Origin of the sequence: Neptuniibacter sp. (assembly GCF_024231755.1) — a bacterium.
Classification (GTDB): domain Bacteria; phylum Pseudomonadota; class Gammaproteobacteria; order Pseudomonadales; family Balneatricaceae; genus Neptuniibacter.
This window is the reverse complement of the sequence record NZ_JAAEQH010000369.1, coordinates 1-50042: the sequence shown is the minus strand read 5'-3', so window position 1 is coordinate 50042 and position 50042 is coordinate 1. Positions and strand designations below refer to the sequence as shown.

Sequence of the window (50042 nt, the reverse complement as noted above, 5' to 3'; positions counted from 1 at the left end):
TTGGCATTGGCTTTGCTATCTAATTGGAATAGCAATATCACCTGCGATACAAAAAAAACAAATACGAATTAAGGTAGATAGAGATGAAATCTAACCCTGTACTTCTTCCAGCTCTGGCAATCAGCAGTTCTCTACTGGCAAATCCTGCTTTGGCTCATACCTCTCACCTGATGGAATCAGGTCTGGTATCAGGTCTTCTGCACCCACTTACTGGTGTAGACCACCTTCTGGCAATGCTTGCCGTGGGTATCTGGGCGGCTATGCAAAAAGACAAAGCAACCAGCCTTATTCCTGCAACCTTCACTCTCATGTTGCTTGCAGGCTTTATGCTGGCAGTTTCTGGTTTTGCACTTCCAGTAGTTGAAGGAGGTATTGCAGTTTCAGTTATGGTGTTAGGCCTGTTTATCGCAACCACTCAGCAAATGAAACTTGCTGCAGCACTACCAATTGTTGGTGGTTTTGCCCTGTTCCATGGCGCGGCACATGGCGCTGAGATGGGTCTGGTATCTACCTTCGCATTTGCTACCGGTTTTATCGCATCATCACTGGCACTGCAGTTCGCAGGCAAAACCGGTATGACTAAAATTCAGAACCGTTTACCGCTGCTTCATCAAGCATTTGGCGCTCTAACAGCAACACTTGGTGCGCTTTTCCTGATCGCTTAATTCACCGGACTTCTTACACTCCACCCTGGTTCTAAAAACCAAGTAAGAATTCCTTTTCTGGTGGTACTGCCACCAGACTTTTCCTATTTTCTACCATCACCCAAAAGTGGTTAAGTCGGGCTGAAAAGCCCGACCTTTTTCATGCCTTTTATCAACGATAGTCGCAAAGCGTTAATTTGCTGCGTCCTTAACTTTCCAATTTCCAAATCTGTACCATAATCAGGCTATAGGCTTTTCAAAACGTGGTAGTGAGGTCTGGATATGAGTGAACAACGTGCTGCTGATCTTGAGTCAAACACCAGTGTTGACTTGGAAGAGTATGTGACAGAAGAAGAATCAGAAGAGGCTCAAGCTGACTCTACGATCTATAAGAAAGATGCGATTAACCCGGCTAAACGCAGACGTCTAGAAGAGATGCGAGAAGAACGGGAATTAATGCGAGATATCCAGGACGTTTTTGATGATTATGATTTCGATGAATAAGATTTTGACGAGTATGATTTCGATGAGAAAATTTTAACGACTGAGGTTTGACAAAATAACAGTCTCAGTACCTTCTCAGTACCTACCTGTACGTTTCCCAAAATTAATCGAGACGGATCATCTTAGATCAGGCACATCTTGCCTCAGCGACCCGCTGACTCTTTGGATTGGTCACCAATAGGTAGATCGAATCGTCAGTAAATTCAAACATGGTACGACATGAACGGCAGCGATAGATTGTCGCGCCGGCTCTCGACTTTAGAGCAGTGAGCTGCTCATGCGGCTCAGTAATAATCGGAGATTCAATTAACTGCGTACAATGCCAACAAATGGTATCCATAAGGCCTCCATTTCCTGAATGCAATTTCAAGCGTGGTTTACTACACCTGATAATTCAAATTTTCGAACGAAAATCATCAGGAAATCTTTTCAAGTTGGCGCAGAATTAAGATCACAATATTGATATGATTCCGCCATGTTAGAGATTTCCAGCCGTGTATCCATCCCCGATTCTGAACTTGAATTCAACGCTATCCGCGCTCAGGGTAGTGGCGGGCAGAATGTAAACAAGGTATCCAGTGCTATCCATCTGCGCTTTGATATCAAACGCTCCTCCTTACCAGACTTTTACAAAGAACGTCTGCTGAACTTTCGTGACCAGAGAATTAGCAGTGATGGCGTTATCGTAATTAAAGCGCAGAATTTCCGTGATCAGGAAAGAAACAGAATTGATGCATTAGAACGTCTCAAGCAGATCATTCTAAAAGCGACCCACGTAGAGAAAGCTCGCCGGGCAACTAAGCCCACGCGAAGCTCTCAGCGGAAACGAATGGATAAGAAGACCCAGCGTGGGCAGACTAAAAAGAATCGAGGGAAAGTGGATTATTAATCAGCAGACAGACTCATTAGCTCCACCTCAACCTGGTGATCTCCTGCCGCTACAAATAGCTGATTTTCACTAATGGTGATAGTCAGTTCCATATTACGGTCACACAATTGAGATAGTGATTCTGCCTGCTCAGAAGGAAAACTGAACACCTCCGTTTTAGGCAAAGCGCTGATCGCTCCGCCGTGTTTTTCCCACCAGATATCCACTTCAGAGCCATAAGCATAGAGTTTGACCAGATCAGCACGACTTACACCTTTACGCAATCGGTCAGCCGAAGCCTGCCCCACTTCAATCCAGCTAGGAATTGATCCATCCGGGCGAACGATCCACAAGTCAGGTTCATCTGCCGTTGAAAGGCCTTTGGTGAACTGGATATCCTCATCGTAGTTAAGCGCATAGGCCAGTAAACGCACCATCATCCGGGTCTGAGTCTCTGAAGGATGCAACGCCAGCGTTAATTTTTCAGTCGTATAAATATCACGATTCATATCAACCAGATTCAGCGTTGCCTTGTAGATGGTAGGTTTTAAAGCCATTGATTGTTCCTAAAAGCCCGTCAGCAATAAATGAAGGCCATCTTTATACTGCATTGCTGAGCGCTTTTAAATACAATCGCCTGTCTCGAACGCTGTCATTAATCCTTGAGGTGAGCATGGAACTAAAACATCTGGCTATCCGTGAATTGGTAAAAGAGTCTGAAGATGCACCAGCACGTATTACGGACCGAGGAGGCGTTGTCTCTATTACCGACCCGATGGCAATCCAGTTGTTTGATACTCTGAATTCAGCCTTCAGCCGTCGTTCCAGCCTGACCCACGGCTCTTTCAACCATGAGAATGAAGAGGGTTACCCATTTATCTCCGCCTTTGAGAACTTCGCTAGTGCAGAATGGAATGAAGCTAACTTCAAAGATTTATGTGATAAAAGCATGGCTCAGCTGGCCGTAGCGATAAATAACCCATCAGCTCATACTGCTCATGGTGGTTACGTTCTTTTCGCCCTCTATGCCAGTGATCGATACGAATACCTACTAATCGCTCTTGTGAGAGATAAAGCCAGCATTGTGTTTGATAATGACCTTCGTCCTACCGAAGTGATGGAAGTAAACCTTGATCAGCTGCATCAGGCAGCACGTATCAACATCAGCACTTTCCGCAAAAAACAGGATAGCTACCTGAGCTTTATCGGCAGTAAAGAGAAAGGTGAAATCACTCACTACTTCTCAACCGCATTTGGTTGTACCGATGTAACTCCTTCCCGAAAATCCACTGGCGAACTGATCCGTGCTGCACGGGACTTCTGTAACCAGAACAGCATGTCGGACCGTAAGGAAGAGGTGGTAGAAGACGTGGTCAGCTACCTCGAACGCCAGCGTTCAGAGAAAGAGTCAGCAAACCTGAACGATATTCAGAATCTATTTGATGCTTACATCCCACCAGAGCAGGCAGAAACTACTGCAGGAACATTTGGCACCTTTGCTAACAAAGGCCCTTATAACGTCAGCCAGGAGTTTCAGCCTCATACAAGTACCATCAATCGCTTCTCTAAGTTGAAGGTCAAATCTGATAACTGGAGCCTGGATTTCAGCAAACGCACTTTTGGCGAACTGAATGCAGGTAAAGATGTGGAATTTGATGAAGATAATGGCCGAATCATTATCAATCGCCTGCCAAGCAAAGTGATCAACCAGTTGCGAGAAGCTTTAGAGCAGGAAGATTGATCTGCTCTCATATCTGGACTCTCATATATGGATCAAGGGACAGGTTTAAACCTGTCCCCCTAATCTCTTAACTCTAACTCCTAATTCAACAACGTAACCCAGAAAGAAACACTTACTAGAGCCGCTAGTGTAGAAAGAACAACGGTGAGCGAAGTTTCCTTCTCTTTAACGTCGTAGCGTAACGCCATTACATGGGCTAGCGCACCCGTTGGTAGAGCAGCAAGGAAAACTGCAGCCAGAATCCAGTTCTGATCATCTAGGCCCGCCGCTTTAAAAATAAGCAGAGTTAGCAATGGATGAACAACCAGCTTTACCACAACAAGCCAGAGCAGTTCGGCTTTACTCTGTTTAAGCGTACGAAACTCAAGACTAGCTCCCAAACAGAACAAAGCTACAGGTACAGTGGCTGGCGCTAATAGTTCTAGCGTCGAAGATAAAATGACCGGCAGTGGCATCTCTGTTGCGGAAAAAAACACGCCCAAAAACGTTGAAAGAAAGATAGGACTACGTAACAGAGATTTATCAAGGATGGTAAGAAGTTGCTTAAACCCCTTCCCTTCTTGACGCTGACTTTCAATCAGGAACTGTGTGCCCCCAATCTGAAAAACATTCCCCAGCAGAATTATACTAATCATCGCTCCATACGCCGCCTCACCCAGCAATCCAAAAACCAAAGGAATGCCCATATAAGCGTAGTTCGAGAAGGTACCGTTTAGCGCACGTATAACCAGAACTTCCTTATTCCGTTCGCTAAAGAAAAAGGCACATCCTGCTGCAGCAATCAACGCGGTTAACACCACCGCAATCAGGAACGCTAACAGATAATAAGGCTGGAACAGACTGTCGAGCGAAAGCTTATAGACTGAATTAAACAACAGCGCAGGAACCGCAAAGTAATAAACAAATGCGTTTACAGGCGCTAAAGAGTGCCCTGCTAATACCGTACGTTTACCTACATATCCCAGACCTATCAGGATAAAAAGAGTAAGTATGGTTTCTACACCTGCCATGAGTTTTACCAGCCTGCTTGTCAAAGAGGCAGCAATTAGATCAATTTGTCAGACTAAGGTCCAGACATCTTTCTTTCATATGATGGCGTTATGATCCGCTTAAACAGCCCAGATGTACTGCTCAATTTATTATTTTTGTGCACTGCACAAAAAAAGTGTTGACATGATCAAAAAATCGCCTAAAATGGCTTTCATATTGTGCAGTGCAACATAATCTTTTTTAGGAGAAATAACATGACTAATACTGTTGATTTCCAGAAATCTTTCGATGCCGTTCAGTCTCTGATGAACCTGCAGGCTGCAGCGATCACTAAATCTATCGAGCAGCAGAAAAAGTCTGGTGAAGAACTGACTTCTTTCTTCCAGTCTGAAGCTGAGAAAGCTAAAGAGCTGAAAACTCCAGAAGAACTGATCAAGTTCAACATGGAAGCTAACAAAGCTCTGTTCGAACTGCTGAAAAGCCAGGGCGAAGCTTTCACTTCTATCGCGAACGAAACTCGCGAAGCTGCTATGGCTGAACTGCAGTCTATGACTAAGTAAGCTATACACTTTCTAAAAAACCGGGCATTAGCCCGGTTTTTTTTGCTTTTTTTTAGGCAAAACCTGCTGTTAACTGTATATTCAAAAGATAGTGCTATAAGCCAAGTCGCTCACAATCCGTGAACATCGGCTTAGGTACGTGTCTTCCATGGTTGTATAGGAAACAGCATGAGCGAACAGATCCTAATGGCACGACAGCCCATCCTTGATCTGCACTGGCAGACGGTCGGCTATGAATTGCTCTATAGGGATAGCCATGGCTGCCCACCTGGTGATTTTTTTGATGGCACATCTGCTACCTGCGAAGTTCTAATCAGCGCCTATACGGGTGTATTTCATCAAGGCAGTATGCGAGTACTACCTGCATTCCTGAACATCAACGAAGAGCTATTGTTTAAAGACCTGCCCAGCTTCTCCTCTGATAATGTCGTACTGGAAATACTCGAAGATATTGAGATCAACGACAGATCGGAAAAACGGATTCGTGAACTCTCAGCCATGGGGTTCAAAATAGCGTTAGATGATTTTACCTGGAAAGATGAATTTGATCGCATCATGGATGTGGTTGATGTTGTGAAGATAGATGTTCTCGAAACCAAAGGGAAAAAGCTTTTCCATACCCTTGAAAGGCTGGAACCTTATAAAAGCTCAGTCGTTCTACTGGCCGAGAAAGTAGAAAACATCTTCGAATATAACCGTTTTAAAAAACTTGGTTTCCGACTTTTTCAGGGGTATTTTTTTGCCCACCCAGAGATGGTTCCTGGAAAAAGAGCCAGCGGCAGCGAACTCATTCTGATGGAGCTACTATCAGAACTGTCCAACCCGGAAGTGACACCAGAGGATCTGGAAAGTGTCATCGCCAAAGATCCGCGCTTAACGGTAAAACTACTTAAGATTGTTAATTCAGCGACTTATACATTACAACGCTCAATACCAACCATCAGTGAAGCAATTGTCTTGCTGGGTCTAAATGAACTGAAACGCTGGGCTCTGATTGTTTCTATGTCCGGGTCCCTCGATGTTCCAGATGAACTTTGTCGTGAATTGTTAATACGTGCAAAGATGTGTGAATCTATGGCTCCGCACTATCAGATCGAACCAGGACAGGGTTTTATGATTGGTATACTGTCTGGAGCGGATGCCCTTTTTGCTATCCCCATGTTAGATCTGAACAAACAGTTAGCACTGGATGAGAGTCTTTACGAAGCCTTAGCTCATCGGGAAGGAGATCTGGGGATTATGCTAAATGATGTCATTAACTTCTCCCGTTATAACTGGGATTGTCTTTCAGGCTCAAGCAACAACTACCATCTTCTCGATGCCCAGCAGGAAGCAATTAGGTGGGCGTTGGAAAGTCTACAAGTAGCCTCATGAGTTGAGAATACTAAACCGACCAGTTATACGGAAAGTTACTACAGCTAATCAGAGTGTCTAAGTCTTCAAGATTGATCTAAGCTTATAGCGCTTACACTACAGGGAAATACATAGGGATTTGAATGAGTATTTTTGTTACAAGCCTTGGTGCCACAGATAATGAAATTTGTGCACCTATCTCTTTCTCTATTCTAAGCCTGATGAACAAGAAAGGTTTCAAGTTCAAAGGTATCCCGTCAGTTGAGTCAACAATTCATATCAAAACAAATAAAGTCGATTATCAGCTAAAAACATGTAACTTCAGCTCTACTCCTATTACTTTGACTTTTGAACAGGTCAACGAAATGACCCAACTTTACCATCAGAAAGAGCAGATACCAGAAGAGATCAAAGGTCAGGTCATGTCGATGCTTAACGAACTTGAACAAAAGGCTTCATGCAACTGTGCCGAAAATCAAAGTTGCTCGAACTGCGTATTAACCACCGACTGACCACCCCTCATCTACACCATAATTGGCTGTTCCGTAGCCAGCAGGATATAGCGTTCGATATCAACCTCCTGTAAATGATCTGGATAAAGGTATTGCTGGCAAGCAAAGCGCTGATCACCCTTGTTATCCCTGTATTCGCTGTAAACGAAAATCGCTTTGTTGATTTCGCCCGTCGGCAGTTTCCTTTTCCCTTCAACAAACCAGATACTCAATGGTTTGAGTGTTTCAACATGGGTACGGTTAAATCGCTTGCAGGGTAAACTAACTGAATTCGCAGAAAACAGATCTTGAGAATAAATTGAATGTGCTTCAAACATGAGATGCCCTCATAAGTTAACTAGTTTATGAGGACTGACGCGGGTATTACTTATTAAGAGGTCTACCTGATTAATTGTCGGTATCGACCACATCGCTTTTCAGCAACCACCTTGCCCAGGTTGGCAGGTTGGCGAGGACGTCAGCCCTACTCTTGATGTCAAAAGTTACAAGGCTGACTTTATCGCTCTTCAAGAATCTCTGCAAGTTATATCTTACGATGACTTGCCAGGTAGGCGGGTGTCCGCGCTTTCGGCAATTTCTCAACAAAGTGGTAACGCGCTACATGGTAGCTCGGATCAAAACCAAAGAAATTCAGTTTCATCTGCTCCAGCTCTTCAGCTCGATAATTTGAGAGGGGTTTCTGTAATTCATCGTGCTGCCTGCGAAGGTTTTTCTCTGCCAAACGTTGGCCATGGTCAGTGCAATTGGCCAATTGCTGCGCTTCGGAACTGATCTGTTGCACAAACCCTTCCCGGCTTTGATTTAGGCAGACATCAATTAAGCCCAGCTGCTCAGCTTCTGCTGCGGACAAAGGGTGTCTGTTTTGCATCAACTGCTGAGCATTATCCTCACCCACTCGTTTTGGCAGCAGATAGGTCCAGTACTCTGAGCCGTATAGGTTACCCATCGATTTGTAGTGTGGGTTAAGGATTACATTGCCCCGTGCGTACACCTGGTCTGCTGCCAAAGCCATAAATACACCACCCGCACCGGCATTACCGCGCATGGCAACCATCGTCAGTTGGTTTGGCGTATTAATAATCTCAAGGCAAAGGTCATTCATGGCGTTGATATTGCGCCAGGACTCTTCTGCAGGACTTTCAGCCGCTTCTATCTGATTTAGGTGAATACCGTTAGACCAGAACTCCTCACCTCCCATCAGCACCAGGAGCTTGATCGGCTTTTTCTTTGCTTCAGTAATTGCCTTTTGCAGACGCTGACATTGTTCTGTATCCATAGCGCCGTTGTAGAAATCGAAGTAGATATAACCTACCTCTCCCTCTTCACGGTAACGGATCTCCTGCCAGGTACCACTCTCAGGAATAGCTTCAGGCTGCAAAGTAATTTCCTGAACCCTCATTTCCTCAGGAGCAAGATTCAATTTCTCCCCTAGCAGATGGGTAGCAGGCAGTTTAAAAGCAAACTCATCCGGAGCCGGTTCGGCAATTTTCAGATGGGTGACCCAGACTGCTGCATCAATAGTTTTAAAACAAATGGCACCATCACGGGTTGCCAGAATTGAGCCTGAATCAGCTTTACTCTCTCCTAGTTCAACCTCCGCATAGGCGTTATAGAGAAAATAATTTTTGCCTCCAATCAGATCCTTCACCCCGGGCATTGAATCTGCGGCATTGATCTTACGCAATACGGTTTCTGTGTCATCTAGCTGCCAGTTTATCTGACGCTCTTTCTGCTGCATTAGGCAGTTCCACTGCCCTCTGATCTCAGGATTGGTGTAATCCAAAGGTTCCGGCTGATAATCACCAGACTCTATACGTTTTAGTGTCAACTTAACTGCGGCAACTGCAGCATCGGTAACTTCATTACGGTAAAGGCTACTCTTGCTGGCATCACGCAAGGGGAATTCAACCGATTCCCAGATATCACCGGCATCCATCTCTGCCGTAGCTTCAAGACAGGTAACGCCCCACTGTTCCTCGCCGTTCATGATCGCCCAATCAACGGAGGATGGACCACGATCGCCTTTAATACCGGGGTGTACAATAATGCAACGATGCTTTTTCCAAATTGACTCTGGGATAGCACGTTTAAGGAAAGGAGCCAGAATCAGTTCCGGTTTAAACAGTTCAACCGCTTCCTCGGCTACTTCATCATTGATATCAAACTCGATAGAGACTTCATGTCCATCTCTGCGCAGCTCAACAAACAGGCGTTGTGTGAGGCTGTTAAAACCGTGAGTAAGAAACAGAATACGCATTAGCAGATCCTCGGCAGCTGTTCACCGTTGATCCAGTCCACCATACGGTTGCCACCAAAAGCGGTCTGCATCTGTACAAAGCTCAATGAATCTTCAGTGACTTCGCCGATAATAGCGGCATCTTGCCCTTTTGAGTGAGACTGCATCACAGCTAGTAACTCATCAGCTTTATCTTCTGGACAGAACGCTACAAGCTTACCCTCATTAGCAACAAACAGAGGGTCCAGGCCAAGGAATTCACACGCAGCTTTTACCTGAGCTTTGACAGGTATCTGTTGCTCATAGATCTGCATACCCACTCCCGCCTGTTGTGCGATCTCATTTAAAGTCGCAGATAAACCACCACGGGTCGGATCACGCAGGCAGTGAATATCAGGCACCACTTCAACCATCGCAGCAACCAAATCATTGAGAGACTGGGAATCTGATTCAATAGTGGTTTCAAAAGTCAGGTTTTCACGCAGCGACATAATTGCAACCCCGTGATCGCCCAAAGTCCCTGAGACCAGAATCTTATCCCCTGCCTGTACGAGGTCCCCGCCCATGTTAATTCCAGCAGGCACCACTCCCATGCCCGTGGTATTGATAAAGCAGCCATCACCTTTGCCACGCTCAACCACCTTGGTATCACCGGTGACAATGGCAACTCCTGCAGCTTCCGCAGCCTGAGCCATAGATTCGACAATTTGCTTCAGATCAGCCAAAGGAAAACCTTCTTCCAGAATAAAGCCTACAGACAGGTATTTTGGGATAGCACCTGACATAGCTACATCATTAACCGTGCCGTGTACTGACAAGGCACCAATATCACCACCAGGGAAAAACAGCGGTGAGATCACATGACTGTCGGTTGCCATCACCACCCGACCTGCTGGCAGCTCAAAACAAGCCTGATCATTCATTTGGTCTAGCCATTCATTGGAGAACGTTTTGATAAACAGCTCATCAATCAGCTGCGCCATCGCCTTACCGCCACTGCCATGAACCATCTCCACTTTGCCTTTATTAAAATCCAGGCTGGAGGTGTAATTAGCTTCTCTTTTCATTGTTATTATCTCTTCTTAGACGCCCTTAATAGACCGCCTTATCAAGCAGCAGGATGGGTTTTATCACTGGCTATGGTGTTACTGTTAATGCTGTGAGAGCGCTCCTGATAACGGCCATAACTGTAATAAGCCGCACAAGCGCCCTCACTGGAAACCATGCAGGAACCTAATGGGTTTTCCGGAGTACAGGGGTCACCAAACAAAGTACAGTCTCTTGGCGACTTAACACCACGAAGAATCGCACCACACTCACAGGCTTTGTTCTCACGAGCACTGCGATATTCCACAGTAAAGCGCTTCTCTGCATCAAACTCTGCAAATTCTGATTTGATTCTTAATGCACTGTAAGGAACAGTACCCAGTCCTCGCCATTCAAAAGAACGACGCAATTCAAAGGTATCAGCAACTACTGATTTAGCCTGCGGGTTACCGTCATAAGTCACGGCGCGGGAGAATTCATTCTCAACCTCCGCACGACCTTCATTAATCTGCCGTACCAGCATCAGAATCGCTTGTAATACATCAAGAGGTTCAAAGCCTGCGATGACCACCGGCTTCTGATATTCCTCAGCGAAGTAATAGTAAGGCTGAGAACCTATAACCGTACTGACATGAGCGGGGCCCACAAAACCATCCAATGGCAAAACGCCCAGTTCACGCACTTCGGGAGATTCAAGAATATTGCTGATCGCAGCAGGCGTTAATACGTGATTACAGAACACGCTGAAGTTTTTCAGCCCCAGTTTCTGTGCCTGACGGATCACCAATGCAGTAGGTGGAGTGGTAGTTTCAAAACCTATGGCAAAAAATACAACTTCCCGGTCGGGATTATCCTGAGCAATACGCAGCGCATCCATGCAGGAATAAACCATACGCACATCCGCCCCTTCCGCTTTTGCCTTAAGCAAACTACGCTTACGTGAACCTGGTACCCGCAACATATCACCGTAAGAGCAAAGAATAACCTCGTGAGTTACTGCCAGTTCGATAGCCGAATCAAGGCGACTGATCGGTAATACGCAGACTGGACAGCCTGGACCATGAATCATTTTTACGTTGTCAGGTAGCAGATCAGGAATGCCATAGCGGAAGATGGCATGGGTATGACCTCCACAGAACTCCATAAAGTGATACTCACGCTCAGATTTAGCCTCAGCCCTGATCTTAGCGGCTATATCCTGTGCCAAAGCACCATCACGATATTCATCTACATATTTCATAAAGAGCCCTCAGCGGAGTGAGGTGAAAGGGCCTCAGCAGGTATATGTGAGAGAGCCTCAGCGAATATATATGTGAGAGTTTCAGCAAGGTTAGATGCAAGAGCCTCAGCACTATTCATAAAGAGCCCTCAATAGCCTGTTGCTGGCTAAGTTCATCTAACTCGGCAAACAGTGCCAACGTCTTTTCAGCTTCTTCAGGGTCGATCTTATTTAGGGCATAACCCACATGCATAATGACGTAATCACCCACATAGAGATCACCGATCAAAGCGACATTAATCTCTTTACGTACGCCACCGATATCAGCGATGGCTGTTTCAGCATCGATAATCTCTTCAATACGTACAGGAATGGCTAAGCACATACCGCCTCACATTTTTTATTATCGTTATTTACAAATAATGCTCTTTCCAGCGCTACCTGCGCTTGTCCCAAAGAAAGGCCACCATCGTTACAGGGAAGTTTCTCAGGGCAATAAACGTTCAAACCCGCAGCTTTTAGACGTGCGCTTAACTCACTGAGTAACAGTTGATTAAGAAAACAGCCACCTGCTAATACAACAGAACTGATACCCGTTTTCTTTGCATTGGAAGTGACCCACTCATGCAAAGCCTGAATCAGCTGACTATGGAACAGAGCAGCACCGTAGGCAGGATCATCACAATCAACCAGTTCTTTAAGAAGTGGTAGCGGATTCAACCCTGAATCATTTTGCTCAATCAACAACTCTCTCTCTGGAAGCTCATGATTCTGCAGGTATTGCCAGGCTAATGACTCCAGGATCATCGCAGCCTGTGCCTCATAGTTTGCTTCTGTCTTCACTCCGAGAAGACCTGCCACCGCATCAAACAAACGCCCAGCACTGCTGGTTTCTGGACAATTCAACCCTTGATCCAAAAGTTGTTGCAACATTGCGGCGGCACCGATATGAGAAAAACGATCCGCAATCTGATCACCTAAGCCAAGTCGATACAGAGCTGCTGAAGCCATACGCCAAGGTTCTTTTGCGGCACGCTCACCTCCCGGCATCGCTAGAGTAGAGAGCGAAGAAAGACGATGTGATTGACCTTGATCCACCAGCAGCAATTCCCCGCCCCAGAGAGAGGCGTCATCACCTAAACCCAAACCATCTAAAGCGAGGCCTAGCACAGGCTCTTGTATCTGGTGCTCTGCTATCACCGCAGCAATATGAGCATGATGGTGTTGAACCTGCTGTAACGGTAACTGGTGTTTCTGTGCGTACTCACGCGCAAATTGGGAACTGTAAAAATCCGAGTGGAGATCTGAAACCACTAGGTCCGGCTCAATATCAAGCAGAGACTTAAGTTGCTCCACAGTGCGATTCAGATTACGGCAGCACTCGGGGTTATCGAGGTCCCCTATAAATTGAGAGACATAAGCCCTGCTGCCCTTGGTCAGGCAAACCGTATTCTTGAAAAACCCTCCTACCGCCAACACCGATCTTTCAGACTCTTGGAACGAATAAGATAACGGTATAAATTGAGGAGAAAGACCTCTACCGCGGCGAATTAAAGCAGGCTTTTCAGCGACCAAACTCAGAACTGAATCATCACAGCGAGTATAGATTTCACGATTGTGCATCAGGAACGCATCAGCAATACCTGACAGCTGCAGCAATGCCTGCTGATTATCGATCACCAGAGGATTACCACTGCGATTGGCACTGGTCATCACGAGCAACAGATCCTGTTTCTGTTTTAACCACTCGGTGCCGGCAGGCTGGCCTGCTGCATAATGAAATAACAGATATTGCAAAGGAGAATGGGGAAGCATGACTCCAAGCCAGCTCAGGCAGGGAGCCAGCCTTTCGGGTAAAGGCTGCTTACCTTGAGGGCCATCTTTTGTAGGACAGAGACAAATAGCGGCATCCATAGTCTGCAGGCGCTGTATCCGATTATCCCCCAGCTCAACGTAACCTTGCAGTGATTCAACATTGGCTGCCATTACCGCAAAGGGTTTCTCATCCCGGTGTTTACGCTCACGCAGACGCTCAATTACTGCAGTATTTCGGGCATCACACACCAGATGGAAACCACCAATACCCTTAACTGCAACGATCTTGCCTGCCTGTATCAGCTCCAGAGTCTCTTTTACCGGATCAGCACAGTTAACTAACTGACCATCTGCACCATAAAAACTCAGTTCAGGGCCGCAATCTGCACAAGCATTAGGTTGTGCATGGAAACGACGATCTGATGGAGTTTGATACTCGCTCTCGCAGCTTCCGCACAATTGGAAATCTGCCATGGTTGTATTGGCTCTGTCGTATGGCAGTGATTTGATCAGACTGTAGCGAGGACCGCAGTTAGTACAGTTGATAAAGGGATATTGATAACGGCGGTTATCTGGATCAAACATCTCGGTCAGGCAATCCTGGCACACGGCTGCATCCGGTGTTACCGACAGATTCACTTCGCCCTGTTGGCTTTCTTCAATCGAAAAAGCGTAAAGGCTGCTATCGATATGACTATCTTGCACAGAGACCGATTCGATCTGCGCCATCGCCGGTTGCTCATCACGCAGCCGCTTAATAAACAGATCAAGGGCTCGCTGTTCAGCCTGAGCAAAGATCTCAACACCTTGAGTTCCATTAGCCACAGAGCCAATGACTCGCAATCGCTGAGCTAGGTTGTAAACAAAGGGACGAAAACCAACCCCTTGCACCTGCCCCTTTATCTGAATCCGACGCGCTTCTACTACCATGGTCTTTCACCGGTTTCCTAGTGGAAATCCTTATTCAATCCATAGCGTTCCAGCTTTGAACGAAGCCCTACCCTGGAAAGCCCCAGTTCGCGGGACGCCTGGCTTTTATTCCAGCGATGGCGGATCAAAGTTTCGCGCAAAATACGCTTCTCTAGAGTTTCGATCCTCTCCTTCAAAGTACCATCCAGACCAGCAAGTACTTCGGTCTCCTGGGTTTCTTCAACTGGTGCTGCACGCAATACTCGCGGACTCAGCAGATCCGCTGATAGCCACTCATCTTCAGCCAGAACCAACATACGACGAATCTCATTCTGTAACTCACGAACGTTGCCCGGCCAACAGTAGCGGCTCATGCAATCCAGCGCTTCATCGGTAAAACCTTTTACTGGTTTAGAAAACTGAGTTTCTGCTTTCTCCAGGAAGCTCTGCGCGAGAACAGGGATATCCATAGCGCGTTTTTCCAGAGCAGGTAGCTCCAACGTCACTTCCGCAAGACGGAAATACAGATCCTGACGGAATCGCCCTGCCCTTACCTCTTCCTCCAGATCCCGATTGGTAGAAGCCACCACACGCACATTAACCTTGCGGCGCTGATGTTCACCTAAGCGACGTACTTCTCGCTCCTGTAGAACACGTAGAAGCTTTACCTGGAATGCAGGACTGATCTCACCAATCTCATCAAGAAAAATCGTGCCGCCATCTGCCTGTTCGAATAGGCCGACATGGTCGGTAATCGCCCCGGTAAATGAACCTTTCTTATGTCCAAACAGCTCCGATGCCAATAGTTCGTCAGGCATTGCACCACAGTTTTCCACCACAAATGGCCGCTCTGTGCGTAAGCTGTTGTAGTGCAGAGCACGGGCAAACAACTCTTTACCAGCGCCTGAAGGGCCAGTAATTAATACGGATACATCATAGGGAGCAATTTTAGCGGCCTGTTCACACAAGCTATTCAGCGGGCTGTTGGCTCCACGACGAATCTCATCCAGTTGAAATGCCTGCTGCAAACGCTGTTTCTTCTGGCTGATGTTATGCTCTGCCTGATCTTCAGTCAGACGCATCTCCATCGCTAACAGCTCGTTCTCATTCTGCAGCTCAGATAAGCGACAAGCCCCTCGCATAATCAATAACAGATTGTCCGGATGCCAGGGTTTGGTGATGTACTGCAAGATACCTGCTTCGTTCAGACCTTTGATGATGTCTTCAGAATCTGTATAACCCGATAGGATCAAACGCGCTGTTTGCGGCCAGCGTTGACGCACATCGGTAAGAAACTCTACACCGGTTTTTCCGGGCATACGCTGATCACACAGGATTGCCTGGACGTCATGCTGTTCCAGTAGCTCCATTGCCTGATCAGCATCAGAAGCGGTCAGTACATTAAACTCTTCATCGAGGGTGCGTTCTAATGTTTCCAGTGAACGGATCTCATCGTCAACACAAAGCACCGTGGGGCGGGTGTGAGTTAACATCAGAGTAACGCCTTAAACTGGTTAATTTCAGACTGTAACCGGTCAATACGGTTCTGGATCATGCCCTGGCGATTGCTATCCAACCAATCGATCCACTCCTGCATGCCTTCACCACTTTTCGCTGAAAGCTGCATCACTTTAATATCAGGGTTTACCTGGCGGGCGAAATCGATACATTTCTCCACATCAAAATCCAGATAAGGCAACAGATCCACTTTATTCAGAATCATCAGATCTGCAGCATGGAACATATCGGGATACTTTATCGGTTTATCTTCACCTTCGGTCACTGAAAGTATCGCTACTTTATGTGCCTCCCCCAGATCAAACGCTGCTGGGCAAACCAGATTACCGACGTTTTCAATAAACAGAATTCCACCCTGCAGGTCATCAAAGTTATCCATGGCGTGGCCCACCATATGGGCATCCAAGTGACAGCCTTTACCGGTATTCACCTGAGTTGCGGGCACACCGGTTTCACGGATACGATCTGCATCGTTAGCGGTCTGCTGATCACCCTCAATCACAGCAACTTTACGGTTTTCCTTAATCTGATTGATGGTTTCTGTCAGCAGAGTTGTTTTACCTGAGCCGGGGCTGGAAACAAGGTTCAATACAAACAGGCTCTGAGCTTCAAAGCGGGTACGGTTTATGGCCGCATAACGATCATTTTTACCGAGAATGTCTTGTTCAATCTGAACCATGCGACTCTGACTTAAACCCGCCACATGAGCATGAGCCGGACCTTTGCCAAAGTGCAAATCATCGCCTTTCTTCTCGATCACCTGTTCATCGTGGTGATGAGCGTGACTGTGCTCATGATGATCATGTTCATGACCGTGATGATGCTCATGGTTCTTAGTATGCTCATGGCTGTGAGCATGATCATGTTCATGAGAATGCTGATGCACTCCCTCAATCTGTACATTGCCTTCACTGCATCCGCAAACAGTACACATAGTTACTCCACCTCTAACTCTTTAATGCGCATCTCTTCACCGGAAGTCAGCTGCAACTGATGGCTACCGCATTCAGGGCAACTATCAAAACGCTGGGTTACCGGAACATTTTTAAGACACTGCATGCAAAAAGCTTCACCTTTTGTATTTATTATATTGAGTGTAGCGCCCTCAGCGAGGGTACTACGGGTTACGGCTTCAAAACAAAAGCTTAGCGCTTCCGTCTCGATCATTGCCAAAGGGCCGATCTCCAGCCAGACAGTTTTTACCCGGCTATAGTTCTGCGTTTTGGCCTGTTCTTCCAGAACCTGAATAATGCCTTCAGCTATCGACATCTCATGCATAGTTATTCTTCTTATTCAGCACTCTAGTTATTCACTTCTTAATCACTTCAACCTGATATGCGACACAGGGGTCAACCGCTAGAATCAGCTTTTCCACCAGCGGTTTTACCAGATTCTCTGAAACCACAACGCCTTGAAGCATTTTCACCAGGCTTCCTTGAGGGTGAAAGTTCCATTCAGTGGGAGCAACCACTTTATAACTTGCTACCCTGGAGTGTGCCAGCTCATCTCCCTCAAGGGTAATATTATGTATCAAGGTTCCCCGCGCAATCTTCACAGCAACAAACCCAGGAGCCAAAACATCGATCAGTTTTTCCCTACCTGCGTAGAGTAGACGCTGTGGCACTCCCTTTAGCTCCAGGACTAAAGCCAAAAAACGTAAAGCAATAGGATGCATGTTCAGCGCTTTGGCTTCAGTTACCATTGACTGCTTACTATTCCGCATCCAGACACTGGATTCTGCACAGTGACCTAGAATATCCGGTGCGGCGCAGAAGTTATCTTCACATAACTTCTGCTTAAGATACTCAAAAGATGCATCATGCTCTGATAACTCTAAAGGCTTTGCACTCTCTCCCAGATGAATGCCCGCAAACTGTTGATTCAGTCGTGCCACAGCATTCCCAACAGGATGATATCTATTTTCGGCATAAACAGACTCTTTAAAACTTAGTTCATTGCCAGCTGTTAGGTTTTGTAAAAGCCCTTTTAACTCGCTGACAGAAAGCTGAATATCTCGCTCAATTCGCTGGGTATCTTCTACCTCTGCATGGAGCTGTAACGACCAGGAAAATTTTGCCTTCACCTGGCTAAACCACTTTAAAAGTGCTGGAGCAGAAATCACCTGTACATCGGGCAGCCAGTCCTGCACCAGTCGCAATCCTAGCTCTTTCACAGTTTCAGCCAATAATAGAAAGTTTCTTACTCTTAACACTTCTGGATCAGCTTGATGGCCCTGATTACTTTCTATTGCGGTAACGCAAGCAACCGTTTGCGCCCTACTACACAAGGAATAAAGCAGAGGAACGATGGTCACAACTTCCTCTGGAGTTTTCCCTTCTAGTATACGGCTAACCAGTTTCGGGCGACTCGACTGGATACTAACTCTGGTAATCTGATATCCATCGTACTCAACAGTAACCGTTATCTGGCCCGCTACCCCCGCAAATACACTCATACTCTATTCCCGGTTTCCTAAGCCTGCTGTTAGAAAACCGCGACGGCTTAACTTTTCAGGTTTCGCAGTCCGAACCCTTGCTTTTTTCTGTAACTCTTCTTTTTCCGCCTTTTCTACCTTTTCCGCTTTGAGAGCACTCTGGCGATCAGTCAATTCCTCATTTTCGGATTTGAACAACGCATGCATCACCTCTTCCGCGGTCTCAACCGCAGTTTCTTGATCAGAAAATTGCTCCATTGGGGAAAACAGAGAACAACTCAAAAACGCGCCAAATCCTTCAAACCAGTTATAGATAAATTCGTACTGACCCGATGGCAGCGCCATTAATTGCTTTGACCCTTGTAAATCCTCTCCCCAACCATCTTCCTCAGCAGCTAGAATCACCAGATTCATACACCAGGGTGTTAGCAAAACTCCTATACCCCGACCTGCATATTCCTGAAATCCGATCACAGCCACATCCAATTCGGCGTTAAACACAGGCAGGTCACACATCTTCTCAGAAACATTCTGATAGGTTTGTAACAACAGATCAGGAGTCTGCATACCGGCTAACCTTCCAGCACCATAAACTGATCTTTCTCGCCATCACATTCTGGGCACCGCCAGTGATCTGGCAGCTCGGAGAACGGCGTTCCAGCAGCAATCTGCCAGACGTCATCCCCTTGTGCTGGATCATAAACATACCAGCAGATCTTGCATTCAAGGCGGACGTCATCAGTTACTCTGCTGTTGTCACCAAGGTAACTACCTTCAAACCCCTGATAGTCGCTCACACCAATACCTCACGGATCTCTTTTAATCGCTCAGCAGAGTCATCCAGATCTTCCTGAGCAGCACAAGCAACCTGTGGGATATCGGTGATCTCGAGGGTATCCAAAATCAACTGATCAGTACTGTTGAAATACTGAACCCTCCACAAACCATCAACACAGGTTGAGGTGATACGGCAGTTACCATAACCACGAGAGAGGATAGTGACTGCACCTGTCCCGGTTTGTTCACTCAGGAAAGCATGATCCTGTGGCGAAAACGGCAGCAATGAAAGGTTGATCACATGTTCGGAAATGCACTCTTTAGCCTGCTGATAACTCTCTGAAGCCTCAGAAATTTCGACTAAAACTGAGGGCGCATTAAGTACTCCCGCAGGGAGATTTTCACTATCAAATTTCACCTGTTTTTTGTTAGCAAAAGCATACTTACGACTACAGAGAGGAACATCCGCAATCTCAATACTCTCCTTTATAACCACACCCTGTTCGTTGCTTTCACGTAAACGCCAAACACCCGCCAATACAGTTTCCTGTGCACGAATGGTTGTATCAGAATCAACCGTCACACTTACTTCACCTTCACCCAAAATCTGGTTTAACAGGTCCAGATCTGCATCCGGCATCGCATCCAGAACCAGCGTTGGGACATCATCCCCCACTTTGTAGTGATCCAGCAGGGTTTGTAACTTTTCAAGTACTGCCAGGGCCTGTGGACACTCAGCGGCCTGATCAGATTCAGGCAACACAGGAATATCGTAGCTATCCATCTCGGAAGGCATTTTCATATAGTCCAGGACCATCTCACCTTCTTCCTGACTGCCTGGGCCCATCGGAACATTAACTAAAGGGATTCCATTATTTTGCATTGCTGTTTCCTCTTTCAGTTCGCTTATTGACCGCATGGACTTTGCGTTGGATTCGCCACTACCGGAATTCCGATACCAGGATCACGTTTGGGCTCCAGGGCCAAAATACTGTTGATTTCGGCCTGATAAACGTCCCAATCTTGCACCTTGCTGATATTGCCGAGAAAACGGCCCTGCTTAAGAAACACCAACGTTGGCCAGACATTAAAGTTGTATCGCCCCTGTACCTTCTTTTCGAAACTCTGCGAAACCACAGCAGGTTTCAATTGAGGGAAACAACTGACCAGCTCCGGAAGAATTACCGCAACATCATTGCTTTCAGGAAATCGCTTGGGCTGCTCTGTACAAAAAAGAACACTGAATTCATTCGCTTTGATAAATTCATCAAAGTTATTTTCATCTAACAACGGGTAATTCAACTCTTCGATCAGTCGGTTGATCAGTGGTGATGACATGATCTTGCTCTCTTATTTTTGTAAATGTGGTGGAAGTTGCGGTTCACGATCCAGAAGATCCGAAAAAAGATGGTCCAAATCGCCGTCCTGTCCCTGCATCACGGCTTCAACAGCTTGCAAAGCTTGCCTTACCTGGACAGCCCGCTGCTCAGTAATAATCTCGCGTGCAGCTCCCATGAAAACCAGTACCCATGTCCCTGAGGGTTGCCCCCCGACTAGAGACATATCAACTTTCTCCTGCTGATCACCGTTAAGGCAGATTGCTTCTTCGGCAACACAACTCTGGACCTTCATCGGAATTCCCAGACACATTAGCTGTGCCTTTCATCAGTTGGGATGAAACGGATATCACCTTTACGGCATGCTTTATCTTCGGAAGGACGGCCAGATTCATAGCTGCGCATTTCAAGTTCTTCAGGAGCTAGGCCTTCACTCTCGCCGACGTTTGCTAGAGGCTCGATACCAAACCCCTTCAAGTAATCCAGCGCAATTTCTAGAGATGGGACAATCTGTTTTTTAACCGGATCACGAAGGCTGCCACCAAAATCTTCCAATTCAACGGGTTGGCAGCCCACCAAAAGCAGATGCTCGGGGAAGCCGCCTGTGAACTCAGCCATGGCCAGCACCTCCTGAAATCCGGTCTGGTGCAGACTCATCTGTTTAGCTCCCATAAATTTAGGAACTTCAGCATCATATATTTTCTTTAAGGTTCCCGGCTCCAATCCATAATCGATAGCATCGAATACCACCAGGATATCTGCGGCCTGGACATGCTGAACCAGATAGATACCTTGGGTTCCACCATCCATCAATTTTACATTTTCGGGGAATTGATAATTCTGATTGAGAGTTTCGACACAACGTACTCCAAAACCTTCATCGGCCCATAAGATATTGCCAATTCCAAGAATCAGTACGTTTTTGTTGCCCTTAATAGCTTCTGCCATCATCCAATTTACTCTGTTTGTTTTTATTGGAAATAGAGATAGTTAGAGATCTTTTTAGATATGCATTTGCATACCTACCTACTCACTTAACAAGGACTGTGCCAAAAACCATTGCTGCTCTGCAGGGTGCACCACTTCAACTGTTACGGGAGGGGTTACAACTTTTGGCTAAAAACCCAAAAAGAAAGGAATAGTTACACTTACCAAAAATATCGGAAAGTAACTTTCCATGTCAAAATATACGCTTTATATTGCTTGGATCTTGGGCAATTCTGATATAATGCCCGCCTATTTTTCGCTTTCTGGAGCAAATAAGAGTTAATGACTGAAGAGGAACTCATCGGTCGTCTCTCGCAACTATCAACCGAGCAATTGGACGCTTTACACGACAAACTTCAGCTGAAAATTCAGGAAAAACAAGCTGAACGTGAGAGACTGACAAAACTTCCACCGCGCACTTCCAATGACCTGGAAGCACTGGCCGAGATTCAGGACCTTGATCTGAGCTCTCTGTTACGCGACGCGAAGAAGTACAGTTAACCAGACAGATTATCTTTGAGCGGTTAACTCTAGCGATTACTATTTTCAAAGAATGCGGGCTTCACGTATGCCCCCATTCAGGTTTAGACATTACTGGACATATCAATATGAGTCTTGCTGATAAAGTATTGGCAGTTAACAACGATCTTCCAATTCGTACAGAACAACCTATCCACAGCGGTAAAGTACGCTCTGTTTACTGGCTAAAAAAAGATGACTGTAAACGCTTAATTAAAGAGAAAGGTTACGACGTACATGAAGATGCAGAACTGGCCGTAATGGTGATCAGTGACCGTATCTCTGCGTTCGAATGTATATGGACCGGTGAAGGCGGCATGCAAGGCGTTCCTGGTAAAGGGGCTGCACTAAATGCGATCTCGAATCACTGGTTCAAAATGTTCCGTGAAAATGGTCTGGCAGACAGTCATATTCTTGATATCCCACACCCGCTGGTTTGGATCGTTCAAAAAGCCAAACCAGTAATGATCGAAGCGATCTGCCGCCAATACATCACCGGTTCGATGTGGCGTTCATACGCAAAAGGTGAGCGTGAATTCTGCGGCATCCAGATTGCTGAAGGTCTAGAGAAAGACCAGAAACTACCTGAACTACTGATCACACCTTCCACAAAAGGTGTTATGAAAGGAATCCCTGGCGTTCCGGAAGTAGATGATGTGAACATCACGCGTAATGATCTGGTTAATAATTTTGAAGCTTTCCAGTTCCGTTCAGCAAGCGATATCGATCTATACGAAAAGCTACTCAAAGATGGCTTCGGAGTGATTAGCTCAGAGCTGGAAAAGATCGATCAAGTGTTTGTCGATACTAAATTCGAATTCGGTTACGTAACCGATGCGGAAGGTAATAACAAACTGATCTACATGGACGAAGTAGGTACTCCAGATTCTTCCCGTATCTGGGATGGTCCATCCTACCGCAATGGTAAGGTGATCGAAAATTCAAAAGAGGTTTTCCGTCAGGAGCTACTCAATCACTTCCCTGACCCGGATATTTTGGTCAACAAAGACCGTATGGATGAGCGTTGTGCCCTGGCAGAAGATAACGAACTGCCAGCTTCGTTGATTCAGAAAGTATCTGATACCTATGTAAACATCGCAGAGAAGATCACGGGTGAGCAGTTGGTAATCTCTGAAAACCCAAAAGCTGAAATCATCGAGACACTGCGCAATGACTTTGGTTTGATCGATTAATTTATTGCCAATTAAGAATAAAAAACGGGAGCAAGTAGCTCCCGTTTTTTATTCTGGTAAACCTCAAGAATTAAGGAAGACTATCCTCCACTTTATTCTTTCCGGTCTGTTTACTGATATAAAGCGCGCGGTCAGCTCGATTGACTAGCTGTTCAATACTCTCCCCTTTCTCATACTCAGCCACGCCAAAGCTACAGGTAACAAGATGAGAAATAGAGAAATTATGCTCACTTATTTTCTGACGAATTTTCTCTGCAATTTGATGGGCAGAAGTAAGATCAGTTTCCAACATTAGGAAAAGAAACTCTTCCCCTCCCCAACGGCCAAAACGGTCAGTTTTTCTTGAACCATCAACAACCAACCTGGACAGTTCAATCAATACCCGGTCCCCTACAGCGTGGCCATACTGGTCATTTACCAGTTTAAAATCATCAATATCAAAAAAGATCAAAGATAGGCGCCAATCATGACGATCAGCCAGATCAATAAAGCCTTCCAGCTCCGAACGTAATTTATGCCGACTAAGGATACCTGTTAACGCATCTTTCTCAGCAATTCGCTTCAGCATCTTATTGTAAGCAGACATTCTAAGATAACGGTATAATGCAAATACAGATACAACACCAACCGCCATCAACAACCACCAAATAATCCGATAATCTACGGTGTGTTTATACTCAACTGTCATCCATCGATTATTGATCTGCTCATGCTCTTTAGGCGTGATCCTCTCAATGGATTTATTCATTATCCCTAACAAATAGGGCTGATTCTTCGTTACAGCAACACTGATATCCCAGCTATCATGCAAAACATCACTGATAGTAATGTCAGAGATCTGCTGCTCTTTAAGAAGATAAGTCAGACTAGCATCAGCCCCAGCGACTGCATCAATCTGACCAGATTTAAGCATTCTTAGGGCATCCAGATAATTATCAACAATAATAAAGTCTGCCTCCGGGTAGCGATTACTCAGGATGTCATGAAATGCAGATCTCGCGATAACACCTATACGCTTATCATTAAGCTGCATAGCACTGTTTTGCGGCTTTGTGGCAACAACAGCAGGAATACTCAAATATGGCTTGGAGAACTCTAGATAAGAACTTCGCTGCACTGTCTGCATCGCACCTGCAATCAGATCACATTTACCCGATTTAGCCATTAACAGCGTTTCGCGCCATGTAGTGGAAGGAATTAAGCGATAACGAATCCCAACATTTTTCATAATCAAACGCAGGTAATCCGAGATCATCCCCTGATGTTCACCATCGCTATACGATTCATAAGGGTACCAAGCAGGATTAATACACACTCGTAAAAGCGGGTTAGCGTTTAAATACCCCTGCTCGGCTACGCTAAATCGGTGAATGTTGCTCGGGGGCTGGTAGATAAAATCACTAAAGTCATAACCACGATAGATGCTTCCAGTGATCAGGTAAACCTAGGCCATTTCATTAAATTTGTTTAACGAGAGCGTGCCGAAATTCCCTTCATCATCAAACGCTAGCTTTTTCAGTTCACGCCCTTCAAAACGAAGCGCTTCTATTGTCTTTTTCTGAGAGTTGTAACGTTCAAAAATAACCTGAGCGGTCTCATCAATATTTTCAAATGCATATAACCAACCACGGAGGGAAGCACGGTACATACGGTCAGTGATCAGGGGATTATTCTTTATATACTCTCGGGACGTGAATAGGATGTCTGAGTACATATCAAACCCATAATCCTTGGGGTGCAGGATATTGTACTTAACCCCTGCCCGCTCCATCTGATAAGGCTCGTTTGAAATGTAAGATGCCATAGCATCCGTATTACCATTGATCAGATCAGCCACGTTATAGCTGTGGTTCTGTTGGTTGATATCACTGATAGTGATGCCTGTTTGCAGCAACATGGCCATAACCTCACCAACATTCTTTGCATCGTTGGTGATCATCACATTTTTTCCTTTGAGATCGGAGGAGAGAACAATTCCCGAATCACGGCGGGTTAATAGCATCAAAGGTGATTGCTGGTAGGCTGCGAACAACGCTACAACATCAGCCCCCGCATTCTTATCAATAAGTAATGAAGTTCGCCCTACGGCGAACTGACTCCGGCCTTCAAGAACCTCATCAACAAGATTAGTTCCGTAATCAAATTCTTTTAGTTCAACCTCAAGGCCCTCTTGTTCATAAAAGCCCTTTTCAATCGCCATATAATAGCCAGCAAACTGAAATTGGTGCTTCCACAGCAGTTGTAGGCTGACCTGATCATTTGCCGAAGCCAAGCCGGAAAAGGTAAGAAGCATAAGACTCAAAAGAAAAAGACGCATCTACAGATACCTGAACGACCACTCTGCATCCTTGAGTTTAGGCCAAAAAATTGCTTTAAGATTAAGAAAGTAAGGAAAGTGGCTAGTTGCTACAAAAAATAACAGCGATCAGTTTTTTCATTTAACTAAATACTTAAATCGCTGATACTCATTTCCACTAAATGGATAACAGCCACCTAATCAGAGCATATTGAAAACCAATATTAGAACTTTTAAAAGTTATTCATTAGTAAAATATAAATTATTGTAAGGGGCTTATATGACTGTATTTTCTGCATACCACGCACATGTGTATTACGAAGAGCAAACTTTTGCTCAGGCTGAAGTGCTGTGCAACACCGCATCAGAGCGCTTCAATATTGCAATGGGAAGGATGCATAAAAAGAATGTTGGCCCTCACCCTAAATGGAGCTGCCAACTGGCATTCTCTCAGAGACAATTCTCAGAGTTTATTCCCTGGTTAATGAAAGAAAGCCAAGGCCTTACTATTCTGATCCACCCCATCAGTGATGATCACCTGAAAGATCACCGTGACTACCCGATGTGGATTGGTAAATCAGAAATTTTAGATCTGTCTCTGTTTGAGAAAGATTAAAACTAAAACTTGTGTTGATTCTGCTGCAGAAACTCCCTTGCTTTAGCATAGCCCAGTTCAATAACCCGCTCTGCCTTGTGGAACTCCAAAATGCCGCAAGCATTACGAGGAACCTCAATCAGAAAATCCGGTGGATAGGCAGCTAATTTCTGGCGGGCAATACTTCCCTGCATGGAATCAAATGCTTGGTTCGCCACATCATACATACTCAGAGAACGCTCCAGAGCGCTCTCACCTTTATAAAGCTTTTCAACAAAATGACGTACTTTATCCCTGAAATCGGGATTTGGATTTTCATGGTGGTGCTGTGACACGGCTGAATATAGATTTGGATCGACTGGTGCTCCGAGATTCACAGCAATAGTATGCTCTGTTTTATCGTGAAAAGTCGGTGCAATGGGGACAGGATTTAATATACCCCCATCCACAAGAAAGGAACCATCATATTCCACCGGAGAGAAGAAAAGAGGTAGAGAGATAGAGGCACGGATAGCATCAAACAACGAACCTGAATTGATCCATACTTCCTTCTCTTCATCGATATCCGCAGCTATAGCAGTAAAACTGATCGGTAAACTCTCTATAGTCTGATCACCCACCAACTCAGTTAAAGTGGAGATAATTTTATCCCCTTTTACCAAGCCATCCGGGCGCCAAGTAAGATCAAGCAGGCTGACAATATCCGTTTTGTCTATCGCCCGAACCCATTCTTCAAATTCAGGTAATTTACCCGCCGCATAGACTCCGCCGATCAACGCACCAATAGAACAGCCAGATATGGATTCAATCTTATAGCCCTGAGAGGTCAGCTCATTAATAATGCCAATATGAGCAAGACCACGAGCCCCGCCACTACCAAGTACCAAAGAGATAGTTTTATCGTTCACCTGAATTCCCTTAAATCAGTGCACCGTACAGACCATACAAGGATCAAACGACCTAACAATATGCTGAACAGCTACAGGTTCCTTTTCCCCTTCACGCACTGGCGCACCGACTAATGCTTGCTCCAAGGCCCCCGGTATAGATTGTTCATCCCTGGGTGAGAAGTTCCAGGTAGTTGGGGCAATAATCTGGTAGTTAGATATTTTTCCTTCCTGCACATTAATCCAGTGGCCGAGACTACCACGAGCAGCCTCAACTAAACCAAAAGCACTTCCTTTATTCGGTAGCTCTGCGTGATTGCAGAATGTATCTGCAGGATCAATCTGCTTAACCCACTCCTGCATGACCGGTATGACCAAAGCCAGTTCGAGCATACGGGCAATCATGCGGTTTTCCACATTGCCACCGCTCTGTTGTACCAGATCGACAATCAGCGGGTGGCGATTTACCAACTGGCGCGCCAGTGCTCCAACTTCAATAACCTGACGGTTCAAACGAGGTGCTTTACACCAGCTGTAGGCTTCCGGATTATCCAAAGATGGATCGGTAATGCCTTCACTAGGTTTAAGTGGTTTATCAGCACCACCCATCCAGGAGTAGGACAGATCTTCAGTTATCTGTTCAGGGTTTAAGTCCATGACTTGCCCCTGCATTACCAAACCCGGATTAAATAACTTTTCGCCCTCAAGCTGGTAATTACCGTAACTCATAAACTGATCAGTAGCCCGGCCCAGATTAGAGAGCTTTAGGTCATCGCTGAGATGCAAAAAGGTACGAAAATCACTGCTGTGCCAATGATCCCTGTCACGCCAGTTTTCCAGAGCTGTAATCGAATCCAGTTCCGCTATTTCATCCAGATCAGTACCGAACAAGTTCTGTTCCAGATAACGACGAAATGCAGAGATGATTGCCAACAGGCGGATACGTTCTTGAGCCTCGATAGGTTTCGCACTACCCCCAGGCTGCAGAGTAAGGCTATGTGGCCACTTACCTGCCATAATGCCCATCAGATGCAGGAACTCAGCACGTGCAGGCAGCATAGTTCGAGCAGCCAGCCCCTCCTTCGCTTTAAAGCGTTTTTCTACATCTGAAAACCAATCTTTGCCCTGATAAACCTCTCGACAGAAATCAGGCATAAAGAACAGGTAAAAATGGGTTAGTAGATCAGTCATATTTTCATTGGCGAGGACCAGATTGGTTGCCAATTCACCATTGCGTGGCATACCAACCTGCATCAGCTCACCCAGAGCCCTGGCACAGGCAACAGATTGACTTACCGAGCAGATACCACAGATTCGAGGAGTATAAACCAAAGCATCCATGGGGTTTTGACCCAGCATAATCCGTTCAAAACCACGGAACATAGGGGAATTAACCCGTGCACTTTGCACCTGCCCCTGTTCAATATCCAGACTGACTTCCAGATCACCTTCAACCCGGTTAAACGGGCCAACCAGTATTCGACTCATCTTAGCCTTTTCTCTTATGTATGGTCGGAGGATAGATTAACTTCTCAGAAGTCGCATTTTTGCGTAAACGTTCAGGAGTCGCTGCCTTCGATAGTGAAGCCAGAGCAACAAACCAGGCTTTTGGCATATCTGTTGGCAAACCTACTGGGATTCCCGCTACTTTTGGGGTTTCCGTAAAGCTATGTCCCGGCTCTTCAAATTCTGGCGCGGTACAGTTAATACAGGCATAGCCCCCCTTAATACAGGAACCCTGTCCGTTCCAAGGGCGGGTGTTGCAATCAGCATGAGCCTGGGTTCCCAAGCAGCCCATATTTTCCATCATACACCCACGATCACCTGCGACCTCGGCACTGGCTTTATATTCGTAGAACTCATTCCTGCTACAACCATGATGAACCAACTGATCGGCATACATTCGGGGCCGAGCAAATTCATCAAGCTTATCTTCAGTATGTTCGCCTAAAGCGATACTGATCAGTGTTTCTACAACCCAGTTTGGGTGTACTGGACAACCGGATATATTGATAGTTTTAAATCCCTTCTGTGAGCGATAACTGCCGCCAAGCAGCCCTCCAGGGACCTCACCTTCAAACTGCAGCCCAGTGGCATCTGTCAGATTTTCGCCTGCGGCGGATATCCCTCCATACGCAGCACATGAACCTATCGCAATGTTATAGAGCGCTTTCTGGGATAGCTCTTCAATCCATTGCATCATCGGTTTACCGGTTCCGCCAAACAGATGAAAACGTCCTGTCCCATTGGGCCCTCGTAACACAGAACCTTCCACACAAAGCATATCCAGCTGGATTTTATCACTGAGGATATCCTCAAGGATCTCTACCACCTCTGTTCCACTTTCTTCACTTAAGGAAGGGTGCCAGAGCAGATTGATACCAACTGACTCTAATGAAGTCATAAGATCAGGAGATTCAGCATTCAAGAGGGACATGGAACAACCACCACAACCCGCAGACTGCAACCAGAGTAGGTTAAGCATGCTCATCCTCCTCATTCGTAAGAACCAGTAGCGCTGCGGCCCCGCCTGAGCTCAGATTACGGATCTCTAACTTACCGCCATGTTCTGAAACAATGCCATAACTAATAGACAAGCCCAGACCAGTGCCCTGCCCTACGGGTTTAGTAGTAAAGAATGGATCAAATAGGCGCGACAGATTCTCTTCCGGAATTCCCGGACCACTATCGATTACACTGAAAAAAGCCTGCCCTTGATCGCTCCAGGCTTTTAAAGAGAGTTTCTGAACTGGTGAATCCTCCATAGCATCCACCGCATTCTGGATCAGATTCACCACCACCTGATGAATCTGCCCGGAGTGCCCAAAAGCTTGCAGTTCTTCTGGGATGTCTTCAGTTACTTCAATCGGACGCTTGCTCTCTTTAATAATCCAATGCAAAGCCGTACGTATAACATGGCTCAGATCAAAGTGAGTTTTAGCGGATTCCTGAGTGGAAGAGAACTGGCGAAGATCATTAACAATCTCTTTTACTCTATCTGCCCCTTCCATGGTACCGTCCACCAGCGAGTTAAGGTCTTTGATCAACTTTTCCAGACGCAGTTGCTCGCGCATCCTTTTTAACTCTTCGCGGGATTGCCCCTCATTGATCGCATCAAAATACTGACTCAAACGATCGGTATAACGCTGTAACGCGTGCATATTGCCGTAAACAAAACTAATCGGGTTATTCAGTTCATGGGCAACACCGGCAACCAGACGTCCTAAAGATGCCATTTTCTCGGATTGAACCAAACGTTCCTGTGCTAGTTTAAGCTCTGCATGGGCTTCATTAAGTTCTTTATAAGCTTTTTGCAGTTCACCCAAAGGACGACCGATCAGTACCATACCGACCAAACGACCACGATGGTTCTTACGTGGAGAGCAGTTCATCGACAGCGGAACAGAGCCTTCAAACCCTTTTAGTTCCAATTCACAATCACGAATCGGCTGAACCCGGATCTGTTTCAGGAAACCATTCACTTTTTGCAGATAACGCTGCTCTATCAGCTGCGTAAAATTCTCGCCTACCAACTGCCCTTCAGTTTTGCCCACCAAAACCTCGAGTGCACTATTCACTCGCATAATGACCCCGTTCTGATCACAAACGATCAGAACATCACTCATCGAACGCTGGATACTGTCAAAGAAAACCTTATTCTCTTCTAGCTCCGCATTCTTCTCTTCAACCTCAACTTGGTAGTGGACAAGGTCCGCATAAGCCTCATCCATTTTCTGGATAACACTGACCCAGGCATCTTCAGAATCAGTTGCTGAAGATACTTGTGGAGTTGGGGGTAATTCATTCTCTTGGGACATAGACGTGCACTGATCACTCAAAACTCAGGACTGTTCCTAGGACTGTTCCTGTTGCTCCTGACATCCAATACATAAAGGGCTTTCAGGTTTAGCATGCAGACGTGCTAATGAAATCTCGTCACCACAGCTATCACAATAACCATAGTCTTCACTGTCAATTTTACGCAGAGCTTCCTCAACCTGTCGAATACGCTCCTGGCACTGTCCGAGATTAGCTTTCGCCATATTCTGTTGCTGCAATGCTTCACCGCGAGACACACGTCCAAACGCCTGTTGATCGAGCTTAACTGGCTCAGCTGTATGCTTGAGTGAATCAACCTCATCATCCAGCTCATGTTTAAGCTTATGTAACTTATCAAGTAACTGCTCTACCTGAACGTCATCGATAAAATCAGTCATACAAACCTCACTGTTCATAACAGTAGACTCGCATAAATACGCCACATAAAAAAGGCCGCTTAAAAAGCGGCCTTCTAATCAAGAGGAACAAACAAAACTTACTGAGCTAACAGCACTTCCACTGCGGCTTTAAGTGATGCGTCATCACACGTAGCACAAGTACCTTTTGGAGGCATCGCACCTTTACCTGTAATTACCGTCTGGACCATAGCATCAACACCCGCAGCTTTACGTGCATCCCACGCTGCTGCGTCACCTGGCTTAGGCGCATTACCAACACCTGCTACATGACAACCTTTGCAGTGCTTATCGTAAACTGCCTGACCATCTGCCTGAACACCCATAGACGCTGCCGCTAGTACTGCTGCTGCCACAAAACCCATTGCTTTTTTCATCAAGATCACCTCACCCGATCCAGCTTTATTCTTTATTGGTATTCAACTGCATATCGCCATCGAAAACCTTGATCCAGCGCATTAAAGACCGTTAGGTCTGTGCTGGATTACGAACTAGTGTAGATTAAAAATACAAAAAGCGGCCTTAACGGCCGCTTTATCAGTAACTTAATTTTTTACTCGGGTATTATCCGCAAACTTAACTCAGAGAGTTTATGCACTCAGCTCAAGCAGTAGCTTGTTAAGACGCGCTACATAAGTCGCTGGATCATCCAACTGAGCACCTGCTGCAAGACCTGCCTGATCAAACAGAACCAGTGCCAGATCAGCAAAGCGGTCTTCATCCGCTTCCTTGTCCAGTTTTTCAATCAGTGGATGCTCTGGGTTAACCTCAAATGCTGGCTTGTTATCAGGTACGGCCTGACCTGCAGCTTCCATAATCTGACGCATCTGCATGCCCATATCGTGGGCACCCAGCACCAGACAAGCAGGGGAATCTGTCAGACGGTTAGTGATACGTACGTCAGATACTTTATCACCCAGGCTAGATTTCAGGCGTTCAACCAGACCTTCCAGCTCTTTTGCTGCTTCTTCCTGCTCTTTCTTCTCTTCTTCAGTTGTTGTCTCTTCCAGATCCAACTCACCTTTGGTGACATCCTGGAAGGACTTCTCATCGTAGTTGAACAACTGACTCATCATCCAGTCGTCAATACGATCTGTTAGCAACAATACTTCGATGCCTTTCTTACGGAAGATTTCCAAGTGCGGGCTGTTCTTAGCAGTGTTGTAGTTATCTGCAACAACGAAGTAGATCTTATCCTGACCTTCCTGCATACGGGAGATGTAGTCATCCAGAGATACATTCTGCTCATCGTTGTTATTGTGCGTGGAAGAGAAGCGCATCAGCTTCAGGATCTTCTCACGGTTAGGATAATCTTCAGCAGGGCCTTCCTTCAGAACCTGACCAAACTCTGCCCAGAACTTAGCGTACTCTTCAGGCTTGTTTTTACCCAGTTTAACCAGCATATCCAAAACACGCTTGGTCAGAGCAGAACGCAGTTTATTAACGTTTTCATCCTTCTGCAGAATCTCACGGGATACGTTCAGGGACAGATCCTTAGTGTCCACAATACCTTTCATAAAGCGCAGGTACAGTGGCAGGAACTCTTCCGCCTGATCCATGATAAATACGCGCTGTACGTATAGTTTCAGGCCACGAGGAGCTTCACGGTTCCAAAGGTCATACGGTGCTTTTTCTGGCACGTACAGCAGAGAAGTATATTCCAGATTACCTTCAACTCTGTTGTGTGCCCATGTTAGGGAATCGCTGAAGTCATGGGAAATATGCTTGTAGAACTCCTGATATTCTTCTTCGGAGATATCAGACTTGTTACGTGTCCACAGTGCTGTCGCGCTGTTTACAGTCTCGTCTTCCTGCTCAGCAGCAACTTCCTTCTCGTTACCCTCATCATCAAACTCAGGCATTGCTTCCTTCTGCATGATGACAGGAATAGAGATGTGATCGGAGTATTTGCGAACTAGGCCACGCAGTGCATGACCATCGGCAAAGCTCTCTTCACCTTCTTTAAGGTGCAGGACGATACGAGTACCCCGGCCCTCTTTATCAACATTGCCGATAGTGAACTCGCCTTCACCTTCTGACGCCCAATGTACACCTTCTGCAACAGGCAGGCCTGCTTTACGCGTGAAGACTTCTACTCGCTGAGCAACGATGAATGAAGAGTAAAAACCAACACCGAACTGACCGATCAACTGAGTATCTTTGTTCTGATCACCTGTCAGCTGCGATAGGAACTGAGCTGTACCCGATTTAGCAATCGTGCCCAGGTGCTCAATCACATCATCACGGCTCATGCCGATGCCGTTATCTTCAATAGTCAGTGTTTTAGCTTCTTTATCAAAGCTGATGCTGATTTTCAGATCACCATCATTTTCATACAGAGCACCATTTGATAGTGCTTCAAAACGCAATTTCTCTGCCGCATCAGATGCGTTAGAGATCAGCTCACGCAGAAAGATATCTTTGTTGGAATATAGAGAGTGGATCATCAAATGAAGCAGCTGCTTCACTTCTGTCTGGAAGCCATGAGTTTCTGTAGTCATCAACACTTTTCCAATAGGTCTGTTTTACTGTGAAACCGTATAGGGAAAGCCTCCCCATACATTTACCAATAAAAGCAATATTGGGACATGAAAAACCTTTTCAAGCACTGCCAATAAGGTTTTTCATGAATAAACCATTTTAGGCTCAAGATTCCTCAGTACTCATCATCAATGTCTTCAGTGTCGAAGACTTGAATTCACGACGATAAAGAATGAACACAACACCTGTACTCAGTGCCATAAAAATCCAGGGACTGATAAACCAACCAAGAACAGCTAGACAGAAATAGTAAGTTCGAAGGCCAAGGTTGAAGTTATTCGCAGCCATAGAGGTCATCTTTGCTACCCGACTGGCATGAGCATTTACCTGCTGTTCTGAAGGGTGTTCCTCGGGATGGGGAGCGCCGCCTATCATAATGGAGACAAAGCCATACTGACGCAGACTCCAGGTAAACTTGAAAAAGGCGTAAACAAAGAGCGTGATCATCAACAGGATTTTCAGCTCCCACTCTGCACGGGTAGCAGGGTAGACAAATGGAATGTCGGCCACCACATCTATCGCCTGTTGAGTAGAGCCCAGCACGGTCATAAGACCGGCAAGAATCAACATGGTAGTGGAAGCAAAGAAAGATACACCTCGTTCCAGATTGGCAATCGCAGTGGTATCAGCAATACGGACATCGCGGGTCAGCATTCGCTTCATCCACTCTTTACGATACATATGCAACATACTGGCAAGACAAGCCGTATCAAAGCTCCGCTTGCGCGAGTAATACATATAGCCTTTAAAGCAGGCCAGAAACCAGAAAAGCGCCAAAAGATTGAGTCCGTTTTCTATGACAAACTGCTGCAGGGACCCCATAAAAAAGCTCCAATCAAGAATTATCGTGCATTATCTAGCAACTCATTGTAAAACAAGCATAAAGTAATCGCTTCATTGTGGAAACAATAACCCATGTTTGTTGATATAGAATCGCTGTTCTGGATTACCCTGATCATTTTTATGATCTACCACTGGTGGCAGTCCCAGAAAGTTAAAGAGGTAGCACTTAAACACACGCGCCGTAAGTGCAACGAGCTTGAGCTGCAACTGCTAGATGACAATATCAATCTACGGGGGTTCTGGCTTAAGAGAGATGGAAAAGGACAGATCCGGGTCTGGCGCTCATACAATTTTGAGTTTTCTTCAACGGGTGATGAACGCTACAAAGGTAAGGTGGTTGTTCTGGGCAAAGCAATCACAAATTTTGATCTGGAACCTCATCGTTTAGACTCGTAAATTCTAGTGAGCAGCTTGGAAGAAGCAAACTTTCTAGATAAGCCTTATATTTGATAACTAATGATCTTCGGTCCATATACGAACAGATCACCTCTCCCAATACCTGAGCACAACTTATATACACCCAAGTGCCCTTTTCCTCTTTTTTGATTAACTGCTATAAAATAATACAAGTGCTTAAATTCAGCGCACCTAATAAAAACAATAAAGAGAAGAATTATGAGCTTATTCCGTATTTACCTCACGGTACTTTCTCTTGTTGCACCGTTTCAGTTAAATGCTGAAACCCTGAACCTATTGAATTGGGAAGCTTATCTCAGTGAAGAGATCCAACATCAGTGGGAACAACAATCAGGTAACCGCATTGAAATCATCTACTTCGACAATGATGAAAAAAGGGACGCGATACTTCTTAATTCCAAACATAACAGTATTGATATAGCGGTTGTCGACGAAGTCATTGCTGAACGTTTCGGCAAAGAAGGAAAGTTGATAAAGCTTACTGAAGAGAATGTTCCTAATCTAAAACATATGGGTGAGTTCTGGCGCTACCGTTGCGGTAATTATGCAATGCCTTACCTGTGGGGAACACTAGGCATAGTCTACCGCTCCGATATAGTCGCAACGCCTCCGACATCTTGGAATGATCTACTTAATCCCAGTGAACAGCTTAGAGGTCATATCGGGATGATGGACGATTACACCGATATGTTAGCTCCGGCATTGTTTCTGCATCAGCATGAGTTAAATACGGAAGATCCCAAGGCTTTCAAACAAGCCTTTGCAAGTTTAAAAAACCAGCTCCCCCATGTCCTGACCTATGATTACGTAATCACTTTCCTTCAAAACAGTCCAAATGCAGACGAACTTCATATGGCACTTGCATACGGAGGTGATCAGTACACCATTAATGAACTGCAAAACAGCAAGGGGCTGTGGAAATATGTAATACCTGCTGAAGGTACAGTACTGTGGGTAGATTGCCTTGCGATAACTGCATCGTCTGAACACCAGCAAGAAGCTTTAAATCTGATCAACTATCTGAATAAACCGGCTATTGCTGCAAAGAACGCAGAAGACCTTTATTACGCAACCCCTAACGATGCTGCGACGAAGCTGCTCTCTGAGGAATTCAGAAACGACAGTGAAATCTTCCCAGAACATAAAATATTGAGAAGAAGTGGCCTATATGAGGTGTTAAGTAACGAAAACATCAGGCAACGACTAAGAATAACGAACGCGATTATTAATATTCATGAATCTCAATAAGCGAGCAGGTCTATTAATACTACCGGTAATTCTGGTCAGCTACATTCTGGCTGCATTCTTTATCTATGAGCAGCAAGCCAAATCAATACATCAATTGGAACAGAACAAGTTAGACCTCCGCTTAAATAACCTAAGATCTGAGTTTCTCGCCTATAACCGGTTCGTAGATGCCTACCAGACTTTTCTAATTGAAGGGGATACGTTGGCACAGTTTATTCGTGATACAGATAATATCTTCCGTGACCGTATGCTATCCAGCAATTTGAAGTCTGCGATTAGCAGGTATTTCAGTAATAAGTCACAACATGCTTCTCTGTCTATCATAACCTCTGATAACCAAAAAATATTTTATGTTGAAAATAGTACAGACCCTTTCGCTGACATCAGCACTGTTCAGCTAAATATGGCAGCTGTCATGCAGGAAAAAAAAGTATTCCAGTCCTGGCGGCATTACCCTCATTTAGCACCTGCCATTATTCAGAAGGGCGTAACAGTAGATTCTCGCACACTGAGCTCACCGCACGTTAATCAGCTCAACCACACTCTTCACATTATTGTAACTGTTGCCCCAAAAAGGTTTGAAAGGCTGTTAAAAAAAACAACTTCAGAATTTAAAGCAACGATAGAGTATCTGACAACGAAACCGTTACCCGAACAAAATATCCTAACCTCTTCAGTAGCGCTTAGAGACCAATACTATCTGAAAGTCACCCCTTCACGCTCTTACCTGGATGAACAGTTATCAGTTCTCAAAACTCAGCTACTTTCATTAGTCGTTATTGGTGTGTTTGTCTCTTATACCATCCTGCAATATTTGATCCGCAAATATATCACTTCTCCAATCTCCCTTCTGGATGAACAGTTAACTGATGTTATGGAAAAAAAACGTGGCAATATCGAAGCGCCACGCGCTGCTGATGAAGTAGGAAGGTTAGGCAGAAAATTTCACAGGTTATACGAACAGTTAAATCAATCTTTTCTCGAAAGCCGCCATCAGTCCAGAACAGATGCTTTAACTCAGCTACCAAACAGAGCCGCATTCTATGAGTCAGCTGCAGTAGAACTTGCTGAAGCTGAGCAATTTCGCAGTGAACTAAGTATCGCTTATCTCGATCTGGATAACTTCAAGTTCGTGAATGATAAATACGGCCATGAGGTTGGCGACAAGCTTCTGAAAACCGTCGCGGTTCGTTTACAGAGCATCACTCGGCAAAATGAAGATGAGGCAAAATCCAAACAGCCCAGTGTATACCGCCTATCCGGTGATGAATTTATTATCATGCTGCCTGATCTAAACCGCGATCAGACCTATTCCCTGTGCGAGAAAGTCCTTAATTTATTTACCGATGGCTATCATTTTGACCTCGGTAATTTCCCGGTAACAGCCAGCATCGGTGTTGCAACTTTTCCCAATGATGGTCACTCACTTTCACAGCTCATTTCCAACGCTGATCTCGCCATGTATCAGGCGAAGAAATCAGGCAAAAACAAGCAGGCTAGTTATTCCAAAGAGCTCGCAAAAAAAGACCGCGAGTTAAAAGAAGTTGAAAACAAGCTTAAAACACTCAACTGCGATCAAGAATTCAAACTCTTCTACATGCCGATCATTGACAGCCATGGTCATATCAAAGGTTGTGAAGCGTTACTTAGATGGACGTCTGAGGAACTGGGTTCAGTCTCTCCTGCCCTATTCATTCCAATAGCCGAAAGCACAGGCATTTTTGAAAAGATTGATCTTTGGGTAATTCAGCAAGCCTTTCAAGATTCCCATCTATTGAAAAACAGCCTGGATGATCATTTCGAGCTCTCTATCAATATTTCATCAGCGGAGATCGGCAGCGAGCGTTTTTCAGAAAAAGTAACGAATCTATGCCACAAGTATAACGTGCAGCCAAATAGCTTTGTCATTGAAATCACAGAGACCTTTGCCCTACAGCAAGAACAGGATGCCCTTAAATGGCTGAGTAGCTTTCGTAATCAAGGCTTTAAAATAGCAATCGATGACTTTGGAACGGGCTATACGAGCCTCATGCAGATGCTCGATTACCCAGTAGATATCATCAAGTTTGATAAACAGCTGATCGAGCGAATTGGGATTCCAGATAAGAGAGATATGACAAAAGCCCTGATCGGCCTTTGTCACCTACAGCAGATTGATGTAGTTGCTGAAGGTATCGAAACAGATGAACAATATAAGATTCTGTTAGGGGCGGACTGTGATTATCTGCAGGGCTTTTATATGGCTAAACCCATGCCGATTGATGAATTTCTCATCTGGGCAGAGGATTTCCAGCAAGAGAGTAGCGAACAGACATGACAACCAGATCAGGATTTCAGGCACAAAAAAAGCAAGGCATAGCCTTGCTTTTTTATCGAGAAACTAAAGCTTACAGCTTAGTGATGTTCTCAGCCTGAGGACCTTTCTGACCCTGAGTGATAGTGAACTGTACTTTTTCACCTTCAGCCAGAGATTTGAAGCCTTCGCCCTGAATTGCAGAGAAGTGTGCGAAAACGTCTGGGCCGTTTTCCTGCTCGATGAAACCAAAACCTTTCTCGTCGTTAAACCACTTAACAGTACCAGTAGTAGACATAGTCATAATCCTATTCTTTAAGAGTAATATAGTGCTTCGCAGCGCAAAGCGATTGTGCTTGAAGTGTTGCGATTACTTATGAAAAACAGGACGAAGTACTATGTAACTTCGAGGTTGTATAGCATAAATATACGGCTTACTTTCTAGCAGGACCCAATCTATAGGGGTTTCAACGTGGGGTCAACGAAAAAAGCCAATAAACCCCTAGTTTGTAGCAGTTTTTTTACTTTATGAAGAGCAGGTAAGGAAAATTGATCCTGCCCAGCTTGGTGGTGCCTCTGTATAGTGCATGAAATCGGGATTCTCCTGCATGGGTGAACTGAGCAACGTAATCAAATTATGAATCAACGTAAAGTCCCCCTCAGTTGCCTCTTTAATTGCTTCCTCAGCCATATAATTTCGCAATACAAATCGAGGATTTACCTCTAGCATTGAGTGATGACGAGTAGAATTATCACTTTCTTCCTGAATCAACCTTTTGTCGTAAAGATCAAGCCACTTTCTAAGTTCGGGGCTTGGTTCAGTGGTCTTATTCGTCAATTCAGATAAGGCCTCAATCGCAACGTCAGAACCATCATAAGAACTCAAACAACGGAAGAAGCGGTTCATATCTACCGAATGTTTGGTAAATAAAGTAAGCAGCTGTTGAACGAGGTCTTTATCTTCCTTACTCTGACTTTGCAAACCCAAACGTTTTCTGAACTCTGTCAGCTCCGCCTGGGTATACAGATCGGGATAACTATCCAGTACTGGGATCAGTGAGTCTCTATCAATCAGCGGTAATAGAGCCTGAGCCAATGCTGATAGATTCCAGTGCACAATCGCGGGCTGTTGCGAAAAGGCATAACGTCCCTGGTGATCATTATGGTTACTGATCATGCCCGGCTTGTACTCATCCATAAAACTGTATGGGCCGTAATCAAAGGTCTCACCAATGAGAGACATATTGTCGGTATTCAGTACCGCATGAACAAAACCATACGCCTGCCATTTAGCAACCAGCGTTGCACTTCGTTCGACGACGGTTCTGAACATCGCCAGATAAGGGTTTTCACTATTTAGATGTTCGGGGAAATAGCGGACAAGGCAATAATCAGCCAGACGTTTAAGGTCTTCATGCTGACGAGTGTGGTAGAAATATTCAAAGTGGCCAAAACGGATATGACACTGCGTCACCCGGAGCACAGTAGCACAGGGCTCCATCATCCCATCCCGCATCGCTAGTTCTTCACTACCGACCAGAGCCAGCGCTCTTGTGGTCGGTATACCCAAACCATACATCGCTTCACTGATCAGATATTCTCGGATACTAGAGCGCAACACAGCTCTACCATCACCAAAACGTGAAAAAGCAGTTTTACCTGCGCCCTTTAGATGTAAATCCCAGCGTTGATTCTGGCTATTTACAACCTCTCCAAGCAGCAAACCGCGACCATCACCCAACTCAGGGTTATACACCCCGAACTGATGACCGGTATATTTCATCGCTAAAGGCGCACTACCCGGTAATAGCTCCTGACCTGAAAAAAACTTCGTCAGAAGTGGAGGATTGACTTCACATGGATCAAGATCCAATAGCTGAGCGACCTCAGCGTTGAATGCGATAAGGAATGGATCACGCAGAGGTGTCGGCTTTACCTGCTGATAAAAGTTTTCGGGTAAGCGCAAATAACTGTTATCAAAATTGAGAGATTCCAGAGAAGCCATAGTGTATTGTCGCTATAAGTTAATCTGCTATTACCCTAGCATTTAACTCAAGTATTATCATCCCTCACAAAGTACGGTTAATACTATTCAAATGAATGAAATAAGCTATCAGGAAAAGATCTGGCAGGTTGTTGCGCTGATACCTGAAGGTAATGTTGCCACCTATGGACAGATAGCAGAGCTAGCTGGATTACCAAGAATGGCAAGAGCGGTAGGAAGAACGCTGAGCCTACTACCCAAAGGTACCCAATTACCGTGGCATCGTGTTATCAACGCTAAAGGGCAGATATCATTTCCGGTTGGTTCTGAAGCCTATGAATGCCAAAAGTCACGGCTTGAAGAGGAAGGGATAACTCTGCTTAACGGTAAGATCAATCTGAAACAGCACCGCTGGCAACCTTAATAAGAATTCACTTCCAAAGGAAACTAGAGCTGTAAAACAGCTATTTTCAATGGATATTGCCCGTCAGGGGATGGGAAATCGGTTTCCGGCTCAAGAAGCTCAATATCCTGAACCGGGCGTCCCGCCTTATTTGCGCAACGCTTAATAACATCAAGCCACTCATCCAGTGGCACCTTTGCCACATTGTTGGTGCAAACCAGAGTTCCACCTTCTTTCGTTGCCAACAGCGACGGCTTTAGAACGCTGGGATAATCACGGATCAGGTCCACTGTACCAAAATGACTTTTGGCCCAACGAGGAGGGTCCAGATACACCAGATCAAACTGTTTCTCATCTATACGAGGAAACTGTCTAGGTTTCTGCCCGCGGCGTACCCTCTGTTTAACAGGAATACCTGCCAGCTGCTTTGCTGCAGTAAAGAAATCACTCTGAATGAAACTGATCTGCTCTTCAGGAAGGTCATTCAACTGCGCATTGTCCTGACCCACTTCAAGATTACGTTTAGCAAAATCCACATTCCAGACTTCACTAGCGCCAGCAACGGCTGCACAGATTCCAACACCACAGGTGTAAGAGAACAGATTGAGTACAGACTTATTCTGAGCATTAGCTAACACAAAACGTCGCCCTACCCGCATATCCAGAAATAGAAACGGGTCCTGACCGGCATGTTTACCCTTAACCCGGTAGTTAACACCCAGTTCCTGACCGACAAGTTGTTGCCCACGTTTATCAGATTCATCCACACGGCGGGAGTTTTTTGAACTCCTGTCGTTATAAACAAACTCTTCAATGGCGAACTGATCGGCATAATGTTGCTGGATAGTTTCCAACTCTGCATCATGCAGTGATTCATGGAATGTCTGAACCAATAACTGAGGACCATAACGATCAACGGTTAGGCCTGAAAGCCCCTCATTGGTGCCGTGAAACAGCCGGTAACAGTTTGTATTTTCAGTATTTAACTGCTGTAACAACTCAATACGGTTATCGGATGCCTGTTTTAACAGACTGTGAAGATCAGACATGACATGCACTCAGATTAAAGAGAGTGGGATTTTACAGGCACAACCCGTGCTAAGCCATGCTCCTGTTAAATTCTCTTAACCCGCTCTTAACCCACTATCCGATATAACAACCAGGCATCTAATAACCCTGGATATATTTGATGATGATATCCGTGTCTAAACTCACCTCACTGGGACTGTTTGCACTGTTGCTTAGCGGCTGCTCGGGCCTGATACCCGATAAACCTCAGCGTCAAACGGGCATTGAATATAACTGGCAAGAGCAGATACCAAGGCTGTCAGATTCAGAGAAGAAACGAATACTAGACCTAACTGATTACGATGAACTGGACGAACTGGTTAAAGATACTCTGGCAGCCAATTTTGATCTGCGCCAAACAGCCTTACGTTTAAAAGAACAGCAGCTCCTGGCACAAAATAGTCATGCAACTCGACAGCCAGAACTAAACCTGCAACTTGATAGCCAACGAATTCAAGAGCAAACAATCAACACTCATCCATACAACAGCCATAACCTCGTACTCAATTTGAACTGGGAACTGGATGTCTGGGGTCGTCTTGCCGATGCCTCCCTGGCTACTGATGCTGAAACAGAGGCTTTAAAAGCAGACTTTACAGCTGCTCAAAACTCGCTGACAGCACGGGTTATTCAAAGCTGGATCGATCTCAGTTTACGTCAGCAAATTATCAATAGTGAACAACAGAGAGTGAAGTCACTGCAAAATACCGAAGCGGTCATCAAAGATCGTTTCCGTAATGGGCTGGGGCAACTGGCAGACCTGGAAAGCGCTCGGGTTGCAACAGCTCAGGCACTGGCATCTCTTGCTTCGGTAAGGCAATCACAACAGGAAGCTATCCGCCAGTTAGCGCAGTTACGAGGTATTAACAGTAACCAAATCAAACTGAAACTTGATGCCGTTCCACAGATCCAAACGCCGCCCGTTGCTTTACCAGCAACAGTGCTTGGGCAAAGGCCTGATCTGATCGCGGCCTATCATAGAGTTCTCGCATCAGACCTGCAGACATCAGTTTCTCACAAACAACTGCTACCCAGCTTTAATCTGATGGCTAACCTGAGTCAAAACCAGCCACAGTTTTCAGACCTACTGAGTGGCTCTTCCGCCTGGAGTTTACTGGGCCGAATGACGGCCCCCCTATTTAATGCCGGTCGTCTGAAGCGTGATGCAAAAATCGCTGAGTTACAGGCGGAGCGCAGTTATCTCGTTTATCAGCAAACATTAGTTAATGCTCTGAATGAAGTAGAGATTACTTTGAGCCGAGAACACTCACTTAACCAACAGCAGCAACTGCTGACCCAAGCAAAAAACCACGCTCAAGTGAGTCTGCAGTATTACCAAGCACGATACCAGGATGGTTTAGCCGACATCCTCGACCTCTTAAACGCACAGCAAACCGCTTTTGATAGCAAAATTCAATTATTACAAGCCCAACAAGCCCGCCTGACCAACCGTGTCACTCTGGCGTTGGCGTTGGGCATGGGAGTGTAACGTCGATGAAGCTTACAAAACGCTGGCAGACACTGCTCTTTACCGGTATCGCTCTGGTTAGTATTCCCCTAACCTTAACCTACACCAACTTTGCCATCAGCAATCAGGCTAAACCTGAGATGCAGGAGGAACTGGTTAATGTTCCTCGTGTAACTGTCACTAAGGTCAACATTGGTACATACCGCAGTGTGATCTCGGCATACGGTGAAGTAAATCCAGTTGAACAAGTTAATTTGAGCAGTCAAATTTCAGGACGTGTAATTTGGCGCGCCCCAGAATTTGCCGATGGTAATCAGGTAAGTAAAGATCAGGTTCTGCTAAAACTTGATGCAACTGATTATAAAGCAGCACTGGCTAATGCGCGCCAGGCTCTGGCAGAAGCAAAACTGGCACTGCAACAGGAGAAACGTCAGAAAAAGCAAGCTGAAAAGGATTGGCAGCGCTCGGGGCTGAAACAAAAACCGAGTAACTTGGTACTACGCATTCCGCAACTGGAAGTAACACAAAGCCGCTACCAAGCAGCACTTGCAACAGTGACCCAAGCCAAACGCGATCTGGCACAAACCGAGATCAAATCACCTTTTGCTGGCGTTATCAGTAACCGGGACGTAGCGTTAGGTAGTTATATCGAGTCGGGTACAGTTCTGGCTTTGATTCGCAGCAGCCAAAAAGCGGAGATAACACTAGCTCTCTCTGCGCAGGAGTGGCAGCTACTTCCAGAAAGAGCAACCGAGATCAGTCTGCACAGCAGAGAGCAATCCGGTGTAAGTTGGCCAGCTCAGATAAACCGTATTGCGGCCAATCTGGACACAAGAACCCGACTCAGATCTTTAGTACTGACTGTAGATCAACCATTGCAGCAGGACACTCCACTCCTGTTTGGAAGTTTTATTACTGCCCAGATTGAGGGTAAAAAGTTCGATAATCTGTTTGCCCTACCGGCTTCCGCTCTCACTGCAGACGGTTACATCTGGTTAGTTGAGAACAATCATCTGCAACGTCACAAAACCAAACCGCTATTTAGTCGTCATGGGCAGCTGTTTATTCGTCAAGACTCTCTACCCAATAGCATCCTATTAGTGAACAAACCGATGTCCAGTTACCTGCCGGGCACTCAGGTTCAAAGCAAGCTGGCTTCATTTGAACTCAGTGGAGCAAATCAATGAACTGTAACTCACCACAGAGACTTAGCAGCCCTGAGGAACAGGGTTGGGTGGCTTGGTTTGCCAGCAATCCAGTTGCCGCTAACCTACTGATGGCTCTGATCTTGGTCGCAGGTTTAATTACCGCAAATAACTTACGGGTGGAAGCATTCCCACCACTACCCCCGAATAGTATCAGCATCGATGTTACCTACCTAAGCGGCTCAGCAAAATCCTCTGAAGAAGGCGTCACAATCAAGATTGAAGAGGCTCTACAAGGGGTGCTGGGCATCAAGAAAGTCAGCAGCCTGTCCCATGGTAGTGGAGCAACAGTAACGGTTGAACGCATCAGTGGTTATGACCTTGATACACTCTACCGCGATATAAAAAACCGAGTGGATAGTATTGCCACCCTGCCCGAGCTTGCTGAAAAGCCGATCATAAGCCGCGAAGTTTATCTAGAGGATGCAGTCAGCGTGCATGTGTATGGAGATGGAGAACAGGATGTATTACAGGAGACTGCGCGCCGTTTACGAGAACAGCTACTGGCAAATCCAGCCATAGAGCGGGTTATTCCTAATGGCCGCCAAACCCCGGAAATTATTATTCAGGTTGATGAACAACAGCTACAAGCGCTTAACCTGACCAATAACGAGATCGCCCAACGTATCGCTGCCTCATCCCTGACTGAAGCAGGAGGTGAACTGTTTAGTCGCGATGGCAGCCTTGTAGTTAAAGCTGACAGACAACGCTATCACCTGCGTGATTTTGAGGAGATTCTGATCAAAGAAACCCTTGATGGGCAACGCCTTACACTAGGAGATATATCGCGGGTTGTTGATGGTTACGCGCAAAGTTCAGTCATCTCCCGCTACAACGGGCAACCTGCAATCTGGCTGGATATTAAGATGTATAGCAGCTCCGATATCATGGCGATTTCCGAACAGGTGCGTAGTGAAATCAAAAAGTTTGAGACTAAGCTTCCAGAAAACATCAAAGTAGCTATCTGGAACGACCAGAGTATTTATATCTCCAGCCGCCTTAACTTATTACTGGAAAACAGTCTGATTGGTATTGCTCTGGTAATGTTTCTTCTAGCCCTGTTTCTTAATGTACGAGTCGCATTCTGGGTTGGTATGGGACTACCGGTAATTTTTGCAGGCGCAATGCTGCTGATGGAACCACGCCTGTTTAATATGACCCTAAACGAACTTACCACTTTTGGTTTTATAATTGCTCTGGGTATTGTGGTGGATGACGCAGTTGTTGTCGGCGAGAGTATCTACAGTGAACGGGAAAAGCATGGAGCGAGTCTCAGCTCGACCATCCGTGGTGCCCAACGCGTAACCATTCCAACTGTATTTGGTGTACTGACAACCGTTGTAGCCTTTATGGCGCTGGTATTGGTTGAAGGTGAGATGGGCAAAATTTTTAGTTTCTTTGCCTATGCTGCGGCTTTTTGCCTAATTTTCTCCCTGATTGAATCAAAACTGATTCTACCAGCTCACTTGGCTCACTTGAAAATGGGGCCTTCAACATCTACTAATCCAATCTCCCGTGGCTGGGGTTGGTTACAAGGTCAAGTCAGTGATGGACTGACCTTCTTTACCTCTAAGCTATATCGCCCGTTTATCCATAAGGTACTTAACTTCCGCTACGCTGCCTTACTCTTTGCGATTGCCCTGTTTATTCTGGTCGCTGGACTGGTTCCGTCAGGCAAAATCCGTGCAGTTTTCTTTCCGGATATACCCAGTGATTTTATTATGGTAGAGGTTACCTTTGAGGATCAGATCGGTTACGGCTTAGTACAATCCCAGGCGATTCAGATTGAAAAGATTGCAGCGGATCTGAATAAACAGATTAAACAGGAATATCAGCTCAGTGAAGACCCTATCCCCAATCTGATGACTCTAACCGATGATGCCAGTGCAACCATCATCGCAGGGCTTTCGCCCCGATCTTCTCGTCCACTGGGTACTGAAACCATTGCTAACGATTGGCAAGAAAGAATCGGTTCACTAGAAGCGGTACGCAAGTTGAAATTTATCACCTCTTGGGAAGGTGCCGAAGACATCAGTATCGAACTGCGCTCCATGAACTCAGATTCTCTTAATGCAGCCAGCTCTAAGATTCGCGAGGCTTTAGGTCAGTATGCAGGGGTTTCCGGTATTCAGAACAGTATGAAAGCAGGTCAGGCTCAGATCGACCTTAAGCTACGCCCAGAGGGTCAAGCAATGGGCCTGACCATTGCTGATCTTGCCAGCCAGATTCAGTATGCGTATCAAGGTAATGAGGTACAGCGTATCCAGCGTGGCCGTGATGAGGTGAAGGTCAAAGTACGGTATCAGGATGAACAACGTCAACATATCGATGACCTAAGTAATGCCCGTATCCGTATCGCAGATGGTACTGCAATTCCATTGAGTACCGTTGCCGATATCAACGCCCGCTATGTTGCGACAGAGATCGAGCGTATCGACCGCAGTCGGGTTGCCGTAATCACGGCCGATCTGGATAAAGCGGTTGCAGCACCGACAGAGATTCTAAGCTCCTTAGAAACCGAGTTACTGGGCCAGTTAAAGCTGGATTACCCGGATCTGAATATCCATCTCGGTGGTGAAGCCCAGGAGGAACAGGAAACAACGAATTCTCTTAAAGGAGCCTTTATCGTAGCCCTGATCGCGATCTATGCGTTACTGGCGATTCCTCTGAAATCTTATGTTCAGCCACTCATGATAATGACTGCCATCCCTTTTGGAATAATCGGAGCACTGCTCGGTCACTGGTTACATGAGATTCCGCTAAGTGTTCTTTCTCTGTTTGGCATTCTGGCCCTGTCCGGCGTGGTGGTGAATGATAGTTTATTGCTTATCAGCCGCTACAATGAATTCAGAGCCAACGGCCAACCACCTCGACTGGCTATGGTTGCAGCAGGGTGTAGCCGAATGCGGGCGATTATCCTTACATCCATCACAACCTACGCGGGATTGATGCCGTTGATCTCGGAAACATCCGAAAATGCACAGTTCCTAATCCCAGCGGCTATAGCTATGGGTTACGGGATTCTGTTTGCTACAGTGATAACGTTGGTGCTGATTCCTGCGTTGGTATTGATCAGTGAAGATCTGCAGTTCAAACACCGGTTTCAACCCAAGTCTGTAGCAAACGATAACCTACAGCTTAATCTCCAGACGAAGAGTACAGAGGAAGTCCATCTATGAATCACAGCGCCATACAGGTTCTTCTGGTTGAAGATGACCGAGATCTGGCAGCATCAGTAGCTGATTATCTGGCTCTGGATCATATACTGGTTGACCATGCTTACAACGGCCATGCAGGCCTCACACTGGCCTGCGACAACCACTATGATGTGCTGCTGCTCGATCTAATGCTGCCTCGTATGGATGGTCTAACGCTGTGTGAGAAACTGCGCGGGGCCGGTATCGATACCCCGGTGCTGATGCTAACGGCACGGGATACGCTGGATGATAAAATCGCCGGTTTCCGTGCCGGCACCGATGATTATCTGGTTAAGCCCTTCGCCATGGAGGAGTTGATCATACGTATCCAGGCCCTGGCAAAACGGCGCAGTGGTCAGATAAGGAAACTAACTGTAGCTGACCTAGAGGTTGATCTGGATAGTAAAACAGCCCAACGATGTGGTCAGCTATTAAAGCTTACTCCCACTGGCTGGGTCATACTTGAAACACTGATGCGAAACAGCCCAAACGTGGTTAGCAAACAACAATTGGAAGAAGTACTCTGGCCGGAAGAGATACCTGACAGTAACAGTTTAAAAGTACATATGTACCATCTACGTCAACAGATAGATAAGCCATTCAACAGTGCTCTGCTACAGACCATCCCCGGACAGGGGTTTGTGATCCGTGAGGATTCTTTCTGATGTTTAAGAAACTGCAAAAACCACGTAGTATGCGCCGTGAACTAAGCCTGTATATTCTGACCCTATCACTCGCCATTGGTTTTGCTTTTATGTATGCCCTAAACAGTTATTTCGAACGCGGTTTAGACCTAGCAGCAGAAAGCACAATGTTAATTGAAGCGCGCTCTTTCGCTAAAGAGTACCGTAAAAACTCTGATACCCCGCTGCCTTCGGGCTACATCACTAAGTTTTACCTAGATAATCTGGATAATGCACCGGAACTCTATAGAAAACTACTTAATACAGGATCTATGAAAATGGGGGAATTCTCACATGAAGAATGGTCCCCCCATGGCTTTGATGAATGGAAAGATTCTCGCTACCTAATCGCTTATAAACACCAACTTCATGATGGTAGATCACTGTTTCTCATAACCGATTACGAAGCCAACCTGATGACAAAAGAGGAACAAACCCGTTTCGACTCTACTTTCACACGTGTTTTCTACTTTGTTGGTGGTTTTCTGTTCCTGATGCTAACCGTTGTGTGGTTCTATAACCGTCGCATTAGCCACCATACCCAACACCTCGCTCTCTGGGCAGAACAGATCTCTATGGATAATGTGAATCAACCACTGCCTGATTTTCGCTACGCTGAACTCAATAAAATTGCCGAGCAACTGAAGGGGTCGTATGAAAGAAATGCAAAATTTATCGAACGCGAGCACCAATTCCTACGTCACTCTAGTCATGAACTACGTACCCCAATCGCTGTAATTCGTGGGAACCTGGAGCTTCTACACAGAGTGGGCTACCCCGCATCGATGCAACGCCCAATTGAGCGTATTGAGCGCTCCAGTCATAGTATGCAACAACTCACCGAGACTCTACTGTGGATCAGCCGGGAAAGTGAAAAAGCCCCACATATCAATCAAGTAAATCTACGTGAGACAACTGAAGAGTTAATAGAAGAACTCGATTATCTATTGCAGGACAAAGAGGTGGAAGTAGTTACCCAATATTCAACCGATCTATCTGCCCTATCTCTAGCCGAAACTCCGTTTAAGATTGTCCTGAGCAATCTTATTCGAAATGCTTTTCAGTATACTTACTCTGGACTCGTAACAATCAAAATCAGTAATGAAAAGATAGAGATTGAAAACAGAAATACGGAAGCAGAAGAACTTGAAAGTGGTGACAGTTTTGGTTTGGGGCTGATGCTGGTGACAAAGATCTGCGAACGACTGAACTGGGATCTGGCCATTCAACAGAATGAGCTAGGAGCCCATGCTGTATTAATACTTAAGAAGTCACAACACTAAGGAAGCTGTGCTTTCACCTTCTCCACAAACTAATAAACCAGATAAAACTGACATATATCAGATTTTTTTCATTTACAGGTCCTACTACAATAACTGACCTTTCCCCATCATTAGAACCATTTCCTCGATGAGATTTTTCATCCTATGCTGCTTTGTTTTTAAATGCCACTGGTGACATATAACCCAGTGAACTATGTGGTCTGATATGGTTGTAGTGATGTCTCCATTGATTG

The 50042-nt window shown here is 45.6% G+C and carries 52 protein-coding genes and 1 riboswitch; of the genes, 19 read left to right on the top strand and 33 right to left on the bottom strand.

The window, feature by feature from the left end; genetic code table 11:
* Positions 1-83 precede the first annotated feature (83 nt).
* On the top strand, positions 84-665 hold the full coding sequence (locus GY843_RS20605; RefSeq protein WP_297312551.1) for a HupE/UreJ family protein: 582 nt from the start codon (positions 84-86) through the stop codon (positions 663-665).
* A gap of 261 nt (positions 666-926) precedes the next feature.
* Positions 927-1148 (top strand): PA3496 family putative envelope integrity protein, encoded by a 222-nt coding sequence (locus tag GY843_RS20600; RefSeq protein ID WP_297312549.1) that lies wholly within the window; start codon positions 927-929, stop codon positions 1146-1148.
* A 127-nt stretch (positions 1149-1275) separates the two neighbouring features.
* On the opposite strand, the gene GY843_RS20595 is transcribed toward GY843_RS20600, so the two are convergent.
* Entirely contained in the window at positions 1276-1488 is a 213-nt protein-coding gene (locus GY843_RS20595; RefSeq protein WP_297312548.1) for a hypothetical protein, read from the bottom strand.
* Positions 1489-1623: 135 nt separating this feature from the next.
* On the opposite strand from GY843_RS20595, the gene arfB reads away from it, so the two are divergent.
* Entirely contained in the window at positions 1624-2037 is a 414-nt protein-coding gene (arfB, locus tag GY843_RS20590) for an alternative ribosome rescue aminoacyl-tRNA hydrolase ArfB (protein WP_297312546.1), read from the top strand.
* Here the strand turns inward: arfB and GY843_RS20585 are convergent.
* Positions 2034-2573 (bottom strand): YaeQ family protein, encoded by a 540-nt coding sequence (locus tag GY843_RS20585; protein WP_297312544.1) that lies wholly within the window; start codon positions 2571-2573, stop codon positions 2034-2036. The genes arfB and GY843_RS20585 overlap by 4 nt on opposite strands.
* Positions 2574-2689: 116 nt before the next feature.
* On the opposite strand from GY843_RS20585, the gene GY843_RS20580 reads away from it, so the two are divergent.
* A complete protein-coding gene (locus GY843_RS20580; RefSeq protein WP_297312542.1) occupies positions 2690-3757 on the top strand; it encodes a nucleoid-associated protein in 1068 nt (355 codons plus the stop codon).
* Positions 3758-3837: 80 nt separating this feature from the next.
* Here the strand turns inward: GY843_RS20580 and GY843_RS20575 are convergent, their stop codons facing one another.
* Entirely contained in the window at positions 3838-4767 is a 930-nt protein-coding gene (locus GY843_RS20575) for an AEC family transporter (RefSeq protein ID WP_297312540.1), read from the bottom strand.
* A 234-nt stretch (positions 4768-5001) separates the two neighbouring features.
* On the opposite strand from GY843_RS20575, the gene GY843_RS20570 reads away from it, so the two are divergent.
* The 3 genes from GY843_RS20570 to GY843_RS20560 all read left to right on the top strand — a co-directional run bounded on the left by GY843_RS20570 (position 5002) and on the right by GY843_RS20560 (position 7172).
* A complete protein-coding gene (locus GY843_RS20570; RefSeq protein ID WP_297312538.1) occupies positions 5002-5307 on the top strand; it encodes a hypothetical protein in 306 nt (101 codons plus the stop codon).
* 168 nt (positions 5308-5475) lie between these two features.
* Positions 5476-6681 (top strand): EAL and HDOD domain-containing protein, encoded by a 1206-nt coding sequence (locus tag GY843_RS20565; protein WP_297312536.1) that lies wholly within the window; start codon positions 5476-5478, stop codon positions 6679-6681.
* Between the two features lie 122 nt (positions 6682-6803).
* Complete coding sequence (locus GY843_RS20560) at positions 6804-7172, top strand: hypothetical protein (RefSeq protein WP_297312534.1); 369 nt, start codon at positions 6804-6806, stop codon at positions 7170-7172.
* Between the two features lie 11 nt (positions 7173-7183).
* Here GY843_RS20560 and GY843_RS20555 read toward each other — a convergent pair whose 3' ends face one another.
* From GY843_RS20555 to GY843_RS20480, 16 genes are all read right to left on the bottom strand, one after another.
* A complete protein-coding gene (locus GY843_RS20555; protein WP_297312533.1) occupies positions 7184-7489 on the bottom strand; it encodes a hypothetical protein in 306 nt (101 codons plus the stop codon).
* Positions 7490-7549: 60 nt separating this feature from the next.
* Positions 7550-7653: riboswitch (SAM-I-IV-variant riboswitch) on the bottom strand.
* Positions 7654-7695: 42 nt separating this feature from the next.
* Positions 7696-9429: a hydrogenase maturation protein gene (locus GY843_RS20550; protein WP_297312531.1), complete on the bottom strand. Its 1734-nt coding sequence runs from the start codon at positions 9427-9429 to the stop codon at positions 7696-7698.
* Positions 9429-10475 carry a hydrogenase expression/formation protein HypE gene (gene hypE / locus GY843_RS20545; RefSeq protein WP_297312529.1) on the bottom strand — a complete coding sequence of 349 codons (1047 nt, stop codon included), beginning with the start codon at positions 10473-10475 and terminating at the stop codon, positions 9429-9431. The genes GY843_RS20550 and hypE overlap by 1 nt, the downstream gene beginning before the upstream one ends.
* Positions 10476-10516: 41 nt before the next feature.
* Positions 10517-11695, bottom strand: a complete 1179-nt coding sequence (gene hypD, locus GY843_RS20540; RefSeq protein ID WP_297312527.1) for a hydrogenase formation protein HypD — start codon at positions 11693-11695, stop codon at positions 10517-10519.
* A gap of 115 nt (positions 11696-11810) precedes the next feature.
* Positions 11811-12059 (bottom strand): HypC/HybG/HupF family hydrogenase formation chaperone, encoded by a 249-nt coding sequence (locus GY843_RS20535; protein WP_297312525.1) that lies wholly within the window; start codon positions 12057-12059, stop codon positions 11811-11813.
* On the bottom strand, positions 12050-14419 hold the full coding sequence (hypF, locus tag GY843_RS20530) for a carbamoyltransferase HypF (RefSeq protein ID WP_297312523.1): 2370 nt from the start codon (positions 14417-14419) through the stop codon (positions 12050-12052). Before hypF ends, GY843_RS20535 begins: the two co-directional genes overlap by 10 nt.
* Positions 14420-14436: 17 nt before the next feature.
* A complete protein-coding gene (locus GY843_RS20525; protein ID WP_297312521.1) occupies positions 14437-15891 on the bottom strand; it encodes a sigma-54 dependent transcriptional regulator in 1455 nt (484 codons plus the stop codon).
* A complete protein-coding gene (gene hypB / locus GY843_RS20520) occupies positions 15891-16850 on the bottom strand; it encodes a hydrogenase nickel incorporation protein HypB (protein WP_297312519.1) in 960 nt (319 codons plus the stop codon). Before hypB ends, GY843_RS20525 begins: the two co-directional genes overlap by 1 nt.
* A 2-nt stretch (positions 16851-16852) precedes the next feature.
* Complete coding sequence (hypA, locus tag GY843_RS20515; RefSeq protein ID WP_297312518.1) at positions 16853-17194, bottom strand: hydrogenase maturation nickel metallochaperone HypA; 342 nt, start codon at positions 17192-17194, stop codon at positions 16853-16855.
* 31 nt (positions 17195-17225) lie between these two features.
* Complete coding sequence (locus GY843_RS20510; RefSeq protein ID WP_297312516.1) at positions 17226-18371, bottom strand: hypothetical protein; 1146 nt, start codon at positions 18369-18371, stop codon at positions 17226-17228.
* 3 nt (positions 18372-18374) lie between these two features.
* Positions 18375-18917 (bottom strand): [NiFe]-hydrogenase assembly chaperone HybE, encoded by a 543-nt coding sequence (hybE, locus tag GY843_RS20505; protein ID WP_297312514.1) that lies wholly within the window; start codon positions 18915-18917, stop codon positions 18375-18377.
* Positions 18918-18922: 5 nt separating this feature from the next.
* A complete protein-coding gene (locus GY843_RS20500) occupies positions 18923-19147 on the bottom strand; it encodes a rubredoxin (RefSeq protein WP_297312512.1) in 225 nt (74 codons plus the stop codon).
* Positions 19144-20010, bottom strand: a complete 867-nt coding sequence (locus tag GY843_RS20495; protein ID WP_297312510.1) for a hydrogenase expression/formation protein — start codon at positions 20008-20010, stop codon at positions 19144-19146. Before GY843_RS20495 ends, GY843_RS20500 begins: the two co-directional genes overlap by 4 nt.
* 23 nt (positions 20011-20033) lie before the next feature.
* Positions 20034-20465 carry a hypothetical protein gene (locus tag GY843_RS20490; RefSeq protein WP_297312509.1) on the bottom strand — a complete coding sequence of 144 codons (432 nt, stop codon included), beginning with the start codon at positions 20463-20465 and terminating at the stop codon, positions 20034-20036.
* A 12-nt stretch (positions 20466-20477) separates the two neighbouring features.
* Positions 20478-20777, bottom strand: a complete 300-nt coding sequence (locus GY843_RS20485) for a HypC/HybG/HupF family hydrogenase formation chaperone (protein ID WP_297312507.1) — start codon at positions 20775-20777, stop codon at positions 20478-20480.
* Positions 20777-21415, bottom strand: a complete 639-nt coding sequence (locus tag GY843_RS20480; RefSeq protein ID WP_297312505.1) for a HyaD/HybD family hydrogenase maturation endopeptidase — start codon at positions 21413-21415, stop codon at positions 20777-20779. The genes GY843_RS20485 and GY843_RS20480 overlap by 1 nt, the downstream gene beginning before the upstream one ends.
* A 318-nt stretch (positions 21416-21733) precedes the next feature.
* Between GY843_RS20480 and GY843_RS20475 the strand changes: the two genes are divergently transcribed.
* Positions 21734-21952, top strand: a complete 219-nt coding sequence (locus GY843_RS20475) for a hypothetical protein (protein ID WP_297312504.1) — start codon at positions 21734-21736, stop codon at positions 21950-21952.
* Positions 21953-22059: 107 nt separating this feature from the next.
* Positions 22060-23163 (top strand): phosphoribosylaminoimidazolesuccinocarboxamide synthase, encoded by a 1104-nt coding sequence (locus GY843_RS20470; protein ID WP_297312502.1) that lies wholly within the window; start codon positions 22060-22062, stop codon positions 23161-23163.
* A 70-nt stretch (positions 23164-23233) separates the two neighbouring features.
* Here GY843_RS20470 and GY843_RS20465 read toward each other — a convergent pair whose 3' ends face one another.
* Together GY843_RS20465 and GY843_RS20460 are read right to left on the bottom strand one after the other, a co-directional pair.
* The gene (locus GY843_RS20465) at positions 23234-24478 is read right to left on the bottom strand and encodes a diguanylate cyclase (RefSeq protein ID WP_297312500.1); all 1245 of its coding nucleotides are present in this window, start codon (positions 24476-24478) and stop codon (positions 23234-23236) included.
* 129 nt (positions 24479-24607) lie between these two features.
* Positions 24608-25480: an ABC transporter substrate-binding protein gene (locus tag GY843_RS20460; protein ID WP_297312498.1), complete on the bottom strand. Its 873-nt coding sequence runs from the start codon at positions 25478-25480 to the stop codon at positions 24608-24610.
* A gap of 259 nt (positions 25481-25739) precedes the next feature.
* Between GY843_RS20460 and GY843_RS20455 the strand changes: the two genes are divergently transcribed.
* Complete coding sequence (locus GY843_RS20455) at positions 25740-26075, top strand: DOPA 4,5-dioxygenase family protein (RefSeq protein ID WP_297312496.1); 336 nt, start codon at positions 25740-25742, stop codon at positions 26073-26075.
* A 2-nt stretch (positions 26076-26077) separates the two neighbouring features.
* On the opposite strand, the gene GY843_RS20450 is transcribed toward GY843_RS20455, so the two are convergent.
* The 8 genes from GY843_RS20450 to GY843_RS20415 all read right to left on the bottom strand — a co-directional run bounded on the left by GY843_RS20450 (position 26078) and on the right by GY843_RS20415 (position 34539).
* On the bottom strand, positions 26078-26962 hold the full coding sequence (locus GY843_RS20450) for a patatin-like phospholipase family protein (protein ID WP_297312494.1): 885 nt from the start codon (positions 26960-26962) through the stop codon (positions 26078-26080).
* A 15-nt stretch (positions 26963-26977) separates the two neighbouring features.
* Complete coding sequence (locus GY843_RS20445; protein ID WP_297312492.1) at positions 26978-28429, bottom strand: nickel-dependent hydrogenase large subunit; 1452 nt, start codon at positions 28427-28429, stop codon at positions 26978-26980.
* A 1-nt stretch (position 28430) separates the two neighbouring features.
* On the bottom strand, positions 28431-29426 hold the full coding sequence (locus GY843_RS20440) for a HupU protein (RefSeq protein ID WP_297312490.1): 996 nt from the start codon (positions 29424-29426) through the stop codon (positions 28431-28433).
* Entirely contained in the window at positions 29419-30759 is a 1341-nt protein-coding gene (locus tag GY843_RS20435) for an ATP-binding protein (RefSeq protein WP_297312489.1), read from the bottom strand. Before GY843_RS20435 ends, GY843_RS20440 begins: the two co-directional genes overlap by 8 nt.
* Positions 30760-30795: 36 nt before the next feature.
* A complete protein-coding gene (locus GY843_RS20430) occupies positions 30796-31158 on the bottom strand; it encodes a TraR/DksA family transcriptional regulator (protein ID WP_297312487.1) in 363 nt (120 codons plus the stop codon).
* A gap of 98 nt (positions 31159-31256) precedes the next feature.
* Positions 31257-31553, bottom strand: coding sequence for a c-type cytochrome (locus GY843_RS20425; protein ID WP_297312486.1), 297 nt, complete (start codon positions 31551-31553; stop codon positions 31257-31259).
* Between the two features lie 213 nt (positions 31554-31766).
* Positions 31767-33677 (bottom strand): molecular chaperone HtpG, encoded by a 1911-nt coding sequence (htpG, locus tag GY843_RS20420; protein WP_297312484.1) that lies wholly within the window; start codon positions 33675-33677, stop codon positions 31767-31769.
* Between the two features lie 145 nt (positions 33678-33822).
* The gene (locus GY843_RS20415; RefSeq protein WP_297312482.1) at positions 33823-34539 is read right to left on the bottom strand and encodes a DUF599 family protein; all 717 of its coding nucleotides are present in this window, start codon (positions 34537-34539) and stop codon (positions 33823-33825) included.
* 93 nt (positions 34540-34632) lie between these two features.
* Here GY843_RS20415 and GY843_RS20410 point away from each other — a divergent pair, with 93 nt between their 5' ends.
* The 3 genes from GY843_RS20410 to GY843_RS20400 all read left to right on the top strand — a co-directional run bounded on the left by GY843_RS20410 (position 34633) and on the right by GY843_RS20400 (position 38542).
* The gene (locus GY843_RS20410) at positions 34633-34956 is read left to right on the top strand and encodes a DUF3301 domain-containing protein (RefSeq protein ID WP_297312480.1); all 324 of its coding nucleotides are present in this window, start codon (positions 34633-34635) and stop codon (positions 34954-34956) included.
* Positions 34957-35175: 219 nt separating this feature from the next.
* Positions 35176-36225, top strand: a complete 1050-nt coding sequence (locus tag GY843_RS20405) for a spermidine/putrescine ABC transporter substrate-binding protein (RefSeq protein WP_297312478.1) — start codon at positions 35176-35178, stop codon at positions 36223-36225.
* The gene (locus tag GY843_RS20400) at positions 36212-38542 is read left to right on the top strand and encodes a bifunctional diguanylate cyclase/phosphodiesterase (protein ID WP_297312475.1); all 2331 of its coding nucleotides are present in this window, start codon (positions 36212-36214) and stop codon (positions 38540-38542) included. Before GY843_RS20405 ends, GY843_RS20400 begins: the two co-directional genes overlap by 14 nt.
* Before the next feature lie 70 nt (positions 38543-38612).
* On the opposite strand, the gene GY843_RS20395 is transcribed toward GY843_RS20400, so the two are convergent.
* Both GY843_RS20395 and GY843_RS20390 read right to left on the bottom strand, forming a co-directional pair.
* Positions 38613-38816 carry a cold-shock protein gene (locus GY843_RS20395; RefSeq protein WP_367183883.1) on the bottom strand — a complete coding sequence of 68 codons (204 nt, stop codon included), beginning with the start codon at positions 38814-38816 and terminating at the stop codon, positions 38613-38615.
* A gap of 228 nt (positions 38817-39044) precedes the next feature.
* Complete coding sequence (locus tag GY843_RS20390) at positions 39045-40523, bottom strand: YdiU family protein (RefSeq protein ID WP_297312472.1); 1479 nt, start codon at positions 40521-40523, stop codon at positions 39045-39047.
* A gap of 91 nt (positions 40524-40614) precedes the next feature.
* Here GY843_RS20390 and GY843_RS20385 point away from each other — a divergent pair, with 91 nt between their 5' ends.
* Positions 40615-40926 (top strand): MGMT family protein, encoded by a 312-nt coding sequence (locus tag GY843_RS20385; RefSeq protein WP_297312471.1) that lies wholly within the window; start codon positions 40615-40617, stop codon positions 40924-40926.
* Between the two features lie 23 nt (positions 40927-40949).
* On the opposite strand, the gene GY843_RS20380 is transcribed toward GY843_RS20385, so the two are convergent.
* Positions 40950-41954 (bottom strand): class I SAM-dependent methyltransferase, encoded by a 1005-nt coding sequence (locus GY843_RS20380; RefSeq protein ID WP_297312469.1) that lies wholly within the window; start codon positions 41952-41954, stop codon positions 40950-40952.
* Between the two features lie 140 nt (positions 41955-42094).
* Between GY843_RS20380 and GY843_RS20375 the strand changes: the two genes are divergently transcribed.
* The 5 genes from GY843_RS20375 to GY843_RS20355 are packed head-to-tail and all read left to right on the top strand — an operon-like array spanning position 42095 to position 49809.
* Positions 42095-43462, top strand: a complete 1368-nt coding sequence (locus tag GY843_RS20375) for an efflux transporter outer membrane subunit (protein WP_297312467.1) — start codon at positions 42095-42097, stop codon at positions 43460-43462.
* Positions 43463-43467: 5 nt separating this feature from the next.
* A complete protein-coding gene (locus GY843_RS20370; protein ID WP_297312466.1) occupies positions 43468-44628 on the top strand; it encodes an efflux RND transporter periplasmic adaptor subunit in 1161 nt (386 codons plus the stop codon).
* Positions 44625-47825 (top strand): efflux RND transporter permease subunit, encoded by a 3201-nt coding sequence (locus GY843_RS20365; protein WP_297312464.1) that lies wholly within the window; start codon positions 44625-44627, stop codon positions 47823-47825. The genes GY843_RS20370 and GY843_RS20365 overlap by 4 nt, the downstream gene beginning before the upstream one ends.
* Positions 47826-47836: 11 nt before the next feature.
* Positions 47837-48508, top strand: coding sequence for a response regulator transcription factor (locus GY843_RS20360; protein ID WP_297312553.1), 672 nt, complete (start codon positions 47837-47839; stop codon positions 48506-48508).
* Entirely contained in the window at positions 48508-49809 is a 1302-nt protein-coding gene (locus GY843_RS20355) for a HAMP domain-containing sensor histidine kinase (protein WP_297312462.1), read from the top strand. The genes GY843_RS20360 and GY843_RS20355 overlap by 1 nt, the downstream gene beginning before the upstream one ends.
* Positions 49810-49951: 142 nt before the next feature.
* Here GY843_RS20355 and GY843_RS21095 read toward each other — a convergent pair.
* A partial coding sequence (locus GY843_RS21095) for an integrase core domain-containing protein (protein WP_367183783.1) occupies positions 49952-50042 on the bottom strand: 91 nt, incomplete at its 5' end.

Coding starts and splice junctions, on each gene's coding strand:
- GY843_RS20605 (WP_297312551.1), top strand. CDS start 84: ATGAAATCTAACCCTGTACTTCTTCCAGCTCTGGCAATCAGCAGTTCT.
- GY843_RS20600 (WP_297312549.1), top strand. CDS start 927: ATGAGTGAACAACGTGCTGCTGATCTTGAGTCAAACACCAGTGTTGAC.
- GY843_RS20595 (WP_297312548.1), bottom strand. CDS start 1,488: ATGGATACCATTTGTTGGCATTGTACGCAGTTAATTGAATCTCCGATT.
- arfB (WP_297312546.1), top strand. CDS start 1,624: ATGTTAGAGATTTCCAGCCGTGTATCCATCCCCGATTCTGAACTTGAA.
- GY843_RS20585 (WP_297312544.1), bottom strand. CDS start 2,573: ATGGCTTTAAAACCTACCATCTACAAGGCAACGCTGAATCTGGTTGAT.
- GY843_RS20580 (WP_297312542.1), top strand. CDS start 2,690: ATGGAACTAAAACATCTGGCTATCCGTGAATTGGTAAAAGAGTCTGAA.
- GY843_RS20575 (WP_297312540.1), bottom strand. CDS start 4,767: ATGGCAGGTGTAGAAACCATACTTACTCTTTTTATCCTGATAGGTCTG.
- GY843_RS20570 (WP_297312538.1), top strand. CDS start 5,002: ATGACTAATACTGTTGATTTCCAGAAATCTTTCGATGCCGTTCAGTCT.
- GY843_RS20565 (WP_297312536.1), top strand. CDS start 5,476: ATGAGCGAACAGATCCTAATGGCACGACAGCCCATCCTTGATCTGCAC.
- GY843_RS20560 (WP_297312534.1), top strand. CDS start 6,804: ATGAGTATTTTTGTTACAAGCCTTGGTGCCACAGATAATGAAATTTGT.
- GY843_RS20555 (WP_297312533.1), bottom strand. CDS start 7,489: ATGTTTGAAGCACATTCAATTTATTCTCAAGATCTGTTTTCTGCGAAT.
- GY843_RS20550 (WP_297312531.1), bottom strand. CDS start 9,429: ATGCGTATTCTGTTTCTTACTCACGGTTTTAACAGCCTCACACAACGC.
- hypE (WP_297312529.1), bottom strand. CDS start 10,475: ATGAAAAGAGAAGCTAATTACACCTCCAGCCTGGATTTTAATAAAGGC.
- hypD (WP_297312527.1), bottom strand. CDS start 11,695: ATGAAATATGTAGATGAATATCGTGATGGTGCTTTGGCACAGGATATA.
- GY843_RS20535 (WP_297312525.1), bottom strand. CDS start 12,059: ATGTGCTTAGCCATTCCTGTACGTATTGAAGAGATTATCGATGCTGAA.
- hypF (WP_297312523.1), bottom strand. CDS start 14,419: ATGGTAGTAGAAGCGCGTCGGATTCAGATAAAGGGGCAGGTGCAAGGG.
- GY843_RS20525 (WP_297312521.1), bottom strand. CDS start 15,891: ATGTTAACTCACACCCGCCCCACGGTGCTTTGTGTTGACGATGAGATC.
- hypB (WP_297312519.1), bottom strand. CDS start 16,850: ATGTGTACTGTTTGCGGATGCAGTGAAGGCAATGTACAGATTGAGGGA.
- hypA (WP_297312518.1), bottom strand. CDS start 17,194: ATGCATGAGATGTCGATAGCTGAAGGCATTATTCAGGTTCTGGAAGAA.
- GY843_RS20510 (WP_297312516.1), bottom strand. CDS start 18,371: ATGAGTGTATTTGCGGGGGTAGCGGGCCAGATAACGGTTACTGTTGAG.
- hybE (WP_297312514.1), bottom strand. CDS start 18,917: ATGCAGACTCCTGATCTGTTGTTACAAACCTATCAGAATGTTTCTGAG.
- GY843_RS20495 (WP_297312510.1), bottom strand. CDS start 20,010: ATGCAAAATAATGGAATCCCTTTAGTTAATGTTCCGATGGGCCCAGGC.
- GY843_RS20490 (WP_297312509.1), bottom strand. CDS start 20,465: ATGTCATCACCACTGATCAACCGACTGATCGAAGAGTTGAATTACCCG.
- GY843_RS20485 (WP_297312507.1), bottom strand. CDS start 20,777: ATGTGTCTGGGAATTCCGATGAAGGTCCAGAGTTGTGTTGCCGAAGAA.
- GY843_RS20480 (WP_297312505.1), bottom strand. CDS start 21,415: ATGATGGCAGAAGCTATTAAGGGCAACAAAAACGTACTGATTCTTGGA.
- GY843_RS20475 (WP_297312504.1), top strand. CDS start 21,734: ATGACTGAAGAGGAACTCATCGGTCGTCTCTCGCAACTATCAACCGAG.
- GY843_RS20470 (WP_297312502.1), top strand. CDS start 22,060: ATGAGTCTTGCTGATAAAGTATTGGCAGTTAACAACGATCTTCCAATT.
- GY843_RS20460 (WP_297312498.1), bottom strand. CDS start 25,480: ATGCGTCTTTTTCTTTTGAGTCTTATGCTTCTTACCTTTTCCGGCTTG.
- GY843_RS20455 (WP_297312496.1), top strand. CDS start 25,740: ATGACTGTATTTTCTGCATACCACGCACATGTGTATTACGAAGAGCAA.
- GY843_RS20445 (WP_297312492.1), bottom strand. CDS start 28,429: ATGAGTCGAATACTGGTTGGCCCGTTTAACCGGGTTGAAGGTGATCTG.
- GY843_RS20440 (WP_297312490.1), bottom strand. CDS start 29,426: ATGCTTAACCTACTCTGGTTGCAGTCTGCGGGTTGTGGTGGTTGTTCC.
- GY843_RS20435 (WP_297312489.1), bottom strand. CDS start 30,759: ATGTCCCAAGAGAATGAATTACCCCCAACTCCACAAGTATCTTCAGCA.
- GY843_RS20430 (WP_297312487.1), bottom strand. CDS start 31,158: ATGACTGATTTTATCGATGACGTTCAGGTAGAGCAGTTACTTGATAAG.
- GY843_RS20425 (WP_297312486.1), bottom strand. CDS start 31,553: ATGAAAAAAGCAATGGGTTTTGTGGCAGCAGCAGTACTAGCGGCAGCG.
- htpG (WP_297312484.1), bottom strand. CDS start 33,677: ATGACTACAGAAACTCATGGCTTCCAGACAGAAGTGAAGCAGCTGCTT.
- GY843_RS20415 (WP_297312482.1), bottom strand. CDS start 34,539: ATGGGGTCCCTGCAGCAGTTTGTCATAGAAAACGGACTCAATCTTTTG.
- GY843_RS20410 (WP_297312480.1), top strand. CDS start 34,633: ATGTTTGTTGATATAGAATCGCTGTTCTGGATTACCCTGATCATTTTT.
- GY843_RS20405 (WP_297312478.1), top strand. CDS start 35,176: ATGAGCTTATTCCGTATTTACCTCACGGTACTTTCTCTTGTTGCACCG.
- GY843_RS20400 (WP_297312475.1), top strand. CDS start 36,212: ATGAATCTCAATAAGCGAGCAGGTCTATTAATACTACCGGTAATTCTG.
- GY843_RS20395 (WP_367183883.1), bottom strand. CDS start 38,816: ATGTCTACTACTGGTACTGTTAAGTGGTTTAACGACGAGAAAGGTTTT.
- GY843_RS20390 (WP_297312472.1), bottom strand. CDS start 40,523: ATGGCTTCTCTGGAATCTCTCAATTTTGATAACAGTTATTTGCGCTTA.
- GY843_RS20385 (WP_297312471.1), top strand. CDS start 40,615: ATGAATGAAATAAGCTATCAGGAAAAGATCTGGCAGGTTGTTGCGCTG.
- GY843_RS20380 (WP_297312469.1), bottom strand. CDS start 41,954: ATGTCTGATCTTCACAGTCTGTTAAAACAGGCATCCGATAACCGTATT.
- GY843_RS20375 (WP_297312467.1), top strand. CDS start 42,095: ATGATGATATCCGTGTCTAAACTCACCTCACTGGGACTGTTTGCACTG.
- GY843_RS20370 (WP_297312466.1), top strand. CDS start 43,468: ATGAAGCTTACAAAACGCTGGCAGACACTGCTCTTTACCGGTATCGCT.
- GY843_RS20365 (WP_297312464.1), top strand. CDS start 44,625: ATGAACTGTAACTCACCACAGAGACTTAGCAGCCCTGAGGAACAGGGT.
- GY843_RS20355 (WP_297312462.1), top strand. CDS start 48,508: ATGTTTAAGAAACTGCAAAAACCACGTAGTATGCGCCGTGAACTAAGC.